This is a genomic window from Thainema salinarum CENA647 (genome assembly GCF_057732415.1).
Genome location: NZ_JBYJZJ010000035.1, coordinates 1 through 56,178 on the forward strand (window position 1 = coordinate 1; position 56,178 = coordinate 56,178).

Genomic DNA, 56,178 nt, shown 5'->3' on the forward strand with positions numbered 1-56,178 from the left:
GAGCCATAGCGACCTGGCGCCTGTCGCCACTGTGCATAACTCCAGCCACTGAATAACCCCAAACCAACTAGCCCCAGCGCCGCGATTATTCCTGCGCCAATCAGCGATTTGAGCGTCACCTGCGCCTTACGCGCACCAACCTTCTGCATCAGTTCCTTAACGGACTCAGACACCCTGCCGTTCAACTCCTCGACGGGCTGCCTGCTCATACTGATCGATGGAGTCAAGCACCTTTTGATGTGCATATTCAAAGGTTTGCCGAAAATGATTCGGAGCCTGCTCTAGCAACACCTGCACGCTGGAATTTGAAAGCAGTAGCAGAAACAAAGCATCATTTTCATCAATACCAAAAGCACTGACAATGCGCCGAATCTGGGCCTCAGCTCTTATCGTCAACCTGCCCCAGCAGCTCTTCTAAAATAGTTGTGGTATCAGCTGCCATTTATCTACTGCGCCCCAGCTCCAGCCGGTTCGGTACGCTGCTTCTTTCCGCCCGACTTACCGTTTCCTTGTCCATTCGAAGAAGACTTTTTCTTAGATGAGGTTGGCGTACGCCAATCCTTTTGCTGATTCGAACGAGTTGGTTGCCGCTGCTTCAATGGCGTCAAACGTTGCGCTAATATTACCGGATGAACGTACCGAATCCTCTGGCGGGGGCTACAAGGAATTTACTGTTGAGATCGCTTTGCTCCAGTGCTCCTCGAAGTCCCAGGCCGCTTTTATCGATGGTGTAGCGGGTTCCCGGCTCCATCGCTGGAAATGTAAAGACCCCGATTAAATTGGGCGATGATTTGATGTGCTGGTAGATATCCTCCTCTTCCAGATAAGAAAAGTCAGCCGCGCTGACGCGCCCCTCATTCAGCACTAAAATATGCGGAATTGAGTTGCCCAGCATTTCAACGCTTTTCTGAAGCTGGCGAATACTCTCCCAGCAACCATCACTGACAAAGATTTTGAGCAGTCGTACTCTGCCTTTGCAAAGACGCTGCTTTTAAAGCTTTACCGCCCGCGCTGAGATCTTCCAACCATGCCTGAAAGACATCGATGATATTAGACGGTAGGTTAACCACTACATCCTTATGGCTGAGCAACCGCAGTTTCGTAGATGACATCAGGATTTGAGCGCTTCGCCGGATCGTCGCGGAGATCGTAATAGTTTGAGTCTCCACCTGATCCCGATACATTCGCCCAACATCGTCTTATTCGGGCATCCCGCTTCCAATTAACATGAAGCTATCTTTCCCTCTTGTTTCTGCGTCTAAGCAAATACTGACAAAGAGCTTGGCAAATTGCCGTTTTCGCCGACGCCGCCTTTCTTGTCCGCCGACGATAAATTAACGGTTCTAATCGAATCTTGACTTGGACTGGTCGAGATACCTCGGCTTCCAACCAAATTTCAGGCTCCAAACATGCCTGAAATGCCGTTCATTCGCTCTCGATCGCTTGTCACCGAGCTCACCGATGGCAGCCTCTTCTACTGTTTCAAACCCGTTGCCGTGACCATTAGAACTGGCCTCCCCAACAGAGGCAAAATCACTAATCTTCAGCCCCGCCAATGAATCATTTCCATGGCTGTCATGGGTTTTGACGGCTTGAGGCGTTCCTCCTAAGCGGCTCACCACGTCCTGTGGAGAGGATGCCACAGGCTGCACAAATCGAACTGAAATACCCCGCCGCAAGCGGACGGGGTATCAGAATCAAAAAAGAGCAAGTTGATTATCCCGATGCAATTTGAGGTAATCTTTGCCTTGGGCTTGAGCATATTTGGCGATCATTCCTTCATCCCCTGTGGCGGCCTACTGTACTCGGCAAAATATCCATCACTCCAAAAACTCGCCTCCCCAAAGTTTCTGCTTCACTTGAGGGCATCGTTTGAAGACTTCTCGTGCAGTTAAACTTTTCAGCATCGTTACCAAGTTTGGTCACACTATAGGTCGGCACGGACTGCACTAGAAAATGGACATGGTCTTTGTCCACTCCAATTTCGACAAACTTCACCTCGTAGCGTTTCTCGATTTCGAGGCAGACCTCTCGCAGAACCGCATCTACTTGCTCATCAAACACAACCCGTCGATACTTTGCTGGAAACACTAAGTCGGTATAGCAAAACTGTTACGTTATGACTCTTGTGGATGTACTCACTCATTCTTAGATTATACGCCGCAGAGCGGCGGGGAATGGGCCCCCAAGAGATTCAATCGTTCCCCAGTGATGCCAAATACTTTTCCAGCCTTCCTGAACCAAATGTTCTTTTTTATCCAGCTCACCCTTTGATTGAATGAGCGAATTCAAAGCCCGAACAAAAAACGAGTGATATAGAAATTCCTGTAACAAGAATTTGGGTTCAGTAGGACGCTTTCTAAGATATTCAATGACATAAGCCATTGCAGTACCTTCTTGAGCACGGATTCGAGGAAACTTGGATTCTTAGCCTGTCATCTTTTCTGGTCTGGCTCATCATTCATACGCCTATTTATGAACAGCAATCGCTTCTTGATACATCGCGAAATGCAGGGCATAAACATCACGAAATCTGACCAATAGAGACTCACTATCGGGGTGGTGAGACAGCAACTGTCTCAGTTCCTCAGAGCGCTCGTCAGCATTCCACGCAGGCTCAGCCCATGCAAACAGTTGGTCAAGTCTGTTTTTGAGATAGTAAGCCCCTCCGCCAGCGATAATTCATTTCATCTAATTGCCTAGTGTACGCACTGCTTCCAACCAGTTCCGTGAGCAACGCCCAGTGCTCGCTCTCTAGCATTTTCAATGACATCAACCAATGCTTTAGATTCCCGCTCAAAGTTCTCCGGATGAAAGGATTTCAATAAAATTCTCAAGTTGGGATCATCCGAACGTAACGCTCAGATCCCATCCCGGAAAAATGGCCTGGGTGAGCAATTCAGCATTATCAAGTGAAGAGCGTTGCATCACACTCTCAACCAACCTGATAAAGCCTAGGCTAGTCGTTTGGCTTTCATGGGGTGAGGCTACCCTTATCAAACACCAGCAAACTGGTATTTCGATGGCCACACATCAGAACTACAATCTTTCGCTGAGCAAACCAGTTTTCACCATGCTTTCTGGCATAGCCTGCTAATAAATCCAGCGCCTTCTGGGCAGGCACTTAAATTCATCTGTGTAGACATTTATTTTTTGATTCCGAAAATAATAATTTTTGGCCTCTTTTTTAAATTTCTCCTTCAACTGTTCGCGATTCGTATACTCTCCAAAGGGCAACAGCGTAGAGACAGCCACTTCAATTTCTCGATTCCAGACCTTCTTTGAATAATGGCCCCAATAACGGCCATCAACTTTGCTGCGCCCTGTTCGAACTTCAGTTGCGTCAGTTTTGGCGTACCGTGAAACTGCTTGGCTAAGTGTCCTAGAACAATGCAGTCGTCCGCTGTCTTCTTAAATGACAACCAGGCATCATTCTCAGGCCAGGCATTATTCAAAGCTCCTCGGCTGGCCTTGTAGATATCGATGCTGGATTGAGGCAGAGCCAGGGGTCTGCTGGTTCCATCACAATCACCCCAGTCCGCCCATTATTGACCTGATAAAGCGTCTTGCTGGCGGAGGAACCTTGGTCGCTAGAGATCGTAAGCTTTGCTGCCATGTGAATCTCACTTGCTTACGTCATCGCCCCTATCCTATGCAAGCTTACAATATTCGATAAATCCATCAATGGGTAAGTATCACAGAATCGGTGCTTTTTTACACCTAATCGTTAGAGATCAACTGTGGCCTTTTTTCGATAAATCGTATCCGCTGATGGCCTTTTATGGCCGATTAAGACCAAAAATAAACAGTTTTTGGAAGATATAGGACTAAAAGTGCGGCAGAATATCTCAAAATTGCGCCCCTTCATGACCAAACTTGCCGTTATGCGATTTTTGATGCCCCAACGTGTCCTCCTATGACCAAACATGTCCGCAAAAAAGAGGTTTGCGTAGTGCCCGAGACCCTTTCGAGAACGGTCAAGCAATGGGCTTAAGGCACACACTTTTTTACAACTTTAGATAAATGGGAATCCAATCGCTTTCGTCTTAGCTTCGAAACAGTTGGATCAATTCCATGCTGTGGTTAAGCGAAACAATCGGATTCCGGTTCGGGTCACGCCGGAACGAAAAGGCAACCATTCGATCCAGTGCCAGTGCAATCGGCACTAACGTATCTCGCATGTTGAGAGTATTGGGCCTGAAAGCAAAGGAACTTCATCAACTCATCGTACTGATCAGACGGATTACAGCCCGGCTATTGCGACTCAAGTCGCTCAGCTACCGACGGCAAGTTGATCCAGACGAAATTCAATCGGCTGTTGATGGAGCACTGGAGCCTCTACAGTCGAAAAGGCTTTGCAATCCTCTCCTGGATCAGAGGCTCATGAAAAACGTAAATCAACTGAACCATGATTGGTAACGTTACAACAAGCAACGATTTTCAGAAGACAACCCGATACATTTGTCGGGCTGGTTCTCAGCAAGTCTATGCCAACTTTGGAGCCGCCGTCACCAATGACGCTAACTGGATTGCGCAGGCGATGGCATCCACAGCCCAGCAGGGAGTCCGTGTTGAAAAACCTTGCTATCACATCTCGATTTCTCCTAGCCCAAAGGATGAGCTTTGCGACGGGGATTGGTACCGTCTCACTGAAGACTTTTTAGGGGGAAATGGGATTGGCCGATCGGCAAGCCGTGGGATGGCTCCATCACGATGCGACCTTTCCAGACGGTCACCCTCGATCTCACCTACATCTAGTCATCAACCGAGTTGGTGAACTGGGACAGACTTATTCGACCGCTTGGGATTATCGCAAAGTCGATCGGGTACTGAGACATCTAGAGGCTAGCTACCAGCTCGACTCAGTTAGACCAGCCAGTGAAGCCGCCATTAGGCGAGACGCGCGGCAAAATACATCGGGTCGCAGCTGAGCAAGCGCCCACTACCACGCAGCAGATCATCCCCGTCGGAACCCTCCTGAACCCAGTATCAGACGCCGAGCTCCAATCTGCCCTTGATGCTGCCGAGATCGCACAAACCACATCACCCGATGACATTATCGAAATCCTATCGCAGCAGGGCATCGAAACCCAGATGAATGATTGGGGCTGGAGTTTTGCCAAAGATGGTGTCTACTTGGCTGGCAGCCAACTCGGACGGCGTTATTCACGGCAAATTCGGTAGAGACAGATGGCCCGATCAGCAGCCTTCCTCTCAAGCTCAATCACCAAAGCCAAATCAACAGCCGGATCAGAAGCTGCTACAAAGTCGGCAACGGCAGCGCCGACTGACCATGCAGGAGATCATGCAGGAAAGCTCTGAAGCTCAGGCGGGATCGCAGCAGCGGCAGCGATCGGCTCGTCAGCCTGAACTCAATGGGTCAGCACATGATGCGGGACTCCGATGAGGTCGATGGCCTGACGTTTATCGGCGGTGCTATCGCAACCGCTGGTGCTGCCGTTGAGATAGGCGAAGCTTTTTCCCGGAGCAAATTGCGCAGGCTAGAGCCAAAGCCGAAGGTAAACACGCTATCGAACAGGTCAAGAAGCTAGAAGAAATTGGCGATCGCAACTACGGCTCTGGAAAATACCCTGGTTAAACAAGCCCACCAGTATAAACCGCTCTCAGCGAGAGAGAACCAATCGGCGATCAAATCGCCAGAGAACACTCCTAGCATTGATGTTGCTGATTCGCCCGCCGCACAAAGCCTCAATCTCGCGAATGCGCGGTTGATGACGTATCGGAAAGCAGCTCGGGGTTGAGTTCGAAGCAGCAGAACCGATCGAACTGGATCCGACTGCCCCCACAGGCAAACAACTCGACCAGATGGATAAAGCCATTGCTCAATTGGATAAGCGTCTCGGCACGCTAGAAGAAGCGGTGGCCGAGATCACTCAGATGCCAGAACCCACACTCGCTCAGGGGGCTGATATCGCCCAATCACTGGAGCAGTTCATCCAGGCGAGGACTCAATTTAGAGGCGAGACCGAACCCAGCACCTTCATCAGCTCTGCGGGCGTGGTTACGCTGACCAGGGAAGGGTTTCAACAGCAAGATGCTCGACTTACGATTACCGATGCCGACTACGGCACCGTCTTTGAAGCCGTTAAGCCCGTCGATAGCAACTGGGAAGGTCAAATTAACGAATTACAGCCCGAACAGGCCGAAACGATCACCCAATTGCCTCAATCCGTTGAGGCATACAGCCAGATACAATAAAACAGGGGCAGCAAATTGTCAGCGCCCTGCAATCTCTGGCATCTGGCGAGTTTGAGAGCGATCACGGCCAAATCGACTGGAGCAGTCGAGTCTCTGGCTTCCGCTATCGCTTCAACATTAAACGACAGCCTGACAGCAGGCAGGAGGTAACGGGGCGTGACGCCAATCAGTGACGATATTGTCTTCAACGCCACAATTAGCCGGGAGAACAACGTCTTCGTGGCCCACAACAACGTGCCCAATCAACACAGCAACGAGCTGCTCAACCAACGTGAACCGCGTACTGAACTCCAAACTGGGAGCCATCACCTGAAGCAGACTCTCAAGGCATCATTTTGGGAGTTCAGCCTCAACCATCCCGGCAACGAGAGCTGGAATTGTAGGGAACAGACTTTTTCAACACAGTTCAAAACAAGACGCGGTTAAGAGGTACCCGAATGACCTTCGTTAAACGCAACCAACGCAAGCCTAAACGTGATCCGATTTCAACTGCTCTGGAAAATAGTTAGTCTACATCGTAATGAAGTCAGACTAATTGCCACACTGGCAGCTATTACAGGCTATATGGTGTTCGCCAGTCCGGCAGTCTTGATGACCGCAATTATGATCGGCACGATTGCGAATCGGCATTTGGACTAATCAACCGCAGTGCTCAGTCCGTTGCGGGTCTGGGTTTGCCAATTCAAGGCTGGCATCTGGCCAGCATTGTGATTGCCATTTCCGCCCTAGTTGGGATGGGGTCAGCTGACCCCGTCTTGGCCCAAATGTTCAACAACCTAGAGCAGTCAGTCAATGATGCCATCAACAACACTGGCGGCACCTCAATTTCTCCAGAAACCATCACAACGATCTTCAATATTTTCCGAATCCTGATTGTTCTAGCCTTCCTGATTGGCGTGGTGATTGTCTTTACCCAGGCAACGCGAGGCGGAGACTGGCAACCAATCGCCAACCTGCTCGCAATTGGGATAGCGTTCGTTATCGGTGTTGAGGTGATTTCCACCCTGATTATTGGCGGCGGCGGAGCCAGTGCTGGTGGATAGAAACGTTCTGTTAACTTGCATTTGAATCATGACTCTCGACGTAGACAGAGATCCGATCCGCGTCAACAAGTTGCTAGGGGAACGAGCCCGAATTGGCCCGATTCCCGCTGAACAATTGTTGCCCTGGGTCGCCATTGGTGGCATGAGCTTCTTTCTGTTCAAGATGCTTCTAGCTGTCTCCTTTATGGCCTGGTTACTGATTTGGTTCTGGCTGAATGGCACCTGGTGGCTCCTCACCGGACGCAAAACCTATCAGTTCATCAAAAGCTGGGCACAGCCTCCCGGTCGGGACTGGGACAAACGGTGAAACCCTATTTTTTCGTGCTCACGAAGATGCAGTCATGTGGCAAAAATTTCGCAATTTTCTAAAACGAGACAAAAAAATTAAGCGAGAGACCCAAGCGGGTGAAAAGCAGTTTGCTTCCTTCCAAGATCTGACTCACCTACACTCCATCGTGGAGGTGGAATTGAGTGGGCACAAGTTTGCTTGTCTCCTGCTCTATGATGCAGGCAAGGATCAATGGTCAGCAGAAATTCCGTTCAAGTTACAGGGCTTACACCCCCAGCTGTATCGCTCAGAAGTTGAAGATGCGATCGCATCGATTCAGCAAGGAATGTCGGAAATTCTAGAGGGGGAACGTCTACGGTTCCATACTGACTGCCGGTCGTCTATTAAAACCCGTAAATCGGAGCTGCGTACTCTCTCGCGGACTCACCCAGATGCCCTCAGTTGCCGTCATGCTGCTGGATGAGGAAGTCCGCACCCAAGAGCTAACTGAAAAGGGGGCACGGCAGGTTTGGTCACAAACGGTATGGGCCACCTGGTCTACGGCCCACGCCAACGAACAGGGAACAGACGCTATCGGCAAAGCAGTTCTCCAGGCCAAAAAACTGATTGATCAGCGTGTTCGCAAGATTGCAGGTACAGAAGCCATCCACTTTCAGCGATTTTATCTGAAGCTTATTCGCCAGATTCACGACAGCGGCTATATCAACTGGCGCAATATTTTAGAAACCAAAGCTCGGCTCAATATTGAACCGATGGATGCCCAGGAACTTTGGGAATGGCTCTGGTACCGCTTCAATCAGCGTAAGGCTCCTCAGCTGACTCAGTACATTCGAGTGCAGTCTACCGACGATGGCATTCGGCAGCGGATTCCACCTTCCGGTCAAAAAGACCTGGTAACACTACTGCTACAAGGCGATCGCGGTCAGTCTTCCTGCCCCAAGCATAAGCGACAACACGGCTACGTGTACGTTAATGGTCTGGTCGGAAAGGTCGCCGTCATTGAAGCTCCTCCAGAGCTATGGCGCAATACCCGGCAGCAGCTCAAATGGATTTGGGATCGACTCTCTCAAGCTTGGATTCGGGACACCGAATGCGTGGTAGAGGTCACTCACAAAGAAGCCTGGTCTACCCAGGATGAGCTGGAGAAAATGAACCGCCAAAGCTATTTTGAGGCTCAACGAGCAGCCGTGTACGGAACAGGTCAAGACGTATCGGCCAGTCTCCAGCGACAGCAGGCAGAGCAAGCTCTAATAAAAATTTATGAGGGACAACGCCCCCTGCTGGTAGCCTGTACATTCATTGTCTGGCGGAAAACGGAGCGGGCTTGTGATGAAGCGATCGCACAGCTCTGTAACTCATTTGGAGCCGCCGAAGCCGTCGTTGAAAATGATGTCTGCTGGCGGGTGTGGTTAGAGACCCTACCGATTAATACATTTCCGCTGCTGACGCGCTACAACGCCTTTTCTGAGCGACGCGTTGTTCTAGATACTGAAACCGTCGCTGGCTTCCTACCGCTAACCTGTCCTAAAAACATCCAACAGCGGGGCGTGGAGTTTCTGACCGAAGAAGGGGGAAAGCCGCTCTATGTGGATCTGTTCAGCGGCACGGGGCGGGTGCTGATCACGGGCACTACCGGCTCGGGTAAGTCTGTACTTGGCTGGCGGTTTATCGAAGATGCCCTGGCTCAAAATATTCCGGTCGTCGGGATTGACCTCAGTAGCGGCGGTGACTCAACTTTTCAGACGGCTGTGCAATCCCTCGGCAAGTACGGAGCCTATGTCGATATCCTGCACGAACGACTCAATCTGCTGGAGCCACCCAATTTGCTTAATCTAGCAGCCGGATGACCAGCTACAACGGTTCAAGCGGTGGAAGGATTTTGTGCGGCAGGCCATTGTTGCGATCGCAATGGGACAGATTAATGACCAGCAGTTGCTAGAGCGGGTCAACAGCATCGTTCTGCGGACGCTAGATGTCTTTTTTTCTGATCCTGAAATTACCGAACGCTACAACGAGGCGATCGAGCAAGGCTGGCAGTCGGATGCCTGGCAGAAGATGCCCACGCTTCATGATTTTTTGAAGTTTTGCTCACGAGAGCAGCTTGACCTCAAAAGCTATGAAGACATAGACGCACAAGCAATTAACCAGATTGTGGCCCAGGTAGGAGCCAAGCTAGTTGATCCAAATATCGGTGATGCCATTGGACGACCCAGTTCGGTAAATCCAGAGCCCCTGATCACGTTTTACGCGCTGTCGGGGCTAACCAACGAAAGTAATTCCTACATCATGGCGCTCTCCGCACACAATGGCAGCACTGCGCAATGCTTTGGCTCATAACCGTTCCCTGTTTGTCGGAGATGAGCTGTCGGTCTTGCTGAGTAAACGAGGCTTTGCTGACATCGTGGGGGAAACCTTTGCCACCGGGCGAAAGGAAGGAATCAGCGCGGTGATTTTAGCGCAAGACCTAGATGCGATCGTCGAGTGTAGTGCTTCAGCCAAGATTTTAGCCAATATCAGCATCACCATTACTGGCAAAACTACCCATGCAGGCTGTAACGCCTATATGCAGGCATTAGACTATCCCGCCAATGTCATCAAATACAACGCCACCGAACGCTTTAAGGGTAGCAAAGCCGATTTATTTACTCGTTGGCTGATAGAAGAGCAAGGGCGCTTCTGGCGAACCCGGTACTACGCCAACCCACTGATGCTGGCGGCCCTGGCAAATAGCGAAGCCGAACAGCTCGCCCGCAGCCGGGTGATGGCCTTCTATCCACCAACTACTCGCGGCTATCTAGAGGGGCTAAAAGACTTTACGGGTCAGTATGTTCAAGCCATGCGCGGGGTGATCAGTTTTGAGGACATTCAAGCATCACCGCAAGCCCGGCGTCGCACTCAAGCTGTAGATCCAGATATGGGCAACGTGAGCAATTTAGTAAAGACGAGGACAGTATGATTCGACATCGATATCAACAACTCACTGTGACGCTGACGGCAGCTTTACTCCTGAGCGCCAGCATGGGAAAGGCCGTCTATGCCCAGGCTACACCTCCCTTTAATCCCAACGCCGATAGCCCAGTCAATGACCTTGACTTAGAGGATATCGATACCGGGGATGGAGAATTGAATGACATAGAAGAGGCAGCGGCGGATATTGAAACTGTGACTCGCGATGTGGATACCGCTATTCAGGATCAGCTCAGCAACATTGGGAGCACCATTGAGGAGACGACGGGCGACCTCCTGGACGAAAACGGCACGATTGGCGAGGTAAAAGATACGCTTGACGCCGTGGGAGCAGTACAGGATGCTTTTGCCTCGCTAGAACAAACGATTACGTCCATTTTTGATATCAACCGATTATTTGACCTACTCAACCTCGACCTGCTCGATATGGTTGAAGATCCCCTCGGCGGTCTTGCCAATTCTGGCAGTGTGAAGAAGAACAGCAATACCATCGAAATTTCCACTGGCGCACTGGGTTTACCCGACCCCAAACAGATTGAGCAGGAAATTGAAAATGCTCAACCCTCCGCATTTGAAGAGGTCGCAGCCACCAAAACCGGCGGCAGCGGATCTCCAGTCATCAAGCGCGACCTCGTTACTCAATTCGACCGACAGATGACTGATGAAGTGGCTGATCAGACAGCTCTCACCCAGGCTGGGCAGCAAAAGCTTCGAGAGAATGCCGAAGCCGCCAAGGTCGCGCTCAAGACCTCTCAAGAGTTAGCCACTGACTCTGAAGAACAGGATGTTTCTCAGAACATTCTGCGAAATCTGAGTGCACAACTGGCAGCGCAGCAGCAAACCAGCACCCTCGACAGCGTGGGACACCAGCTCCGAGCACGGGATGATGCACTAAGAAATAAGATGCTCGTCGATGCAGTTAGAGAGCTACAAGGCGACCGGATTCAAGACCGCCGGGAAACGGCAGCGGCTTACTCCAGAAGCATTGTCCAGGGCGGTCAGATCATCATGCCAGGAGTGGGCATCAATCCAGGAGGAGTGTAACCCATGAGTGAGCTAACCCACGCTCTGATCCTGGCTCAGCAGGGATCGGAAGCTGCCGCCGATGTCATTCAGGGAGCACTCCAATTAAGCGAGGACACAGATCGCGTCCTGGAATGAAACCTGGATTGATCTGATCCGAGCCGATTCCCCGTTCTGGCAAACCATTGTGCAGTTTTCTCGGGGTATCCTGGCGCTCTGCTTCCTGTATATGTTCGTTCGCTTCGGCAACGAGATTATGAAATCGCGCTATCTCGGTACAGTGGTCGAACTTTTTACCTTTCCGCTAGTGGTGCTGCTGTTTCTGGGCAACAACGGCAGACTTTTATCGGAGTCAGTTTTAGTGCTCCGGGCCGTAGGTTATCGCCTGACAACTGGACTTCTCTCCCAGCAAATTGTGGGATATACCCTTCAGGATGCCATCACCCAGTTTGGACTGAATAACCTAGGAGTTCAGCGCATCAAGCAGGTTTATAGCGAATGTGAGGGATTAACGGGTGATCCTTTTCTGGAGTGTTGGGACAGTAAGGCGGAAGAGGTGCAAGCCATCTATCAAGCTTTAGAAGCCCAAAACGGCAATATTAGTTTCGGTCCGCTGGAAGCGTTTGCCGAATCGGCGATTAACCGAACCGGCATCTCTGCCATCGGTGATTTAGTTGAGGTTGGCACCGGCACACTTCAAGGAGACTTCAGCGGGGCTTTTGCTAGCGTGCTGCAGGATCGGTTGCTACCGATTATCCAGACAATCTTGTACGGACTTCAGTGGGCCTTTGTCAACATCGTGGAAGCGGCCTTACTGATTGCAGCGGTACTCGCTCCGATCGCGCTGGCACTTTCTATTTTGCCTGTCGCTGGTCGGCCCATCTGGGCCTGGCTCTCAGGCTTCGTCGGCCTGATTGGTCTTCAGATTGGCTACAACCTGCTCGTTGGCATTGTCGCGGCAGTGTTAGCCAATACGCAGGGTGGAGCACTAGAAGTTTCCCAAAATCTAGGGTTTCTGCTCTTTATCTCAATCTTTGCACCCGGTCTAGTCACCGCACTGGCTACCTGGAGTGCCACGTCCTTGTTCTCAGCAATTAGTCGTCGGGCCAACAGCATTGCTAGCACCGTTACAGGGGGGCTTTCGACCGCCGCAAAATTTGCAGTTCTCAAATCAAAATGATGCAGCAGTTAAAAGGATTGGTTCGCAACCAGCAGGATGATTCCCAATTCACCACCATGCAGGCGGAAGGGGAAGAAACGGAGATGAATGGCACCGATATCTCGGCACCAGAGCAGCCGGTATATCTGCCGATCAAAAGCGAAAATTCGCTCATCATCGTCATGGGCATACTGGGCATCGGTCTACTCGTCAGCGTCTTTGCCAATCTCTTCTTGCTCTTCAACAATCGAGCACTGGCACAACGAGACAGTATCTATGTGCAGCAATCAGATGGCACCACGGCCAAAGCAACGGAATTTAATGTTACTCATCGTGAGGCGGAAGTGATTAAGAACACGGCAGTGCGCTGGATGCAGCTCACATTTGAGTGGGATAACCAGATTCCAGGCTCTAATGCTGAGGATCAGGGCTATGCCATTGAAGGTACTACGCAAAAGATTCCCACAGAAGTTTATCTAGCGTCATACCTCATGGATAAAGGGTTCCGACAGGAATTTCTGCGGCTGATGGGTACTGAGAAAATCTCTCCCGGCGTCCTGCAGGGACGCATCAAATCGTCTGTACGCTTCTTTGCAGTCTCTGATCCTCGCCAGGTCGGTGAGGGGCTTTGGGAAGTAGATATTGTGGCAACGCGTATTGAGCGTGACCGAAATCAGGAGGTCGCAGAGATTCCGATGAATCGAACCATCACGATGCAGGCTATTCCGCCCGTCGAGCCGGTGTTTGATGACCTAGAACCCTTGGCTTGGCGCAAGCAGATGTATGACCTGCTGGCCAACGGCCTAGTCATTGTCAAAGTTGAACCTCTGGAGGTGGATTAGATGGAGCAACATGATCAAACCCCCAATCTGTCCTCTTTAGCAAACGAGGAGACCGAATTCACTGGCAGTCGGATCGAAACGGCTCCGGTTGAACCTGCAACGGCACAAGCCGAACACCAGCAAAACGGCAGCACAGAGGACGATATTTCCTATGAGGAGCGGGCTCAGTTTGCCGGAGTAGACACCGATTATGATGATGAACTTGTCACAACAGATGAACTGATTGATGGCCCCAGCACAGCTAGGGAGCGGGGCGTGGAAAACTCACCCCTCTCCAGATTGGGATTAGTTACGAGTGCGTTGGGCGTGATCGTAATTGTGATTTGGATATTCTCCGGCTTTTTTACTGGAAACAGCCAACAGGCTCAAGAGCAGGGCAATGAACGCCCCCTCCCGTCAGAATCCGCTGCTAGCTATGGCGCTGATGACCAGATGCGGGCAGAGCTGGCCCTAGTTGAGCAGGAGCGATCGCAACCTCGGCAACGGCTAGCAGAAACACCGCAACAGCCCACACCAGAGGCAGAGGAATCCTCGACGGAGACATCTGAGCCACCTCCTACGACACCAACACGAGTTGTGCGATCGCAACCAACACCCGCACCCATACCAGCACCCGCTCGGCCTATTGCTTCTCCGCCTAGAGAACCAGTGGCAGCATCACCAACCCCAATCTCGTCACGGCCATCCGAAGACACGGTCGATCCACTGGAGCAATGGACACGACTATCGACCGCTGGAGCAGCGGGCGCGGAAGTGGCTCTGGAATCGGAACCTGCAATCGACGCATCAGAAGCAAATTGGACTCAGGCAACACTAAACAGATCAGAGGCTGATCAACAATCCGCATCCTTATCACTTCCAACAGATACGATAGGCGATGCCCCGATTCCATTACCAATCGATGGAGACACTAGAGAGAACACGTCCGCCCTCCAAATGGCCAGCCAGCAGCAACAAAACCCTAATCGAGATGTGCTAGTTTCCTCCTTAACACCGGGAGCACAAGGCATTATTCAGCAGCGTCCGATCACAGCAGCGGAGGAAGGTGGTACAGGAAGGACAGAAGTCACTCGCCGTCATCAAGTGGCCATCGGGACTTCAACGACAGGAGAGGTTATCGTTCCGGTAGTTTATGCTGGCGGAGAACTGTCTGCTCAAGGGCGGTTTGCGATTGAGTTATCAGAACCACTGATGGATATTAACGGTCAAGTTGCCCTTGAAGCAGGCACAGTACTGATTACTCAGCTCACGGAGATTTTTAGACGCCAACATTTTACGGCAGCAGGTGGTAGCGGTTGTATATCGAGATGCCGAGAATCAAGTCAGACAGGAAACTGTTGAGCCAGGCGTACTGATGGTTCGCGGGGAGGATAATAGACCCCTTGTGGCACAGGTCAAAGATGACGATGGTAGCCGTGATTTTAGGGAGGATCTGCTAGTCGGTACACTATCGGCACTGGGCAATATCGGGGCGGTATTGAACGCGCCCGATGCCGTTACCACCGCCACCTCAGAAGCTGGAGGGAATACGACAACCAGTACAAGCACAACTGTCACGAGTGGTCAGGATGATAACGTGGTCGCCGCTGCGTTAGACGGCTTTTTCACACCAGTGAGTGAGCGGGTGATAAACCGCATTGAGGGGCAAAACCAAACGTCATCCTCTCCCTACCTATTTGTTCCAGAAGGACAAGAGGTTTCAATTTTTGCGAATGGACTGCTGGAGGTGATTCGATAATGCGTGCCTTTCAATTCATTCCCTGGCTGCTCCTAAGCGGCATCGTTTTGACAGCGGCTGGTAGCAAAGCTCAAGCTCAGCAATTGAGTTCTCTACCGGATATCCCCATACCCAATCCGAACGAAGCCATCCCAGCCACCAGCGTTGTGTCGCAAGAACGAGCCAGGAATTATGCTTCGCCAGTGATGCTCTATCCCGGTCGCAACAGTGTGATTGACTTCTCTAGCACGGGCGAGGTGATCACTTACATACAGCTCAGCGACCTATCTCGGATTGTCTATGACACCAACGCTCCAATCGATAGTGGAGCTGCTCGCACAATCATTCTGCGCCCGATTCAGGCTCTCCACATCGATGGAACGTATACTGCGGCCATTCCCAACCTAGTCGTAACGACCGTAGATGCGACGGGCAAGACCTACACGTATCTGTTTGACCTCTACCGAAGTTCAGATCGCTTTCCTGAGCAACATGAATCGAGCGGCATTGCGATCGCACCAGCTGTAGAGGTTAGAGAGATGCAAGCCCTCAATGCAGAAACTATTCGCTCCAACGTAGTCCGCACTGAGGCAGGTGAAGCCACCCTAGAGGATATTGAGCAGGGATTGACCGTTGCTATTGAAGAGAACTATACGCCATCCGATGATCCGATTGTCTTTGCAGTGCGGCAGGCGATTACAATGGCTCGCAATGGCCTGCCACTGAGAACCGCAGCCAATCAGCTCCAGATCGATATGGCGGTTCTGACATCTTTGGCAGAACTTGGTATTGAGGCCAATATTGAGGGCGCGGCTGACGAGGTGCCAGAGTCTCAACCCTTAAATAGTCAGGTAGAAGTCGAGGATCTAATTTGATGCTATTGGCTAATGCGTTTACCGAGCCCTTGATCGAAGCGTGGCAGGTGATTACCGATATCCTCTGGTCGCCTCGAGGACTGCTGATGATGGGGCTGGTGATTGGGGTTTATATTCTGATTGCGCTGACTCCTCGTAAGACTCATCTCACGTCTGGACGGTTTGCGGGACGAGGAGACAAATTGAAAGCGAGCAACACAGCCTACCGACAGCTCAAAAATGATGATGCAGATGACGTCGTACTTTGGTGTGGTTCACCACCCAACTGGTTACACAATGGCTGGATGGCAGGGCTAGCAACAACTATTACTGGACAACCATCGACAGTCTATGTTCCAGAGGCAAATCGTAGTTCAGTGGTCATCGGCAAGGCCGGATCGGGCAAGACATTTTCAGTGATTGATCCAATGGTTGCTTCGGCGGTGGAGCAAGGCCATCCCATTCTGCTCTACGACTACAAAGCGGATGAATATGGCAAAGGAGGACAGCTCAGCTATCTGGCCACTTTGGCCGCTCGGTATCAGTACAATGTCCAGGTCTTTGCACCGGGAAGGCCCTATAGCTGCATCATCAATCCGTTGGATTTCGTAAAAGATGCCAACGACAGCACAACCGCTGGGGTACTAGCCGAAGTGTTTCATCGCAATCTGACTCGTGGGGGCGGTAAAGCGGATGCGTTCTTTGGGCCTGCGGGGCAACGCCTGATTCAAGCCTTGCTTCAGTTTGCTAAGTCTACTCAGTATCCAGATTTAGCGATGGCGTTCTGCGTCGTGCAGTTGCCCAACTTGGTCAAGCGACTATCTTATGCAGCCAAAGAAGAACGGCTGCCTTACTTTGTTCAAGTCAATTTTGCTCAGTTTATGAGCACGGGAGCCAGCGAGAAAACCGCTTCAGGTATTCTCGCTACCGCCAGCGATGTCCTGACTCGATTTATGTCACCCGATCTCTTGCGATCGCTGCTGGGCAGTACCAACGTTTCAGCCATCCTCGAACGTCGGGAAATCTTGGTCTTCCAGTCTGACATTTTCCGGCAAGATGTGATTAATCCGCTGTTAGCTGCCATCATCAATGTGGTCGTGAATCTGAATTGTTCCATACAGCGCCAGGCTCCGTTGATTTTCAGTGCGGATGAGTTTCCGACTATCTACATGCCTCAAGCTCCAAGCTGGCCCAATCAACATCGCTCTAAGGGCTTCACGGGCATCTTTGGCTTCCAGTCCTTTCCGCAGATTGTTGAAACCTATGGGCAAGAGCAAGCCAAGGCACTCTTATCAGCCTGTAGTACCCGCTTCTGGTTTAATCCAGGAGATGTTCAAACTGCCCAACGATACAGCGATGAGATGGGGGAAACAGAAGTTACCTACCGAACCCGTTCCTATAGTCGCAGCCGAGGAGATGATTGGGGACGCAATCGCTCTGTATCGGAGCAGATCCGTACCAAGAAGCTCATCACACCAGATGAGGTCATGCGATTTGGAGTCGGGGAATGCCTCTACATCAATCCGGCTTACAACCAGTGGCCAATCCACTACGACCGGATGCCAATTCCTAAAACCGACATCCAGCTCAAGAAAGAGTGCGAAGGGCTGTGGGAGACCATCCGCGATCGCATGATTCGACGAGCGCAGAACCGCAGACCTGATCTCAATATGGAGGAACAAATTCGTATCCGGCTTCAGGAGGCAGATCGGTTACTGCCCATGCCGCCAGAGGACGAAGAGGTTGATAGCTACAGCACAGGACAACCAACGCAACCAACAACTGGCGTCATCAATCTGCCCGATGGGCAAGAGTTCTAGCTGACTAGTCCTGTTCCTGCAGCGCCTCAATGAGTTCATTCGCTAATGCCTGCAAGCGTTGAAACTTCTTCTTCAGCTTTGAATCTGCTTGAATACGATTCCATGCATTCTTACTATAAAGCTGTTGAGCAGATCGACGAAATTGCTGTGGGGGATCCATATCAGCGCCACAACTATCATCAAAGTTAGCCTGCTTTAGCTCTTTAACACGCTCTATTAGCGCACGTTTAGCCAGACCTGCCTCGGCTTCTCGCAGCAAGTCAGCCTGAACGTCTAATGGCAAATTAGAGCGACGAATCACATCTGCTTTAGAAAAAGCGACTCGCCCTTCTCGAACAGCATCTAACAACTGCCCAGGCATCTTTTGCACAGCAATCAGTCGATTGGTCACGAAACTTTCCAGCGTCAGACCAAACTGAGCAAAGATTCGATCCAGTTGTGAGAGAACATCCAGGGTTATTATTCCGGAATAATAGTCACTCATTTCCTCGACAACTTGTTCATCATCCAGACGACGAGCGCGGCGCAGATTCTTAATGCGAATCAGAGCCTGAGACAGGCTTTCGGTGTCTAGCTTAAACTTAAGGCCGATTAGCGCAATGATACTATCTGTCTCTTCAACAAGATTTAGGTTCTCGCGAATCAGGTTAGAGATCAGCGCAATTTCAAGTGCCTGTTCATCATTGAGGTCACTTTCAATCGCGGGTAATGTCTCTAACTTCAAGGTTTTACCACATCGCCAGCGGCTTTCACCCGAGACGATTTCAAGCTTACCGTCCGCTCCACGTCGCACCAGCAACGGTTCTCTGACACCCACCTTGGCAATGGATCGTTGTAGCTTTTCGAGTGCAGCCGGATCAAAATATTTACGCGGCTGAGTTAACCCATCGCCCAGCCGGAGGGGAACAAAATCCTGAATGGGATAATGTGGAACTCCGCCTGCAGAGGAAGGAGCGTTTTGCAGATCTTCAAGCTGCTGTCGAAGCTGAGCGATCTCTTCATCACGCTGCTGAAGCTGCCCCATCTGGGCAACCCCGACCTGTTGAAACTTTTGCAAAATTGGCTGCTGAGTTGCCTGACGTTTTTGTGCCATTGTCTTACCTATACGCTCTACCGCACAGCCATAAGGGCTTGGGCAATTTCTTTGAAGTTCTGATTTGCTTTATGGCTGGGTCGATGGGCCCGCAGGGGCAGCCCAGCAGCCGCGGCATTGCTTACTTCAGCAGAATCCTTGATGTAGTTAAAGCAATGCACTCCAATCTGGCTTAACAAAGCCGGTAAGGTAGGAAAGCCATCCTCAGCAGGCTTCTCAGTCAGACCTAAATTATCTCGATGTAACGCTCGATCCTGGACTCGATTCGGAACAACACCCAGAATTCTTGGAGCCGGACGAAGCCTAAGTTTATCGGACTTTTCCATCACCCAAGCTAGCAATGTTGCCGCGCTCATCATGTCTTTGGAGTCGGGTTGAATGGGAATGACAACGAAGTTGGCAGCCGTAAGTGCCATTTTATGGGCTAGATCGATCGTTCCAGGGCAGTCAAAGATCAGATAATCATGGGGAAGGGGATAATCTTCCAACCGATCCTTTAAGATTTCCGTTTTTCGATCAGCCGTCGAAAGCCGTTCAATCAGCTCACTCAAGGACTCATCTCCCAGCAGAACTTGCATCCTATCTTTTTGCCAGCAGTTATAGAGGGGCCAATTTCCGTTAAAGTCATCTTCGAGAATGCAGTCAATTTTTTCATCTGGGCCTGGATTCTCGCCCCCCAAACCAACAAATGCCTTCAGTGATGCGTTGGGGTCAAGTCCAAATAGGCAGACCGAGAAACCTGCCAACAAAAGTTCGTAGCCAACATTGACCGCAAGAGTGGTTTTACCTGACCCTCCAGCGTTACTCATCAAAGCGACTCGGATCTGATTTTTATTCATATTTTTGTCGTCGAGACTCGCTTATTATTCCGGAATAATAGGTACGCTCATCCAAATAGATGTCCCAATAGTACGGCAAAATATCAGAGTTGGAACAGCATCTTAGTGTCCTTATCAACCATACGGGTAAACGGATTGGACTAAACAGGCTCAATCAATGGTCTCAGTCGTATTAGTAGAAATCTGAGCTTCAATTTCTTGAATGGCTGTCTCCAATTCCACTTCCAACTGTTCTGCTGAAGGAAGCCGATCTCGCAATGTGGGTGGTAGTTCTTCCCGTAGTTTGTAGGTCGAAACACCAATGGGATTTTGAACCGTTTCCAGCGCAAACTCTACCACCGTGCGTTTTTTTGAGCGACAGAGAACAATTCCAATCGTGGAATCATCACGTTCGTCTCGCAGTAATCGGTTCACTGCAGTGACATAGAAGTTCATCTTGCCAGCATATTCGGGTTTAAATTCTGTCATCTTCAGGTCAATTACGACATAGCAGTGCAGCTTCAGATGATAGAGCAACAAGTCAATGAAATACTCGTCACCCTCCACATCAAGACGATACTGACTGCCGACAAATGCAAACCCAACACCCAGCTCTAGCAAGAAATCACGTATCCGCTCAACTAAAGCACGCTCCAAGTCCCGTTCTTGAGCAGCTGCATCCAAAGTTAAGAACGAAAAATTGTAGGGGTCTCTTAGGATCTGGCGGCTGAGGTCGGAGCGCTCAGGTGGCAAAGTTCGCTCAAAATTGGTAATGGCTTCGCCTTGGCGCTCATACAGTCCCGTCTCGATCTGCATCTCCAAAATATTGCGGCTCCAGCCATTTTGGAGCGTTTGCTGAACATACCACAATCGCGCCTGCGGGTCTTTGACCTGATCGAGCAGACGAACATTGTGCCCCCAGGGAATTTGTGCAACAAGCTGTTGCATAATTTGTTCGTCCGGATACGCTTCAGCAAATGCCCGCATATATTTCAGGTTGCGAGGGGAGAATCCTTTCATATCGGGAAACTCTCGCTTCAGATCCTTGGCCAGACGGTCAATGACTTTGCTCCCCCAACTCTGTTGTTGCTGTCGTTGGAGGATATCCTGACCAATGTGCCAGTAAAGTAACACAAGCTCGCGATTGACAGCCAGCGCGGCTTTAATCTGCGCCTGACGGATGCGCGTCTTCAGGTCACTCAAAAAGGCAGCGTAGTTTTCTTCTTCAGGAAACAGAGAGGGAGAGGTTGGCATACAGCAACAGTGTTGTTCGTCAGTCTAATTAGATGATGGAGTTAGGAGCAATTACGTTTGCGCAAGTGTGTGCTCCATGTGATTCAGTAGTGTGCTCTCACTCCCAGCAAGACACTAAACTCATCACCAGCACAAGAGTCCCACCCTACAACTTACGCATCGAGGCCAAGTTTACTACAACGCATCCGAATCTTGTCCATCATTATCGCTAGCAAAAACTTCCTAGCACCTATCACGGTGTTCCCACTACAACAAAGCACTATTAGTTCCAAATTCAGCCGCTGAAGACTCCCAACTGGCGCACCATGCGATTTTGCGGCAAACGATATATTGCTCAGCCATCTTCCCTGTTCAGCATGGCTTAATCTCCAACCTTATGAGAACCTGAAAGCCGCGGTGAGGTAGCGGAGTATCTACAGCGCTTTCAGCAGGTTCCCAACTGCTTGCCGTCTTCGATCCTCGTTGATGTATGGATCAAGACGAATGATGAATTTGGATATGCATAACAGAACCCGATTATTGGCAGTAGTTAATGCTAGTTGATAATTACACTAAAAATTACACTACGTTTTCAAGCAACAGATTTCAGTGCCATTAACCCAGATATATCAACCATGCTGATTCCACGTGGTGGGCACTTTTTATTGTTGAGTGCTACAAAGAGCCAGGTTCGTGTTTGCGTACTTATTCGTGTTACTTTAATAAGTTGCTATAAAGAGAACACGAATAAGTACGCAACAGTTGGGCATCCCCCCCCTCTTAGAATGGCCCACCTCTGCGATCGCATTACCTGCTCAAGGTAAGATGAACCATCTGCCTGCATCCGGGATCGTAAACTTTGGTATCCACTCTGCGGAATCCCCAGCATCAACGGGGTAGTCTATTAGCAAGGAGCTAAAAAACTCCTTGTTCAAGGAACAATTCAATTGCTTAATTAAAGGAGGTCAGTATCGATTTCCGATTGAATCTGTTTCACATCCAACTAACGGCATCCAACTCGGTTATTGATATTTCCTAAACTTTTAACGGTAGAGGGCTTTTCTGCGCATTTGCAGCACTCTAGCTAGTCTCAACTCATGCAGGAAATCACTCAGCGCTGCCAGTCTGGATGCCGTTGTTGTCATTTTTTAGGACATCACAGATTATCACAACTGATACTCGGAAATGTAGCTTTGATGCGCCAGTCTAGCAGCGTATATCGCTGGCGATCGCGCACCTGTCCGACTGAAATCGCAACCGCTTTCTTGGGGCCCACAATGATGGCTAATTGCTTGGCGCGGGTGAGTCCGGTATAGAGCAAGTTACGGGTCAGCATCAGGTAGTGCTGCGTAAACAGCGGCAGAATTACTACTGGATATTCGCTGCCTTGCGATTTATGAATGGTGACTGCCCAGGCTAAGGTCAGTTCATTTAAATCGGCTGCGTCATAGGTGACCCACCGCTGGTCATACTGCACCGTGACCGCCTGCTCCTCGGCATCAATCTCGACAACGGTGCCTAAGTCGCCATTGAAGACATCTCGCTCATAGTCATTCACCTGCTGCAACACCCGATCGCCCACCCGCAGGATTTGACTGCCGCGATTCAGCTCAGCGGTTTGGGGATGAGCCGGATTCAACCAGGTTTGCAGCACTTGATTCAGATTGCGGGTACCCATCGTTCCCCGGCGGGAGGGACAGAGGACTTGCACATCGCGGACGGGATTGAAGCCTAATGTCGGAATCAGCTCCTGGATTAGATCTTTCATGCCTTGGATGCCGGGTTCGGGTTCCGGTGCTCCGAGCCACAGGCAGTCGCTACGGGGTCGGGGAGACACTGATTCGAGCTGAGGAAAGTCGCCGTGGTTAATTCGGTGGGCATTGACGACAATCTGACTGGCCTGAGCCTGCCGAAATACCTGCGTCAGTCGCACCACGGGAATGCAGCCGGAGTCGATCAGATCGCGCAGCACATTACCGGGGCCAACGCTGGGCAGCTGGTCGATATCGCCTACCAGCAGTAAGTGAGCCTGGGCTGGAATGGCTTTGAGCAAGGCATTGGCCAAAAATAGATCCAGCATGGAGGCTTCATCAATTACGACGGCATCGGTTTCGAGCGGATTGGCTTCATGTCGCTGAAAGCTCAGGTGGCTGGGGTCAAATTCCAAGAGGCGGTGAATGGTTTTAGCCTCTTTGCCGGTCATCTCACTCAGGCGCTGGGCGGCTCGTCCGGTGGGAGCCGCCAGCAGTAGACGTTTTCCCATTGCTTTCCAGAGGGCGACGATGGTGCGGGTGGTGAAGGTTTTGCCGCAGCCGGGGCCGCCGGTCAAAATCAGCACCCGTTGGCTAGCGGCCATCTCCACAGCCTGCTGTTGTTCCAGGGAGAGGGGCAGACCCGTGGTGTCAATGACGCGCTGAATCCAGCGCTGGACGCGGGCTACATCGACTGCTACGGGGTGCGAGAGGAGCAGCTGCATCTGCTGGGCCAGGTGTTGCTCGGCGGCGTAGAAGGCGGGTTTGTAGCAGCAGGCTTGCTCGTCATGATGATGCAGGATCAGCTCTTGCTCGCTGGCCATCTGCTCAATCAGCGGGTCTAAGACTTCGGGATGGGGCTGATGATCCTCAATCGTGAGCCGCTTCATGGCTGTCTGCACCAGTTCAGCTTTGGGCAGATAGCAGTGGCCTTGGTCAGCGGCTTCACTCAGGACATGGACTAGTCCCGCTCGGTAGCGGAATTCGGAGTTGGGGGCAATGCCCAGGTTACGGGCAATTGCATCGGCGGTGACAAAGCCAATGCCGTAGACATCGGTGGCGAGGCGATAGGGGTTATGAGTGACGACAGCGATGGCATCGTTGCCATAGGTTTTGTAGATTTTGACGGCATAGGTGGTGGAGACACCGTGACCTTGCAGGAACAGCATCACCTCTTTGATGGCCTGCTGTTCGATCCAGGCGGCTTGAATCAGCTCAATCCGTTTGCGCGCAATGCCGGGCACTTCAATCAGTCGCTGGATATCCTGTTCAATTACATCCAGCGTTTCTAGGCCAAAGTGATTGACGATGCGGCGAGCGGTGACGGGGCCAACGCCTTTGATTAAGCCGCTGCCCAGGTACTTTTCAATGCCCGTGAGGGTAGCGGGTTTGGTTTCCTGGTAGTGTTTGACTTGGAATTGGCTGCCGTATTTGGGATGCTCGCGCCAGAAGCCGAACAGCTTGAGGGTTTGGCCGGGTTCGATATGGGCGAAGGTGCCGACAATGGTAATCAGCTCGGGTTCGCTGGTGACGTTGAGGCGAGCGACGGTATAGCCGGTGTCATCAGCATGGAAGGTGAGGCGTTCGACAACGCCATGCAGATGAATCAGGGCGGGCAGATCGGCAGCAGTCATTGGGAGCAGGAGAGTCATAAGGGGGGGCTTGCTCAATCATAGCGGGGTAGCTGAAGGAGAGAACGGATAGGTCGAGAGTGCGATCTCATTTTCCATTTCGCCAATTTGTTCGTGTCACTTTAACCAAGTAAAACAAAAGCAACACGAATGAACGGAACAACGATGAATCATCATCTGGACGATCATTTGAGCAGATCGGTAAGGTGCGATCTCACCTTACCAACTAAAAAGCCCAAGCACGAAGACCAGGCTGAGGTGAACTTGGTCATGGGGTGGAGTTGCAATCGCACGATTAATGAAAAGCACCCTTAGAGGTAATGCGACGGTTAATAGATGGTGTCTACACTCGACCTACTTAATCTTCAAAACAAGATTGCGAGCAGGACGATGGAGTTTATCAGTGTCTATGAAGCGAATTACTTTACTTATATGTTGTGCAATTTTGCCGCTGACGAATTTACCTAGACAAGCACAAGCCAGTACAGAAATGTTCTACCCGGCTTCTATGTGTACTCCGCTAACGGCAGAAGATTTTGATACTGACAGTCGTCCCAATGGTCTCTATTTAAGTAGTCCTCAGTCAGGCTGGCAGAATGATGCACAAACAGAACATAGAAAGTTGAGGTGTCCAATCCCGTATGAATTTAACCCTAACGATGCCTCTTCCATTTCTGTCAGAGTACATCTGCGCGTTCTGACAGGTGACCGATTCTTTATACAGTTGACTGGCTATGATTCCGCGCTAGGAGTTACGGAACGGGTAAATCTAGAGACCAATGCAACCAATGCATTAAGAGTAGATCGCAACGGATTTCAAGTTTATGAGCTCACGCTAGATAGGGACGATGTGCCCAATATACGCTTTTTAGAATTGGATGTAATAGTTCCCGACAAATCTGGAGAGGGACGCCATCAACGGGTAAACAGTGTTTTAGGTTATCGAGTGTTCCGTGGTTCACCCTAAAGAAACGGACACGATAAGTCTATCCCCAAACTTTCTCACTGCGAGCTTGCTCAACACGCGCTATTCCCCTTTCGGTATCTTCAACAGCGACAAATGGCTCTTGGATAGAACATTGAACCCATTGAGTTTCCTGCTGTATACCAACTCCGCTGCGATTATTAAAAAGCTTGATTGCATAAAGCGTTTGTTCATAACCATCAATTTGCCTTTGGTTTATTGTTTCCTGTTCCAACAGGTTCAGCTCCCAGCAACTCCCGATGCGACACCCTCTGGATAATGCCCTGCCTGTGTTATGAAACTGAAGAAGGGTAGTGATTGAGACTGTCGAGCGATTGGGAGGCTCTACATTTATATCTGGATGGCAATTTGAGCCAGTAGCTTTTCAGGTTGAACTAAGCCAGTGAAGGCTCACGGAATACAAGTTGCGATCGCAACTCCCCAGCGACTAAATAAAAAGCCTGATCTTTGAGATCAGGCTAACAGGAGGAGAGTATTGTCGGAGGGAGCAGGAGAGAAGGATTAGCGCTGATAGTCTACGCCACGATAGCGAAGCCGTGCCGTTTCACGCCGTTGAGCAGATTTCTGAGTGAATCGATAGGCCACACCGCGATACAGGCCAGAGCGTTCAACGGTTTCTAGGTTGCCGATTTCAATTTGGGGCATGGTGTAAGACTGGCCGAGGTAGGAGAGAGTCATTGGCTTGATTCCTGAAATGTAAGGGGGCTTTGTCTATAAAAGGGATTCAGGCCCACTCTTGAGCATTTCAGGCTCAGTTGGGTGATGTGCCGCACCCATCGAGGTGAGCTTGGTCATTTAGCAGGAGTGCAAGACCGAAAGGATTTATGACGTTGAGGGTATGAAGCGTAAAACTGCAACGGTTCAGGTTCGGGTATGTCAAATAGATTGTGTCAAAGGTAAAAACTCAAGTTGGAAAGCGATCGCTGAATTCAATCGCGAAGCGGTTGAGAGCGGGTTTCCAGTCGCGAATGGGCATCGTCCACTTTTGGGCAATATTTTGAATTGCCAAGTAGATAACTTTTAAGGCAGATTCATCGGTTGGAAAAGCTCGGTGGTTTTTAATCACCTTTCTAAGAGTCATATTCATCGATTCAATCGCATTGGTGGTATAGATGGCTTTACGAATCTCCGGTGGAAAAGCAAAGAAGGGAATAATCCGCTGCCAATGATTGAGCCAAGACCTGCTAATGGTCGGATATTGCTTGTCCCACTTCTGGGCAAACTCCACTAAGTGCTGCTCTGCTTCCGTCTCAGTGCTGGCCGTGTAAATCAGCTTGAGGTCTGCTGCAACCGCCTTGCGGTCTTTGTAGGACACATAGCGGAGTGAATTTCGCACCATATGGACAATGCACAACTGCACCTGGGTTTGAGGAAAGACCGCTTCAATGGCATCCGGAAAGCCAGTGAGCCCATCACAGCAGGCGATAAAGATGTCTTTGAGCCCTCTATTTTGCAGCTCTGTTAGCACTTGAAGCCAAAATTTGGCAGACTCGTTCTGGGTCATCCATATCCCCAAGAGTTCTTTGGTGCCAGACAAGTTAACCCCAAGCGCCAGGTGAATCGCTTTGCCCGTCACCCGCCCGTCTTGTCGGACTTTGACCACGATGGCATCAAAATAGACGATAGGATAAACCGGGTCGAGCGCGCGATTTTGCCAAATTTTACGCTCCGTTTCAACCGCATCCGTGACGTTCGAAATCAGCCCGGCTGAGACCTCAACGCCATACAGCTCTTGCAGTTGAGCCTGAATGTCACGGGTACTCATGCCCCTGGCATAGAGGGACAAGATCTTGTCATCAAAGCCCTCGAAGCGGGTCTGCCCCTTCTTGACGATGATGGGTTCAAACTCACTGTTGCGGTCACGGGGAACATTGATTTGAGCCTCTCCAAACTCCCCTTTGATGGTCTTCTTGCTGTGGCCGTTGCGGCGGTTACGAGTTGGCTTGACGTCGCTTTCAGGCTCCGCCTGTTGCTCGTCCAGATGGGTTTTCATTTCCGCATTCAAGCAGCGTTCCACCAAAGCCGCCGTGAGCTGCTTAAGAATCCCTCCATCCCCCAGCAGGTCTTCGGGATTCTGATAGCCTTTAAGCAATTCATCCAGGAGTTCAGGTCGAAAAGTCATAGTACGAGTCTCTTAGGTTCAATAGTTCATTAGATCTCATCTCTGACCTTTGACACAATCTAATTTACAATCCCTCAGGTTCAGCCCCGGCAAGAGCTGGGGCTTTCTTGCCCTTAGCTCTCGCACGGTCACGTCAATTGCCCACTCCCATCTCAGGCATACAACCCAGCACTATTGGCCTCGATAACCACATTCATAACGATGCTTATGCTCCATTAGCAGGCATCTCTGGATACGGTTAAACCAGTTGAAAGTTAAACAAAGGAGAGCATATGAGTTGTGGTGGTTTTGGCGGATGCGGCTTTGCAACGGGTGCTAGCCGCGGCAGTACTGTAGATAGCAAGCCCTGGAGCCAAATGACGGCTGGAGAGCGAGTCTTCTCGATGTTGATGGCACTGCTGTTCTTCACTTTATTGATCGGGGGCCTGGCTGCTGTTGCAAATGCAGAAACCGCTCCTCATCAGGCGTTGAGCAACCCTGTACAGGTAACTGAATAGCCTTTTCGAGCTTGGGTCTACGCTGTTTCTGCTCCTATGACACGCGATAGCACCCTTTCCCCGGCCAAGCGCCGGGGATTTTCTGTTTCATGCCGAACAAAGGTGGTATGCTGCGATCGCAGATCAGCGATCAGCGTTAGCACAACAGAGCAAGATGCGATTCGTGGGCAAGTATAATGCCGTTCCTGCACTACGATTTGCATCTATCACCCATTAGAAATAGCTCCAATAGAAAACACCTTGGCTATGAAGATCAAGCCAAGGCGTTTTCTAGTATTTATTCACTGAAAAGGTAAATCTCGCGGGGCGCTCAAATTCCTATCCCCGCCGCAAGCGGACGGGGCATTACGGAATTTGCCCTTCGGGACGCACTCCCGCGCTACCACTAACGTGGCAAGCCACGGGGAATTAGACCCACAGAGATTAAACGTAAATCATTGCTCACAGCACTCAGTTTCTTCAGTCAAGGGACTTCCTCACATGATTGATACTGTGTAGAGATGCCTCGATACCGTCGTTTTTGCTTGTTGCGTCTCTGGGTATCTATCGCAGAGCTCTCTTATCGATTAGTCGAGGACTGATCAACAACGATGTAGAGTGCTGCTGTTTTTGGCGGATCAGATTCAGTCGTTAAATCGATAGCAAACCTCCTATTTAACGTGAACTGAATTGTTCAAACCGAGGGAAGAAGTATTCACCTCTTGTTATTAGCATACTCCTATCGTCATCAAATGCTGATACCTGATACCAAAGTTCATCTTTTCGCCCGATTGAGTCGCAGCGGCTGACGGGTTCATCCAATCTGAGTTTTGGCTGAAAATGGCACTCAGGTTTCTCATCAACCCCTTAAGTGAATTTCAGAACACGCTCAGAGGAGGTTCAGGTCAGTCTTGGACGATAGGCATCAACGGACAGTTACCCCTTTGATTTCATTTCAGGAGCCCCCACTATGCAACTCACCTATCGTGGCCACGCTTACTCATCTGCTGCTGCAACTCTCCCCACCATCGTTGCGGAACAAACCGTTGGGATGACCTATCGCGGCATATCCACGACCACCACGCAATATCGATTCAAAGACACTACGCTTGAAAGCCCCAACTCGCAAACCATGCGGTTTATGGGCAAGCGTTATGTAGCTTTGGCTCTACACGAGGCTTAATCCCGGCACTTTTAGGTCAAATTTGTTGTTTACATGGTGAAATCAGCACCCATCCTCGCATGGGTGTTTTTTCTTGCTTAGTTAGCCCGTTGCGATCGCACATTGGTTTCTGATCTACGGGCTTGAGATGACCTCAGAACGGTTGCGATCGCAGCTTGATTCCCGTACCGACTGAGTTGCACCTTTTCCTTCGAACGCTCGTAACTTTTTCAAGGTAGTTCACGTCAACAGGGTTATCGGTCAGTACGTAAACAGCGGCCATCGCTGTGAAGTCTCCCATACTGGCCTCGCATCTCATAGACGGAAACCGATGTGATGATGCCATCCATCGGTGCCGAGGCCGCATTACGTCTCTTTTTGAAGAACGAGTTTATGAACATTCGAGTTGTCTTTAGCTCTGCCATTACAGCGTTCGCTGCCGCTACACTTCCAGTTGTCGCCCAGGCCGATACGGTTGATGCCCGTTGCGATCTCTATCCTCTCGGTTCAGCGCAGGTCTCTGAAGTAACGGCCTGTACCTTCTCTCAGCGACAGGGGATCGTCGGCATTCAGCTCTCCAATGGTCGTCGCTACGACCTCATGCCCGTCGGCAACCAACCCGGAAACTACGTTGACCAAAATGGCAATGCCGCCTATCGTCAGGCTGGCTTGGCCGAGCGCGGCTTAATCTTTCAGACGGCGAGTGAGCGGATTTACGTGTACTGGGACACGGCTGGCATTCCAGGCCCTGATCATGCCCCCATTGCTAATCGCCCATCCGGCAGCAGCGGCATGGTTACACTCCGAGCCAGTGATCCCAATGCCCGCATCAATCTACGCCGTCAGGCCACGATTCATTCAGCCGCTGTGGGATATGGCATTCCAGGTGATCAAGTTCAGTTGCTCCAGTGTCTCCAGGATACGGATCAGCCCGATAGTGAGTTGAGCTGGTGTCAGGTGCGCTTTCCTCGCTCACAAGCGGTCGGCTGGATTCGCAGTGATTTTATCCTCTTTTGAGCTTGGCCAAATCCGTTGACGGGGTGCATTGCGATTTGTCCTGATCCGTCTCCTTGTGCAAACGAGGTGTCAGGGGAAGATGTCAAGTCACTCATCAGGACCATCTGAAATTCACGTTGAAATTTTGATCCACTCTAGAGAAACCTATGGCGACGTTCTACGGGACTCCGAATCATGATGAATTGAAGTATCCTTTCAAAGGCACAACAGGGAACGACATCTATTACGCTGGCAGTGGCAATGACAGTATCGATGGTGGCCCTGGCAATGACACGATGTATGGCGGGCCAGGCGATGACACCTACTTTGTGGACTCCAGCGGCGACCAGACAATTGAATACTGGAATGAGGGCACCGATACGGTGATCAGCTCGATCAACTTTAGCCTCAGAAATCACATTGAAAATCTCACGCTAACGGGCAGTGCTTATAGCGGGCTCGGGAACAGTCTCAACAACACCCTTCGAGGCAATCATCTTGCCAATGCCCTCTATGGGTATGACGGCAGTGACTACCTCTATGGCTTTGACGGCAACGATACGCTCGATGGTGGCAATCACAGCGACTATCTCTATGGTGGTGGGGGGAATGATAGCCTCAACGGGGGCAATGGCGATGATTTCTTATTCGGTGGTGAGGGCGATGATTACCTCTTTGGGGGCGAGGGATATGGTAATGATTACCTGATTGGAGATGCCGGGAATGACACCCTCAATGGGGGCAATGGCGACGACATCTTGTATGGTCTCGTCGGCAATGATTACCTCTATGGTGGTATCGGCAACGATACGATGTACGGCGGAGCCGGCAACGATACGTACTATGTCGACTCGACAGCTGACTTCATTAGCGAACGCTTGAATCAGGGAACAGACATCGTCATCAGCTCTGTTAATTTTTCTCTTCCAGATCAGGTCGAGAATCTCACGTTAACAGGTACTGCAAGGAGCGGTGTTGGCAATAGCCTCAACAATACTATTTACGGGAATTCCTCTGCCAATTCTCTCTATGGCAACGACGGCAATGATTACCTCAATGGTTATGGTGGTGATGATTGGCTCTCGGGAGGCAATGGCGATGATACGGTTGTCGGTGGCGCTGATCAGGACACCCTTTGGGGCAACTCTGGTAATGACACTTTAATCGGTGATGCCGGAGATGACAGTCTTTTAGGAGGGGATGGAAGCGATAACCTCATCGGCGGTGCGGGTAACGATGAACTGGTGGGTGGGGTAGGCTCTGACACGCTGTTAGGCGGTTGGGGTGCCGATATATTTGCCCTCAGCTATGACCTTGACGGAGTCGATACCGTTCGAGACTTTAACTCAGCCCAAGGGGACAAGATTCATATTCCCGCTTTCCTCTTGGGTCAGGGAGCCACCCGACAGGACGGGTTCCGCTATAACAGCACAACCGGCGACTTGTTCTACGATCCAGATGGGGATGGCTCAGTTGCCGCCATTCAGTTTGCCGTACTGGCCAACAAACCCGCTTCATTCAATACCAATACAGACATTGTTCTGGTTTGACATGGGAAGCAACCGCCAGTGACTCAACGTTGACACGCAGAACAATCGGCATAAATTGCATTATGCCGACTGTTCTGCGTGTATGCCTTTGTATAGCGCTGAGTTAAACTCAGCGGCTATACAAAGGCGGTGGTGGCGATGTGCAATGGAAATTGAATTGCGATCGCAAATCTATCCCTCTTTTGTCACTTCCGTAATAAAAAATATGAGATGTCCAAATTCCGTCGCTGACATAATGGATTCATCAGCCATACAGGACGAGCAAATGCAGGGTTCGCCTTTTCTTCAGGCAAAGTGATAAAAGAGGGATAGAAACCACATGAATTTGATGATGCTCTGGGTTAGATGCTGGGCTTTTTTATTATTCGTGTCGTTTCTGGCATGGTGATGTCTAGGTGACGAAAATACCCTTTCATCAGGTACAACTGGGACTGATTTTCGCTGATAAAGCTACATTACTGGTGATTGTGTATAAGGTAAGTGAATTATGAAGATGCTGCCCTGACCGACGGTGCTCTGGACGGTGATGTGGCCTTGGTGTCGGTGTGAGATCGCTTGGGCAATGGCCAGTCCTAATCCGGTGCCGCCTGTTTTGCGAGAGCGATCGCTATCGACACGGTAAAAGCGGTCAAAGATGCGGGGCTGTTCGGCTGGGGGAATGCCAATCCCCGTATCTTTAATCGTGATGGTCGCCGTGCGCGGTCGGTGAGGTTTGGGATAGGTTGTGAAGCCCTCATGCGCCGCTAACGTGATTTGAACTGAGCCGCCTGCTGGGGTGTAGTGGATGGCATTGGCAATTAAGTTCGAGACGAGGCGATAGAGCTGCGATTCATGACCAAGAACGTACAGTTCGGTGTTTGGAATCTGGCTAGTCAGATGGATGTCTGAAATGGTTGCTAGCTCCAGCAGTTCCTCAGTCAGGTCGGCAATTAAATCATTGAGGCAGCAGGGTTGAGCGGACTTGAGCGACGGATCTTGCTCCAGGCTGGTCAGGAAGAGCAGATCGGTGACTAGCTGGCTCAAGCGGCGACCCTGGCGCTCGACGGTGTGCAGCATGGGCGGGATGTCCTGCTGGAGGTGAGTGGGCAATCGGAGGATGGCTTCGACGGTTGCCAGCAGACTGGCCAGCGGAGAGCGCAGTTCATGAGCGGCATTGGCGGTGAACTGCTGCTGCTGCTGATAGGACTGATAGATGGGCTGCATGGCAATGCCGGAGAGCCACCAGCCGGAAGCGGCAACAAGCGCTAAGGCCAGCGGCAAGCCCAGTGACAAGATCCACTGCAACCGCCGGGTTTCGGCATCCAGGGGAGCGAGGGTGCGCCCAATTTGCAGATACCCCCAGGAGGGATGACTGTGGCCATCGCTGGCTGGAGGATGAGTATCGGCGCTGTGCAGAATGGTGGTGAACTGGTGATAGCGGGTGCCCTCCGTAGACTGAAAAGTTTGCCACTCGGCGGGATTGAGCGTATTCGCTAGCGGCAATGGCTGATCGGGGGAAAAGGCCAGCAGATTGCCGTGATGGTCAAAGAGGCGGATGTAATAGATGGTGCGATCGCTAATTCCGGTGGTGTGACGTTGAATCAGAGTTGGCGTTGGATCGCAGGGCTGATCGGCTACGCAGAGGTCGGGAAACACCTGTTGCAGGACAGCGGTTGGATCGCCGGATGCAGGCAGCATGGGTTCTAGGCTATCGTGCAGGGTTCCGGCAATGGATTCCACTTCTCGCTCTAGGGCGACCCAGTTGGCTTGCACAAAGGCGCGATACATGGCGAACCCAGACAGGCTGAGGATTCCGCCCATTGCCAGCGTAAACCAGCAGGCCAATCGAATTCGGCTGCGGTGAAATAGTTTCTGGCTGCTGAGCGGGTTGATCATGGTGGTTGATCAGGGTTAATCAGGGGCAATTACAGTGACGGAAATCGATAGCCCTGCCCCGGCACCGTTTCGATGGGGCAGTTGCAGTTATAGCGGGCAAACTTGCGGCGCAGGAGGCGAATTTGAGCGGCGACAACGTTGCTAACGGGTTCTTCGTCGATGTCCCAAAGCTGAGACCGTAGCTTACTGCCGGGGATAATGCGATCGCAATTTTGCATCAGATAGGCCAAAACCTGAAATTCCTTGAGCGTCAGCGGAATGGACTGCTGAGGCTGGTCGGGCTGCTGAACGTACAGCGTTGTGTTGGCATCATCCAGGGCAAACGGCCCCACGGTAATTATTTCAGGTCGCAACTGGGGTGAGCGGCGCTGGAGGGCCCGCAAACGCGCCAGCAGTTCTTCCATGATGAAGGGTTTCACTAAATAGTCATCGGCTCCGGCATCTAGACCCGCGACGCGATTTTCAGCTTGACCCAGCGCGGTCAGCATTAGAACGGGGAGGGCATTATGTTGCGATCGCAATCGCTGGCACAGCTCTAGGCCAGAGAGTTCCGGCAGCAGCCAATCAAAGATGGCAACGGTGTAGTCGGCCCACTGGTTTTCCAGGCAGTACCAGGCTTGAGCGCCGTCCGTTACCCAGTCCACGACGTACTTTTCACTCACCAGAACTTGCTTGATTGCCAGTCCCAGGGCTTCTTCATCTTCGACTAAGAGCACTCGCATCCCACTTGCGCGATCAACCACGAGGTTGATTCTACCGAAGTCGCTGCCGTTTCATCTGAATTTCATCTGTCCTGTGGCACCCTGTTGGGGATTTTGATGTGAAATCTATTGCGAATGTGAGGAGGATGAGATGAAACCCCTACCGTTAATCAGTTCACTGCTCGCGCTCAGTTTGTCCATCGGCACGCCTGCGACCTTGGCCCACGTCGGTCACGGAGACGAGTTTCAGGCCACTGGCGGGGTAAACCGGGTCGAAGTCAACATGGAAACCGATTCCCTCCTGGGTATTCAAGTCTCACCCATTGAGTTTGCCGTTGATGGCAGCAACGCCGTTTTGATTCCAGTGACAGCGCTGGTTGATGACAATGGCCGTCAGCTCGTGTTTGTGCAGTACGAGGGCTACTACGAACCAGTCGATGTCGTCACAGGCGCAACGCAAGGCGATCTCATTGAAGTGGTTGAAGGACTATCGGTTGGCGAAAATCTCGTTACCCAGGGCAGTTTGTCCCTCTATGCCGAGTCGCGGAAAACTCAAACCGCTGAAGCCGCTCCGGACGCAGCAGAGAATGCAGAAAGCGCCGAGAGTGCAGCCGCGCCGATCACCGATGAAGCCCATGCTCAAGCAGATGCAGAAGGCATTCCCCACAGTCACGATGCTGAGGGCAATTTTGTCCAGACTGAAGACACCGCCAACTCAGATCTGGCTCAGCAGCCAACCGAAACGGCTGAGTCATCCGCTGCTGGTTTCCCGATGGGCAAAGTTGCGATCGCAGGTGGTGGCATCCTGGCAATCTTTGCCGTTCTGGTGATGATGACGGGTCGGAAGAAGCACAGCACCTTCTCCAACAAGCGGGGGGACTCTAATCAGCGATGCTGAACTCACTGCTCAATCAGATTCTCAAAACGTCCATTGCCCAGCGGTGGTTTATCGTGGCTGCCGCCGTTGTCGTCACGATTTGGGGTGTTTTCAGCGTTACCCAAATGCCGCTGGATGTGTTTCCGCCCTTCGCACCGCCCCAGGTGGATATCCAAACCGAAGCCGTTGGCCTCGCGCCGGAAGAAGTCGAAACTCAAATCACCGTGCCGATTGAGAGTGCGGTAAATGGTTTACCCGGTGTCACCACCGTGCGCTCATCCTCCAAGGTGGGGCTGTCGATGGTGCAGGTGGTGTTTGACCAGAACGCGGATATCTATCAGGCGCGGCAGTCCGTAACCGAACGGCTGCAACAGGTCACCAGTCAGCTACCGGAAAGCGCTCATCCCCCGGAAATCTCGCCGCTGGTGTCTCCCTTGGGCACCATTTTGCAATATGCCTTTACGGTTGATGGCCAGGGGCAAACCTCCCTAATGGATTTGCGTCGCTTAGTCGAAGCCACGCTCAAAAATCAGCTCCTCTCCGTGCAGGGAGTCTCACAAGTCACCATCTACGGTGGAGACGAACGCCAGGAGAAGGTGCTGGTTGACCCCGAAAAACTGCGATCGCAGGGTGTGTCGATCAACGAAGTGGTAGAGGCCGCTAGGGGAGCGAACTCCAGTGCGCCAGGTGGCTTTCTGATCGGTGGCGGCCAGGAGTTGCTGATCCGGGGCATGGGGCAGGTGGACTCGATCGATGATTTGCGGCAGTCGGTGGTGAAAGCGGAATTCGGAGAGACAATTCTGCTAGAGGATGTGGCCGAGGTGCAAACTGGCTCGGCTTTGAAGCGCGGTGATGCTAGCCTGAACGGTCAGCCAGCGGTGGTGCTGATGATCAACAAGCAGCCGGAGGTGGATACGCCCACCGTCACCCAAGCAGTCGAAGACGTGATGGCCTCCTTGCAGCCAACCTTCCCGGCAGATGTGCAGGTGACGCGCACTTTCCGCCAGTCCAACTTCATTGACTCCGCCATTCGCAACGTCAGCGGCTCCCTGATTCAGGGCATCATCATCGTGTCGGTGATCATGCTGCTGTTTTTGATGAACTGGCGCACGGCAGTGATTACGCTCAGCGCCATTCCCCTGTCACTGCTGGTAGGGCTGATGCTGATGAAAGCCTTTGGTCTGGGCATCAACACCATGACGCTGGGCGGTCTCGTGGTGGCAATTGGTTCGGTGGTCGATGATGCGATCGTCGATATGGAAAACTGCTATCGCGGCCTCCGCACCAACCAGGCGCAGGGCAGTCCTAAGCATCCGTTCCAAGTGGTGTATGACACCTCAATACAGGTGCGACTAGCCGTGATTTTCTCGACGGTGATTATTGTCGTTGTGTTTGCCCCCATTTTCAGTTTGACGGGGGTAGAAGGACGCATTTTTGCGCCGATGGGACTGGCCTACCTATTCTCGATTGTGGCTTCAACACTGGTGGCGATGACGCTTTCGCCTGCCCTCTGCGCCATTTTGCTAGCCAATCAAACGCTACCCCAGGAAGGGACATTCATCTCGCGACTGGCGGAACGGCTGTATCGCCCACTGCTCAATCTGTCGCTGCGTGCGCCCCAGGTTATCTTGGCGCTGGCGCTGGCGATCTTAGTGGCAGCGGTAGCCGTGGTGCCATCTCTGGGGCGGGTCTTTTTGCCAGAGTTCCAAGAAAAATCTCTGGTCAATTCGATGGTGCTGTTCCCCGGTGTGTCGCTGGATATTACCAATGGGGCAGGCAGGGCGCTGTCGAATTCGCTCCAAGATAATCCCCTTTATGAGTGGGTGCAGGTGCGAGCCGGACGCGCCCCCGGTGATGCCGATGGCGCTGGGGTCAACATGGCTCACGTTGATATTGAACTTAGCGACTTGGCGCTTAAAGATCGGGAAGCCAGTATTCAAGAGCTGCGGGAAGCCTTTCTGCAACTGCCCGGTGTCGCGCCCAATATTGGCGGCTTCATCTCTCACCGCATGGATGAAGTGCTGTCTGGGGTGCGAAGTGCGATCGCAATTAAAATCTTTGGCCCCGACCTAGCGGAACTGCGGCGTATCGGCGAACAGGTGCGCGATGTAATTGAACCCATTGCAGGCGTTGTAGACCTACAGCTTGAGCCACAGTTGCCCATTCGCCAGGTGCAGATTCAGTATAATCGGGCTGCCGCTGCCGAATACGGGCTAACGATGGCGCAACTCTCAGACGTGGTGGAAACCGCGCTCAATGGTCAAGTCGTCTCTCAGATTGCGGAAGATCAGCAGCTGATCGACATTTTTGTCAGCTTACCGGAATCGGAGCGGAGTAACTTGGATGCCATCCGCGCGATTCCCATCTCGCTGCCATCAGGAGCCATGATTACCCTCGATACCGTCGCTGATATCGACTACGGCATGGGCGCAAACGTGGTCAACCGAGAAGATGTGTCGCGTCTAATCGTCGTTTCTGCCAACGTTGCCGAGCGCGATTTAGGTAGCGTCGTCGGCGATATTCAAGCCCAGATCCGCGATCGCGTGCAGTTGCCCAGTGGCTATTTCATTCAATACGGGGGCCAGTTTGAATCTGAGCAGCGAGCCACTAACAGCCTACTCATATTCAGCATCCTGGCGGCCATCGTCATCGCCGTGCTGATGCTCTTCTCCGTCAAGTCGCTGTTTGCCACCCTTGCCATCATGCTCAACCTGCCCTTGGCACTGGTGGGCGGTATTATCTCTATTTTGTTGACCGGAGGCGTGATGTCAGTGGCCTCGCTGATCGGCTTCATCACCCTATTCGGCGTAGCCGTTCGCAATGGCTTGCTGCTGATGGACAACTACAATCGTAAATTCGCCCAACGACTACCGCTCAAAACGGTGATTTTCCAAGGTTTACTGGAACGAGTTAATGCCATCCTGATGACAACGCTCACATCGGCGTTGGGTATGTTACCGCTAGCCATTGCCAACGGAGCCGGAAATGAAATCCTGCAACCCCTAGCCATTGTGGTGCTGGGCGGTCTGTTTACCTCAACCGCGCTAACCCTGTTGGTGATTCCAGCTCTCTATGCCAAGTTTGGCCGCTGGTTTATGCCCAAACCTAAACCTGTCGATCTAGAGGCTGCGTTTTTGAGCAATGGTGCTTCGAGTAGCCCGTCTGAAACCTCGGTTAGCCCATAGCGACCCAGGGGCTGCTTCTTCAAGAGCTGATAGAGTTGAATCCTGATAGAAACAGATGCATCTGTTTCTATCAGGATTTTTGGGATCACATAGGCTAGCTGAAAAGCATGAAACTATCTCGCAATGCAGTGATTACGGAAGCTAAGCTCACAAAGTATCTGCTGGTCTGGCGAGATGCAGATGATAAGTCTAAGTTTCTTGAGCAAGCAGGATACACTTTAGGAAACTGGCAGCAACTGGAAGCTGATTTGAGGAGTCAAATCTTACCGCTGGAAGCAGTGCCGTCTGATGAGCCAAATCGATTCGGAGATGTTTACGAGATTCGGGGCATATTGCATGGGGTAAATGGCCGTGACTTAGCCGTGATCACGATTTGGATGATTGAATACGAAACGAAGGTGACGAAGTTTGTCACCCTATATCCAGACAAGGAGGCCAGGTAGTGGTGTTTGAGCTGTTTACAAGGGTAGCCTTACGAGAAGATTTTCCGAAACATCAGTTACATCAAGGTGATGTGGCGACCATTGTGGAGCATCATCCGGTAACTGAGGGCGAAGATGGATATAGTCTGGAAGTGTTTAACGCAATTGGGGAAACGATTGCAGTGTTGGTGGTTTCTGAATCACAGATTGAACCACTTATGAGCAATGAAGTATTACACATCCGCGTGTTGGATCAGGCAGTTTAGAAAAGTTTGCCTGAAATATGGCTAAAGATGCGATCGCAGTTTCTTAAAGAAGTGCGATCGCTTTTTTATACAAAATTTTTGTGTGCTGACTTCACCCACTTAAACACTTCCTTTTAATTGAGTAGCAGGTGGAAACTAGTTGTGTAGCAATTCCATACAGGGTTCTCCATGACAAGAATTGACCTCAACTAGTACGTGGGAAAGGGAAGGAATATGGCTGAGTAGATTCTTGTAATACTCTGGTGCTTGTGGGTAGTGGGTCACCAGGGAAACGGTTGCAGACAAGTGGTTTTGGCTCACATGCCAGACATGCAAATCGACTACACGATTATCAGCATCGTTTTCAATCGCGTTCACAATATCCAGCTTGATGTGCTTACTAATGCCGCCATCGAGCAAGATTGAACTGGTGTCACTCACCAAGTCATAAGCCCATTTAGTAATCACTCCGGCACCGACTAACCCCATCGCGGCATCCAGCCAGATCCAACCTAGAAACTTCCCAGCAAACAAGGCAATGATAGCCAAAACCGAGGTCAGCGCATCCGCTAAAACGTGAACATATGCAGCTCGAAGATTGTGATCTGAATGATGATGGTGACCATGTTCCCCATGATGATGATCATGGCCGTGGTTATGATCGTCTTGGAGTAGCCAAGCGCTCACTAAATTTATAGCTAATCCAAGAATCGCAACTCCAGGGATTGTAAATTAGATTGTGTCAAAGGTCAGAGATGAGATCTAATGAACTATTGAACCTAAGAGACTCGTACTATGACTTTTCGACCTGAACTCCTGGATGAATTGCTTAAAGGCTATCAGAATCCCGAAGACCTGCTGGGGGATGGAGGGATTCTTAAGCAGCTCACGGCGGCTTTGGTGGAACGCTGCTTGAATGCGGAAATGAAAACCCATCTGGACGAGCAACAGGCGGAGCCTGAAAGCGACGTCAAGCCAACTCGTAACCGCCGCAACGGCCACAGCAAGAAGACCATCAAAGGGGAGTTTGGAGAAGCTCAAATCAATGTTCCCCGTGACCGCAACAGTGAGTTTGAACCCATCATCGTCAAGAAGGGGCAGACCCGCTTCGAGGGCTTTGATGACAAGATCTTGTCCCTCTATGCCAGGGGCATGAGTACCCGTGACATTCAGGCTCAACTGCAAGACCTGTATGGCGTTGAGGTCTCAGCCGGGCTGATCTCGAACGTCACGGATGCGGTTGAAACGGAGCGTAAAATTTGGCAAAATCGCGCGCTCGACCCGGTTTATCCCATCGTCTATTTTGATGCCATCGTGGTCAAAGTCAGACAAGACGGGCGGGTGATCAACAAAGCGATTCACTTGGCGCTTGGGGTTAACTTGTCTGGCACCAAAGAACTCTTGGGGATGTGGATGACCCAGAACGAGTCTGCCAAATTTTGGCTTCAAGTGCTCACAGAGCTGCAAAATAGGGGTCTCAAAGACATCTTCATCGCTTGCTGTGATGGCCTCACTGGCTTTCCCGATGCCATTGAAGCGGTCTTTGCTCAAACCCAGGTGCAGTTGTGCATTGTTCACATGGTACGAAATTCACTCCGCTATGTGTCCTACAAAGACCGTAAGGCGGTTGCAGCAGACCTCAAGCTGATTTACACGGCCAGCACTGAGACTGAAGCAGAGCAGCGCTTAGTTGAGTTTGCCGAGCAGTGGGACCAGCAATATCCAACCATTAGCAGGTCTTGGCTTCATCATTGGCAGCGGATTATTCCCTTCTTTGCTTTTTCACCGGAGATTCGTAAAGCAATCTATACGACCAATGCGATTGAATCGATGAATATGACTCTTAGAAAGGTGATTAAAAACCACCGAGCTTTTCCAACCGATGAATCTGCCCTAAAAGTTATCTACTTGGCAATTCAAAATATTGCCAAAAAGTGGACCATGCCCATTCGCGACTGGAAACCCGCTCTCAACCGCTTCGCGATTGAATTCAGCGATCGCTTTCCAACTTGAGTTTTTACCTTTGACACAATCTATTTGACATACCCCAACTCCAATCGCTTCATTAAACTGAATGGCTTGGGGTTGGAAAAACCGCTCTACCGATTCAAACGCCATCACAAATGCAATGACTGCTAGAGCAACGGCGCTGGCGAACCCGCCAAGCACACTCACTTTGCCAGTGCCAAAGGTATACCTTGGATCAGCCGCATGTCGGCGGGCATAGCGATAAGCAAACACTGTGATACCAAATGCCGCGACGTGAGTTGCCATGTGCCAACCGTCTGCCAACAGCGCCATCGAACCAAAAATGGTGCCTGCGACAATTTCGGCAACCATTGTGACTGCGGTTATGAGCATCACGACCTTGGTATTTCGCTCTGCTTGATTCTGATGAACTGAGAAGTCATGAGAATGGTGCCACTGATCAATCGTGTGAATATGCATAAAGTTTTAAATCACTCAGTTGGACGCTTTACCAGTAAGTATTTCTAAATTGTATAGTCTTTCAGATGCCCCCCCAGGGGGACATACAGTGAAGCTATATCAAACGTTTCAGCTATGTTCAAACATTCATATTTCAATGCATGTTTTCAACACCATGACTCTTTCAGTGCTTTAGAAATCCCACCTTTGCCCGTCTTTACTCCACCCAAACCATCAATTTAGTTGATGATGCCCTCACGCACGTCACAGCCTACGTCATCCTGTCGCCTCTTGCTGGCACGACCTCAGATCGGATCGACCGCAAACAGATCATGGTTATCAGCCACTTGGCGCGCATGATCATTGTCTGTTTTCTGCCGTTTGTCACACAGCCCTGGCAGATCTATGGAATTGTGCTGGCGCTGAATGTGTTTTCAGCCTTTTTCACTCCCACCTACACCGCCACCATTCCCCTGGTCACTTCCGCAGCCGACTATCCAACTGCGATCGCAAACACCGCACAGAATCTAATGAGCCGTCCCGCGCGACATCTTGCCCAGCCCATGCCGACTCGGAATTCAATATGCAGTACAAGTTCGTTAAACACTTCGCATTTCATCCATATTTCACTTTTGGGCTGCACAGTAAAATTAGCGGTTATTTGATTCAGTTAATGCTTAAACGATTACTGAAGGAATATCTGCCACCTTTTTTCTAATAAAGGATATTGTGCAATATGCGCCTGAGACGAACCTGGGTTTCGTGGGTGTTGGTGGGGAGTATGCTGTCTGCCACTGTAGGGCTGGCAGGATGTAGCACCTCACCTGAGATTTCTGAGCGTTCCGATTCTCAAACGACGCTGGCGGGGGATACCTCAACGGCAGATCACGTGATGATGATGATGGACTTGGGGCCTAAAGATGCTGAGTTTGATTTACGCTTCATTGACGGAATGATTTTGCACCATCAAGGAGCAGTTGTCATGGCTGAAGCCGTCCTCGAACAGTCTCAACGGGAAGATATAAAGCAGTTAGCCCAAGCTGTGATTACGGCTCAGCAGGGCGAAATTGACCAGATGAAGCAGTGGCGACAAGCATGGTATCCCGATGCGAGTGCGGAACCTGTGATGTATCACGCCGAAATGGGCCACTCAATGGCGATGACGCCTGAAATGCAGGCTGCCATGATGATGGACGGTAACTTAGGCACAGCCGATGCTGAGTTTGATCTGCGGTTTATTAATGCCATGATTCCTCACCATGAGGGCGCGTTAGCGATGGCGGAGCAAGTTTTGGAAAAGAGCGATCGCACTGAACTTCGAGAGCTAGCCCAAAACATTCTGGCCACGCAGCAAACGGAAATTAAGCAGATGGAAGAGTGGCGACAAGACTGGTACGGTTAGTGATGTCAGTAGGATCAGCAAAATGTGCGATCGCATATTCCAAGTGCGATCGCACATTTTGCTATAGTCACGTCTTGTATCTTCAAACTCAAACCCGAAAAGAACTACTTGGCCGCCGCTTAGCGGCGACCAAGTAGTTCTTTTCGGGTTTTAATCGGACTCCGTATCACTATGAATGGTCAGCAAAAGCAGCGGTTTCACCGGATTCAGTGAACGAGAAAACCGTATAAGGTTCAACATAATCACCAGATTCCATACCGGGTGAACCGATAGGCATACCGGGGACTGCAATACCAGCCACTTCAGGTTTTTCGACCAATAAGCGTTGTACATCTTCGGCTGGAACATGGCCTTCCACAACGTAGCCATCAACTACAGTGGTGTGGCAGGAGGCGAGATTGGCCGGAACTCCATACTGTTCCTTAATAGCCGTCATATCTTCTGTTACATTATCCTTGACAATAAAACCAGCCGCTTGCATGTGCTCAATCCACTGACCACAGCAGCCGCAGGTGGGACTACGGAAAACAGTAATCTCAGTATCCATTGCAACTTGCTCCGCCGTATCCGCTACCGCTTCCACATTGGGAGTTTGGGCAATGGAGCAGCCGGTTAGGGCAACGGTGGTTGAAACCAATCCTACAGCGACTAATCTGGATGTAAATAGACGACGATTCATAGAGACCTCTGCATGGCAATGTCAAGCTAGCGTCTTACTCAAGCATAGTTTGCCCACTAGCCTGACGCACAATCATGAAATCGAAATGAAATGGTCATGCCTAAACGTTAGTGACCTAAGCACTATTCAGCAGACTGAAGTTGCGCGATCGCAGTTGCCTGAGACAATTGCCTAACCTGCGGCTCTATCTCACGGGTGCCGACCGTCGAAAAGATGAGAGTTGCCCCCATCAGCGCCATAATCGCGTTTTCTGCAAAGCTGACCACTCCCAGCGGAGCCTTGGAATTGCCGCCAATACAAGCACAGTTGAGCGCTATTTTGTCGATATAGACAGCTTTGAAGACCGATACCGCCCCGCTTACGCCCACAACTAATGAACCAATCCCCGTTGCTAGAGGTGCGATGCCGGAGAGAAAGCCCAGACCAATGGCAAGCTCTGCAAAGGGATAGATTTTGCCATAGGGCTTAAATCGTTGAGTGACCAGATCGTATTTGGCAAAGCTTTCGGAAAAGGCGTTGATATCCATTAGCTTCAGAGAGGCCAGCATCGATAAGGAAATACCCATGAAGCCAGGGACGCCAAGGGAGGTCGCTAAAGCCATTAAGCCAGCAGTGGAAAATAAAGCCGCAACTGGAGTATAGGAGTAATCAGCCTTTTCAGCCTCGACATCAAAATAGGCTGCCAGATCGGTATAGCCACCAATGCGGCGATCGCCAAAGAAGATCTGGGGTGTTGTGGCAACGTTGTGCTGGGTCTTGAAGGCAGCAACGTCCTCTGGGGAGGTCAGTTTAATATCGTCAAAGGCAATGCCTTTTTCGTTGAGCAAATTCACTGCCCGCACCCCCCAAGGACACTCATGTTCAGAAGTAGACATGCGGTAGAGCTTGACTGAGTCTTGAGCATCTGGTTGAGCTTTATTGGAATTGGAAAGTATAGCGGTCATCGATTCACCTCGCGGATGCCAAACGGCATCAAACTGTTGATGAATCCACCCTAAAGCCTACAGTGAACTTTAGAGTCAAGAGGTGGGCTGAAGATTTTTTGACGCTCTCCATCCTGTATGAATTAAGCACTCAAAAAGGGATGATTTTGCTGCCGTAAGCCGCAGCAAAATCATCCCTTTTTGGTTTACTACAAGCGGTAAGACAATCTACTTGGAGAAGCTAAAGCGGGCATTGACCCTTTCGCCTTGGATATCAGTTTGGATGACGGTTTTATATTCTCCGGTTGCCTGACTGGGGATGAAGGCAAAGAAGTGTTCTCCCGCCGCGTCATACTCCATCGGAATTTCCTGCTGCGAGCCATCGGGAAGCTGGATTTGGGCAACAGCAGTGGCATCGGCAACGGCTTCGTGGGTGTCGCCCGTTTGCAGGTACAAATCTAGATGAATGCCATCTGCTTCGGACACGGGTACTAGTTCCATGTGGTAGGCTCCGGTTTCGACGACCTGGCCGCCTTTTGTCGCAGCACTGTGATCGTCTGATGCAGCCGTTTCGGTTGCGGCATCGTCGGCTGGGGTGGTGGTTGGGCTTTCTGCAACAGAAGTGTCAGCCGTTGATTCAGGCGTCGTTGCCGTTTCGGAGTTACCGCAAGCAACTAAGGTGAGTAGACTTGTGAGCAGTAGGGCTTGAGCAATTTGAGAACGCATGGGATGAACCTTCTATTTTTTGAGTGGAGCTATGGTTTGGGTATTGGGGCAAGGGGGCGGGGGAGTAAGGGAGCAGGGGGGCAGGTTGGGGAATTGGGATTAAGCAGGAATTAAACGGGGCTCATGGGTTGGTCTGAAACAGCCGCTTTCGATTCAGTGGCCTGGATGTCAGAGGTAATGAATGCAGGTACGAGATAGCGGCCAAATTGAGTGTAGAGGGCGGGCAAAACAATTAGCGTGAGGGCGGTGGAGGTAAACAGTCCGCCAAGTACAACCACCGCTAGCGGCTGCAAAATTTCTTGACCGGGGTCAGAGCTGATCACCAGCGGCAGCATCCCCAGAGCGGAGGTAAAAGCCGTCATCAGAATCGCATTGAGCCGCTCCATTGAACCCGTGAAAATGACCTGTGGCAGAGGCATTCCTGCCGCTAGCTTGCTGTTGTAGTTGTCTACTAGCAGTAAGCCATTGCGGACGGCAACGCCAAACAGAGTGATGAAGCCCACGAGGGACGCTACCGAGAGAACGCCACCTGCGATCGCAACTGAGACAATGCCGCCCATAACGGCTAAGGGCAGGTTCAGCATGATCATGATCGTCGCGGGTAAGGATTTCACGGTGAAATACATGAGGATGGCAATCACCACAAGTGCTAGAGCGCCGAATACCAGGAGGTTCTGGGTGGCTCGCTGCTCAGATTCAAACTGGCCACCGTACTGGATGAAGTAGCCGGGAGGAAATGTAACCTGCGATCGCACTTTGTCCCGAATTTCGGCAATGACGGAACCCAAATCGCGATCGGCCACGTTTGAGGACACAATGATCAGGCGCGACACATTTTCTCGACTAATGGAATTGGGGCCAGTGCCATAATCGACCTGGGCAAGCTGCTCCAGCGGAATGCGATGTCCATCCGGCGTATCAATCAGCATGGCGCGCAGGGTACTGGGATCACTGCGGGCGGCAGACTCAAACCACACCACCAGGTCAAATAACTGCTGATTTTCCAACACTTGGGAGACGACGCGACCATTGAGGGCGGTTTCAATAGTTTCGGCCAACGCCTGCATACTCAGGCCATAGCGAGCGGCAGCGGCACGGTCGAAGCGGATCTGAACCTGACGCACGGGTAACTGAGGAGCCAGTTGCAAATCGACCACGCCCTCTACAGTGCCCATCACCTGTGTCACTTCGGTGCCCAGCCGTCGGAGTTCAGCCAGATCGGGGCCAAAGATTTTAACTGCGATCGCACTTCGGACACCCGACAACACCTCATCCATCCGGTGCGAGATAAAGCCACCCACACTGGCTGGAGCACCTGGAATTTTCTCGAATTCAGCCCGCAGATCGGCCAGCGTTGCTTCGCGGTCTTTCATGCCGACATCACTCAGTTCAATATCGAGTTCCGCAAAGTTGGAGCCGACCACATGCGGATCGCCCGGTGCGCGGCCCGATCGCATTTGCAGACTGGCAAACCGAGGATCTTCTTGAAAGGCAGCTTGCACAGCTAATCCCGCCCGATTGGTAGCCGCCAAGGAGCTACCGGGAAACAGGTTCATGGACGCCACCAGCGATCGCTCCTGAAACTCCGGTAAAAAGACCCGTCCTAAAACGGGTAACAGGGTCAGCGAAGCGACCAGTGCCCCTACAGCCACCAGCAGAATCAGCCGAGGGCGCTCCAGAGCCAGCCGCAAACCTGGTCGATACAGGCGTTGGCTGCAGCGAGATACCCAAGTCTCTTCTTCAGGCAACGGCGCGTAGGCCAACAGAAATGCACATAGGGCAGGAGAGAGGGTGAGTGCCACCAGGGTCGAGGCAAAAATGGCTACTAGGTAAGCAATGCCCATTGGCGCAAAGATGCGGCCTTCTACCCCCGTCAGCGAGAAAATTGGGGCAAAGATGACGGCAATAATCACGGTGGAGAAGAGAACGCTGGTACGAACCTCCACCGAAGTGTCGTAGACGACCTGAAAGGGATGCTTGGGATTGCCCAACTGCCGATTCTGGCGGAGTCCCCGATAGCAGTTTTCCATATCCACAATCGAGTCATCCACCACCGAACCAATGGCAACGGCTAATCCGCCCAACGTCATGGTGTTGACGCTGAGGCCAATCCAATCCAGCAGAATCAAACAGATTAGGAGTGACATCGGAATGGCGCTGAGTGTAATCGCCGCCGTGCGCCAGTTCATCAAAAACAACAGCAGGATGACCGACACAATGATGATGCCGCCCCGCAGGGAATCCCGCACATTATGAATCGAGGCTTCGATGAAGTCAGCCTGACGGAAAGTGCGATGGATCGTGACATCCGCTGGCAAACTTGGCCCTACTTCCTCCAGCGCCGCCTCTACCTGCTCGGTCACCGTTAACGTATCGGCCAAGGGCTGCTTATTGATCAGCATCACCAAAGCTGGTTGGCCGTTAAGGCTCGCATCGCCCCGCTTTAGGGCTGGGCCGACTGTCACCTCTGCCACATCTTGCAAAAGCACAGGTTTTCCATCTCGTGCCGTAATCACCGCCTGCTGCAAATCCTGAATCGACTCAATGCGACCAATCCCTCGGATCAGCAGTTCCTGATCGGCATCAATTAGGTAGCCACCTGCCCCGTTCTGGTTCGCTGCCGCCGCCGCTTGGCTGACCTCCTCTAGCGTCACCCCAAAGGCGTTGAGTTTAGCAGGATCGACCAGCACTTGGTACTGCCGCTCCTCGCCACCAAAAACGGTAATTTGAGTAACGCCAGGTACCGCGAGCAGCCGATTGGTTACCTGTCGGTCGATCAGCTGTCGTACGTCCATCAGCGGTGTGGATTCAGCCGTAAAGGCATATTCCAGCACAATGCCCAGCGGCGAGTTGAGCGGAGCCAGTTGAGGCGCTTCCACCCCTTCCGGCAAGCGAGATTGGGCCTGCTGAATTCGTTCCGTGATCAGCTGCCGCGCCTGATAGATATCGGTATCCCAGCCAAATACCACCCGTACGGCAGAAGCACCCGCCACCGAGGTCGATCGCACCGCTGTAACGCCTGGTGTGCCGTTGACGGCGCTTTCAATCGGCAGCGTGACTAAGGATTCCACCTCCTCTGGAGCAAGACCGGGCGCTTCGACTTGAATTTCCACTTGGGGCGGCGCAAAGCTGGGAAACACGTCCAAGGACATGTGGTTGAGGACACGCAGTCCGTAGAGGGTGACGAGGACGGCTCCGATGACGACGATCCAGCGTTGGGCGATTGACCATTTGAGGATTGAGTTGAGCATGGGAAAGTGAGGAGTGAGGAGTGAGAAAGGGGTGGATGGGTGGATGAGGGGGGTAAGTAAGGGAGCAGGGGGGCAAGGGAGCAGGGGAGAGAGGGGGGATTACTTTTTGTCTAGGGTGGTGGTTTCTGGGGAGGTGGTGGTGAGGGCGTAGGGAGGGGTGGGTTCGGTAGGGTGTGGATTGAAGGGGGCGAGGGGTGTGGGGCGGGTGCGGCGTCCGATGAGATAGGCGGTGCTGGTGGTAGTTGCGATCGCACCTATGCCTCCGACAATGAATAACCATTGGGGAACGGCGCGACCGGAAGGTGCGGCTTCCATCTCGGCTTTGGCTGTAGCGCTGTCGCCTCGCAGGGATTGGGCATAAAGCTGCAATGTGCCTTGGGCAACCACCTGATCGCCTTCAAACAGTCCTGATTGCACCTCTACCTGATCGCCAGCCGTGCGCCCGATGGTCACTTCAACGGGTTCAAAGGCATCACCATTTTGCACAAATACGAGGGACTGGCCCTCGGCGTCTACCACGGCACTGGCGGGAATGGTCAAGACGGCTGTGGGGGTGCGATCGGTCAAGATCTCCAATTCGGCGAACATGCCAGGTTTGAGCGCGGCTCCAGCATTCTCTAGGGCGGCTGTCACGGGCACAATGCGAGTCGTGCCGTCTACCACCGCGCCAACCCGAATTACGCGCCCTTGGAAGAACTGGTCAGGCAAACTAGCAATCGTCACGCGCACTGACTGGCCTTCGGCCACCTGATCTAAATCTTTTTCATAGACGTTGGCCGTCACCTGGAGCGCATCGCCATTGACAATCCGCATCAGCGGCGTCACGGCTTCTTCGACCGCTTCACCCAGGGTGACGGGACGGTCTGCGACCTTGCCGGCAATTGGGGCTTTTACTGTGACGACGCCCCGCTCCGTTGCCGAGCTGTTCAACTGCTGGAGGCGCGTTTCATAGGCTGTCGTACTAAGTTGGACATGGGAACGAGCTGCATCTAGTTCCGCCTGCGCCCGCTCTAGCTCCGCCTGGGCTTCCAAAACTGCTTGTCGGCTTTCAGCACGAGCCATTTCACTCTGGGCGGCGGCCAGCTCAGACTGAGTTTCTAAAAACTGTTGGCGGGCGATCGCACCGGCTTTGAGCAGCAATTGGTCTTGCTCAAACCGTTCCTGGGCAAGGGCGAGATGCTGCTGAGCTGCTTTTATTTCGGTGTCTGCGATCGCAACTTGACGCTCATAATTACGTTGAGCTAGCGTCAGATTGGCCTCTGCCGATCGCAAGTCGGCCTCTGCCCCAACTCGATCTTCCTGGGAGGCAACCCGTAGCTCAATCAAATCGGGGGCAATCACCTTGGCCAAAGGCTGTCCGGCTGCAACCGTTGCGCCCGGTTCCACCAATAGTTCGATCACCGTGCCATTAATCGGCGCATTCACCATCACCGCTTGATCGGGCTGCGCCACCAGTTCTCCAGTCGTTTCAATGCCAATGCTCAAAAACTGGGACTGGACGGGGGCCAGCTTAATCCCCAACCGCTCCGCCGTGGTCGGATCAACTCGAATGCCGCTCACAGGTTGGCTCGTGCCGGATTGAAACTCTGCACCGTGATCATGTCCCGTATGGGCCACCACCGCAACTGGTAAAGTGATTAACGCAACTGGTAAAGTGATTAACGCAACCCCAAATACTGATCCGACCCAAGCCGCTAGCCGATAGTGAACATGCATACCGATTCTTCCAGAAAGCGAACAGGACAAACGAACGCGAATGTTGGCTGGACGGCATAGTATCAGCTAAATATGAAATCACGATGAATTTTTATGCGTATCCTCTTAGTGGAAGATGAGCCGGATTTAGGCAAAGCGATTAAGCGTACCCTGATCCAGGAAGCCTATGTGGTGGACTGGGTGCAGTCGGGAGATGAGGCGCTGGCCTATCTGGAAAACGATTTGCCGCTTTACACAATTGGGGTGTTTGACTGGATGCTACCGGGACGGTCGGGAATCGAGCTGTGTCAGTGGCTGCGATCGCACCATCATGCCCTGCCCGTTTTGATTTTGACCGCCAAGGATCAAATTGAGGATCGAATTACGGGATTGGATGCCGGAGCTGATGATTATTTAGTCAAACCCTTCAGCATGGCTGAATTACTGGCGCGTCTCAGAGCACTGCGGCGACGGTCGCCTGAGATTAAGCCGAGTCAAATTCAGGTGGGGCCGCTGATGCTGGATTGCGATCGCAGAATGGCCTTTCTCAATGCTGGTGAACTCACCGAGCAGCCCATCGAGCTAACCCAGAAAGAGTTTCAGTTGCTTCAGTATCTAATGGAGCATCCGAACCGGATTCTGACCCGCGATCAGGTGCTCAACCAGCTCTGGGAAATTGGCGCTGAACCCAACAGTAATGTTGTTGCGGCTCAAATGCGGCTCCTGCGGCGGAAGCTGGCCAAGTATTACTGTGATGATCTAATTGAAACCGTCTATGGCATGGGATACCGCTTCAACGCCGAATAAGCTATTTCGTCGCAGCCGTTGGCAGCTCACTGTTTGGTATACCGGAGTGATGACGGTGGTACTGGGGCTGAGCGGCTTTGGCGTGTATGAAGCGATTGCCCATGCCCATCGGGTCACGGCTGACCGCGAACTGAAGTCTGTGGCCGAAACGGTTCATGATGCCCTGGAAACTACGCTCACGGCTAACGGTCAAATTGATGGCCTGTCGCAAAATTTGTTGCCCAATCTGTGCGTGGCCGGAGAACCCTGTCAGGTGCCATTTGAGGCATCGCGGGGGCATCATGGCGGAGCGCCCTATCGCGGCAGCTACTATTTTCGCGTGCTGTCGCCGGATCAAACGCTACTGGCAACGGCAGGCATCCTGCCCGAAGGCTTGCCAATGACAGATACCGAAGCCGCTTGGCACACGCTGCGAGATGACGCGAACAACCAGTATCGCCAGATTGCGCTACCGCTCTACAACCTCAACGATCAAAGCCGTCTGGGCACGCTGCTGGTCGGGCGATCCTTCAGTGATTTTGCCGCTTACCTCGACATGATTCGCTGGATTATCATCCTCAGCTTACCGCTCACGGTAGGACTAATTGCGATCGCAAGTTGGTGGCTTGCAGGAGTGGCACTCAAGCCCGTCCGCGTTTCGTACCGCAATATTCAGCAGTTTACGGCTGATGCCGCTCACGAGTTGCGTACACCCCTCACCGCGACACAGGCCACAGCGGAATCAGTATTGCGACTGCCCCACATTTCAGATGCAGAGGCGCGGGAAACGCTCCAGGTAATCACCCGCCAGAACCAGCGGTTGACAACGCTAATCAGTGACCTGCTGCTGCTGTCTCGATTAGACATTCAACGTTCAACCGCCCAAACACCCTGCTGTTTACAGGATGTGCTGAGCGATATTGAAGAAGAACTGGCCGCACTTGCGATCGCATCTGACATTCAACTGGTGCTTGAGCAACCCGCCGAACCGCCGATCATCGTCCTGGGTAATGAAGCACATCTCTATCGGCTGGTGCTGAATGTGGTTAGTAATGCCATTCAGCATACGTTAGCGGGTGGCAAGGTCATCATCCAGCTACAGCAAAGTACCCGCAACACATTCCCGGAAGGCGAAAAGCGACAGGCGATAATTACCGTAGAAGACACAGGCATTGGTATTGCTCCAGCCGATCAGCAGCGGATTTTTGAGCGGTTCTATCGAGTCGATAAAGCCCGTTCTCGATACAGCGGCGGTTCGGGATTAGGATTGTCAATTGCCCTTGCGATCGCGCAGGCTCACGGCGGCGAAATTCAGGTTCAGAGCGAGCTAGAACGGGGCAGCACCTTCACCATTCTGTTGCCCATCATCCGCACTGCGTAATATCGCATGGCAAAACCCCCATCAGTTGATTGATGCGGCAATGACCAGGGCAATCAGGCTGACCAGGGCGAATCCTGCCCGCGCTACGTGAGAATATTCCCAGCGATTGCGCAAGTTTGTCCAGGCCCACGAACGGGGATCGTCCGGCTTCACTCCAAAGGCGAAAAAGCCAGTACTCACGTTGCTTAAGTCCTCATTTTGCAGCCAGAACTGGTTCACGGGATGGGTAATCAGCCAGTACACGCCTTGCATACCGATGATGCCTAGTAAGGCTATACCGATTAGCCAGAATTCTATGCTGCCTAGTCGCACAAGGAACAGCAGAATCAGCATCAGGATCAGACTCATGGGTTCACTGATGCCGCCAATCGTGAAACCAGGATAATAAATGGGCTGCACGGCGTAGTAGGTCTCTTTTGAAAGCCGCAGTTTTCCTGGTAGCTCCAGAGCATGAGCCAGCGCAAGGGCCATTGCGATCGCAACCACCACCACAGTCAAAACGTGTAAAACAGTTAACATGACGAATACCTCCTGGTGAGTCAAAGCACAGAGGCCGAAGGAACAGGATGCCGGGAGCGATGAGCTGGAATTTTAACCAGGACAGACATCAGACTAGTGCTAAACCCAAGCAAATACAGCCCAAATCGAGCCGCATGAGCATATTCCCAGCGAGCGCGATAGGTCATCCAGTTGGCGGGCAAATTATCGATAGTCCAAGTCTCCACGTATATATTTACTGGGCCATTGTGCAGTTGCCAAACTATCAAGGCCAGACTAATGCAGATAGATGCCAGCAGGCTCCAGCGAAAGGAATGCCGCTGTTTTCGGAGCAGGACGGTAACTGCGATCGCGCTGAGAAACGCAATGACTTCAATCGGGCCTAACACTTGACCAAATCCCTCATAAAGGCGTTGTTGCACCCAGAGATAGTTCTCAGCAGAGAGTGACATTTTGTTGGGCAACTCCAGTAGATGAGCGAAGGCCACTCCAGCCGATAATCCCGTTGAAACAATGGCTGTAAAGGCCAATATCTTTGAGAGCTGGTTCATGGTTTATGTCTCCGTTCCTCCTTGGATGAGATTACGGTTCACACGATAGGCTATGAGTGTTTCAAGATTCTTTCAATCTGGTAACAGCTAGTAACAGAGGATTGGATGATGCGACCAAAAATCAGCCATCAATCACCTAAGGGATTTGGCTCAATTGAGCATCGACAAAATGCTACTCTTTTGCTGCGGCGTAAGACTCAAGCTGATACCCAGGGCTATCCGATCGTAACGATTGCTTACTATGGCCCTGACGAGGACACTGCGACCAAAGTCGCCGTTGGGATTGTCGATCAGTCCCAAGAAGTCATCGATTTAAAGCGTTGGCTTGCAGATGGGATCGAAATCCGGATGGATGACACAGTGAATCGCCAAATTCTCGATTTCATCAAGCGCAAAAGGGCCAAGCAGGTGATTATGACTGACGGAATTATCGGCTGTCCCCATGAAGAAGGTATTGACTATCCTGAGGGAGGAAACTGCCCTGAATGTCCGTACTGGGCCGACAAACGTTGACTCAGATCTTGCACCCAAATAACCCTTATGAGTTCTCGGTTTGCAAGGTCAAGATCTGAGTTGACATACAACTGCAATCAACTGTTGCTGAGATGAAACAAAGTTGATTAAGCGCTCAATCTAGAATTGCGGTATGACTGAGCCTCCCCTGATTTTGATTGTGGATGACGACCGCGAGATTCGCGATTTGCTGTCGCGGTTTCTGAATCGGCATGGCTATCGAGTCAAGACGGCGGCTGATGGGGCGGGCATGTGGCGCTCACTCGATATCCATCCCATCGATTTGATTGTGCTGGATTTGATGCTGCCGGGAGATGATGGTTTGGCTCTGTGCCAAAAATTACGGTCTACTTCTACGCTGCCTATTGTGATGTTGACTGCCATTGGTGACGATGCGGATCGAATTGTGGGGCTGGAATTGGGGGCCGACGACTACGTGACCAAGCCGTTTAATCCGAGGGAGCTGCTGGCACGGATCAAAGCTGTCTTACGCCGAATTGAGTATGTCACGGTCGAAGTCCAGCAGAAACCACCAAAAGGATTTGGGTTTGATGGTTGGCAATTGGATCTGGCCAAACGAGAACTCTGTTCTCCCGATGGAGTGCTGATTCCCTTAACGGCCAATGAGTTCGACCTCTTAGCTGCATTCGCAGAGCATCCCCAGCAGGTGCTGAGCCGTGATCAACTCCTGGAGCTGACGAAGGGATATGAAGCCGCTCCCTTTGATCGCAGTGTGGATGTGCAACTGAGCCGTCTGCGCCGCAAAATTGAAGCGAATCCCAAAGTACCAACCCTGATCAAAACAGTGCGAGGTGGTGGCTATTTTTTTACACCAGTGGTGGAGAAACGATGAAGCGGATCAAGCGATTATTACCCAGCAGTCTGGCAGGGCGAATTACGCTGATTTTGACGATGGGATTCTTCTCAGCCCAGTCGATTGCTGTATGGCTACTGGTTCACGATCGCACTGTCACCGCAATGAAAATATTTGGTTTATCTGTTGCGGATCGAGTTGTCACTATTATCGACGTGATGGAAACGCTGCCACCGGATGAACAGGTCAAGCTATTGCAGGCACTCCACAGCCCCCGGTTTCAGGTCAGTGTTTTAGACCAGCCGCCGTCCCAGCCCCAGCGGGAAGCGTGGCACGCCGACGAGATTCGCCAGGACGTGCGATCTCACCTCATACCCCAGCTTAGCCAACCCATTCAGATCCAAGTGCTTGACCGCTGGTCGAACAGTTCGCTCCTAGATCAGTCAGATGGTTCTGCTCTTGTGCCGCTGCTATCTAGCCGTCAAACGATGGTGATTGCCGTTCAACAAACTCGCGATCGCTGGTTAGTCTTTGTCACCCCCTCGGACATCGTTTCTCTCCGCAGCAGCAGTCACCGTTGGTTTGTATTTCTGTTTATCGGACTTGCCATTTGGCTGCTGTCGCTCTGGGCAGCTCGACGAGTCACCCAGCCGATTACCCAATTTGCCACTGCCGCTGAGCAGTTCGGTCGGGATATCAATGCACCGCCGCTTCCCGAAGCGGGTTCGCGTGAACTCCGTCAATCCATTCAAGCTTTCAATCAAATGCAGGAACGGCTGCGGCATCTGGTAAATGAGCGCACGTTTATGCTGGCCGCCATTGCCCATGACTTGCGAACGATCCTCACCCGACTGAAACTGCGGGCTGAGTTTATTGATGATGGGGAGCAGGCTCAGAAGGCGATTGCTGACATTGACCAGATGCAGACCATGCTCACGGAAACCTTGACCTTTGCCCGCGCAGAATCCACCACCGAAGCTTTCGTTAAGCTGGATTTGGCGAGCCTGCTTCAAAGCCTGTGTGATGATGTTGTTGATACAGGGAAAAAGGCAATTTATCAGGGACCAGTCCACGTGACCTATGTTGGCCAACCTACTGCTCTACATCGAGCGTTCATGAACCTGATTCACAATGCAGTGATCTACGGGAACGAGGCGGAGGTGACGCTGCGCTCGAAGCAGGAAAGGCTTGAGGTGGTAATTCGCGATCGCGGTTTCGGCATTCCTCCTGAATTCCAGGGCAAAATCTTTGAACCGTTCTTTCGTCTAGAACAATCCCGCAACCGAGAAACCGGAGGAACCGGGCTGGGATTAGCCGTCGCTCAAACCATCATCCAACGTCATAGCGGTACCATCCAGGTACAAAGCCAGTTAAACAGTGGGAGCACATTCACGATCACGCTACCCACTGTCTAAACGGATTAGGCTATCGCTGTCCTCGATGCATCCAGCCAGGCATACCGCCAACCTCGTACCAG

At 51.7% G+C, this 56,178-nt stretch carries 61 protein-coding genes and 1 pseudogene (1 of these 62 only partly in view); 37 read left to right on the forward strand and 25 right to left on the reverse strand.

Translation table 11 applies throughout. The features are described from left to right. Window positions 1-165 precede the first annotated feature (165 nt). The 6 genes and pseudogenes from AC286M_RS36370 to AC286M_RS36395 all read right to left on the reverse strand — a co-directional run bounded on the left by AC286M_RS36370 (window position 166) and on the right by AC286M_RS36395 (window position 3,616). Entirely contained in the window at window positions 166-396 is a 231-nt protein-coding gene (locus AC286M_RS36370; RefSeq protein WP_488209076.1) for a DUF6753 family protein, read from the reverse strand. A 226-nt stretch (window positions 397-622) separates the two neighbouring features. After that, window positions 623-895, reverse strand: a complete 273-nt coding sequence (locus tag AC286M_RS36375; protein WP_488209077.1) for a hypothetical protein — start codon at window positions 893-895, stop codon at window positions 623-625. 448 nt (window positions 896-1,343) lie between these two features. Next, complete coding sequence (locus AC286M_RS36380) at window positions 1,344-1,643, reverse strand: hypothetical protein (protein ID WP_488209078.1); 300 nt, start codon at window positions 1,641-1,643, stop codon at window positions 1,344-1,346. Window positions 1,644-1,697: 54 nt separating this feature from the next. Next, window positions 1,698-2,146, reverse strand: a pseudogene (tnpA, locus tag AC286M_RS36385) (IS200/IS605 family transposase). Window positions 2,147-2,148: 2 nt separating this feature from the next. Continuing rightward, entirely contained in the window at window positions 2,149-2,385 is a 237-nt protein-coding gene (locus tag AC286M_RS36390) for a hypothetical protein (protein WP_488209079.1), read from the reverse strand. Between the two features lie 1,066 nt (window positions 2,386-3,451). Continuing rightward, window positions 3,452-3,616 carry a hypothetical protein gene (locus AC286M_RS36395; protein WP_488209080.1) on the reverse strand — a complete coding sequence of 55 codons (165 nt, stop codon included), beginning with the start codon at window positions 3,614-3,616 and terminating at the stop codon, window positions 3,452-3,454. 792 nt (window positions 3,617-4,408) lie between these two features. On the opposite strand from AC286M_RS36395, the gene AC286M_RS36400 reads away from it, so the two are divergent. The 19 genes from AC286M_RS36400 to AC286M_RS36490 all read left to right on the forward strand — a co-directional run bounded on the left by AC286M_RS36400 (window position 4,409) and on the right by AC286M_RS36490 (window position 17,933). After that, complete coding sequence (locus AC286M_RS36400; RefSeq protein WP_488209081.1) at window positions 4,409-4,777, forward strand: relaxase/mobilization nuclease domain-containing protein; 369 nt, start codon at window positions 4,409-4,411, stop codon at window positions 4,775-4,777. After that, a complete protein-coding gene (locus AC286M_RS36405; protein ID WP_488209082.1) occupies window positions 4,671-4,931 on the forward strand; it encodes a relaxase/mobilization nuclease domain-containing protein in 261 nt (86 codons plus the stop codon). Before AC286M_RS36400 ends, AC286M_RS36405 begins: the two co-directional genes overlap by 107 nt. Then, window positions 4,879-5,184: a hypothetical protein gene (locus AC286M_RS36410; RefSeq protein WP_488209083.1), complete on the forward strand. Its 306-nt coding sequence runs from the start codon at window positions 4,879-4,881 to the stop codon at window positions 5,182-5,184. Before AC286M_RS36405 ends, AC286M_RS36410 begins: the two co-directional genes overlap by 53 nt. Further along, window positions 5,126-5,407, forward strand: a complete 282-nt coding sequence (locus AC286M_RS36415) for a hypothetical protein (protein WP_488209084.1) — start codon at window positions 5,126-5,128, stop codon at window positions 5,405-5,407. Before AC286M_RS36410 ends, AC286M_RS36415 begins: the two co-directional genes overlap by 59 nt. Before the next feature lie 419 nt (window positions 5,408-5,826). After that, entirely contained in the window at window positions 5,827-6,219 is a 393-nt protein-coding gene (locus AC286M_RS36420) for a hypothetical protein (protein ID WP_488209085.1), read from the forward strand. A 156-nt stretch (window positions 6,220-6,375) separates the two neighbouring features. Then, window positions 6,376-6,645 (forward strand): hypothetical protein, encoded by a 270-nt coding sequence (locus AC286M_RS36425; protein WP_488209086.1) that lies wholly within the window; start codon window positions 6,376-6,378, stop codon window positions 6,643-6,645. Window positions 6,646-6,893: 248 nt separating this feature from the next. Further along, window positions 6,894-7,262: a hypothetical protein gene (locus tag AC286M_RS36430; protein WP_488209087.1), complete on the forward strand. Its 369-nt coding sequence runs from the start codon at window positions 6,894-6,896 to the stop codon at window positions 7,260-7,262. Window positions 7,263-7,290: 28 nt separating this feature from the next. Further along, window positions 7,291-7,569 (forward strand): hypothetical protein, encoded by a 279-nt coding sequence (locus AC286M_RS36435; RefSeq protein ID WP_488209088.1) that lies wholly within the window; start codon window positions 7,291-7,293, stop codon window positions 7,567-7,569. 34 nt (window positions 7,570-7,603) lie between these two features. Next, complete coding sequence (locus tag AC286M_RS36440) at window positions 7,604-8,014, forward strand: hypothetical protein (protein WP_488209089.1); 411 nt, start codon at window positions 7,604-7,606, stop codon at window positions 8,012-8,014. Then, entirely contained in the window at window positions 7,983-9,398 is a 1,416-nt protein-coding gene (locus AC286M_RS36445; RefSeq protein ID WP_488209090.1) for a putative type IV secretion/conjugal transfer ATPase, read from the forward strand. Before AC286M_RS36440 ends, AC286M_RS36445 begins: the two co-directional genes overlap by 32 nt. Before the next feature lie 34 nt (window positions 9,399-9,432). After that, the gene (locus tag AC286M_RS36450) at window positions 9,433-9,888 is read left to right on the forward strand and encodes a hypothetical protein (protein ID WP_488209091.1); all 456 of its coding nucleotides are present in this window, start codon (window positions 9,433-9,435) and stop codon (window positions 9,886-9,888) included. Then, window positions 9,857-10,507: a hypothetical protein gene (locus AC286M_RS36455; RefSeq protein WP_488209092.1), complete on the forward strand. Its 651-nt coding sequence runs from the start codon at window positions 9,857-9,859 to the stop codon at window positions 10,505-10,507. The genes AC286M_RS36450 and AC286M_RS36455 overlap by 32 nt, the downstream gene beginning before the upstream one ends. Further along, a complete protein-coding gene (locus tag AC286M_RS36460) occupies window positions 10,504-11,562 on the forward strand; it encodes a hypothetical protein (RefSeq protein WP_488202731.1) in 1,059 nt (352 codons plus the stop codon). The genes AC286M_RS36455 and AC286M_RS36460 overlap by 4 nt, the downstream gene beginning before the upstream one ends. Window positions 11,563-11,728: 166 nt before the next feature. Then, window positions 11,729-12,721: a hypothetical protein gene (locus AC286M_RS36465; RefSeq protein ID WP_488209093.1), complete on the forward strand. Its 993-nt coding sequence runs from the start codon at window positions 11,729-11,731 to the stop codon at window positions 12,719-12,721. Next, window positions 12,718-13,542, forward strand: coding sequence for a hypothetical protein (locus AC286M_RS36470; RefSeq protein ID WP_488202729.1), 825 nt, complete (start codon window positions 12,718-12,720; stop codon window positions 13,540-13,542). Before AC286M_RS36465 ends, AC286M_RS36470 begins: the two co-directional genes overlap by 4 nt. Beyond that, window positions 13,543-14,883, forward strand: a complete 1,341-nt coding sequence (locus AC286M_RS36475) for a hypothetical protein (RefSeq protein ID WP_488209094.1) — start codon at window positions 13,543-13,545, stop codon at window positions 14,881-14,883. A 43-nt stretch (window positions 14,884-14,926) separates the two neighbouring features. Next, entirely contained in the window at window positions 14,927-15,280 is a 354-nt protein-coding gene (locus tag AC286M_RS36480; RefSeq protein WP_488209095.1) for a hypothetical protein, read from the forward strand. Then, complete coding sequence (locus AC286M_RS36485; RefSeq protein WP_488202727.1) at window positions 15,280-16,134, forward strand: hypothetical protein; 855 nt, start codon at window positions 15,280-15,282, stop codon at window positions 16,132-16,134. Before AC286M_RS36480 ends, AC286M_RS36485 begins: the two co-directional genes overlap by 1 nt. After that, the gene (locus AC286M_RS36490; protein ID WP_488202726.1) at window positions 16,134-17,933 is read left to right on the forward strand and encodes a type IV secretory system conjugative DNA transfer family protein; all 1,800 of its coding nucleotides are present in this window, start codon (window positions 16,134-16,136) and stop codon (window positions 17,931-17,933) included. The genes AC286M_RS36485 and AC286M_RS36490 overlap by 1 nt, the downstream gene beginning before the upstream one ends. A gap of 4 nt (window positions 17,934-17,937) precedes the next feature. Here the strand turns inward: AC286M_RS36490 and AC286M_RS36495 are convergent, their stop codons facing one another. The 4 genes from AC286M_RS36495 to recD2 form a co-directional block, all read right to left on the reverse strand. After that, complete coding sequence (locus AC286M_RS36495) at window positions 17,938-19,026, reverse strand: ParB/RepB/Spo0J family partition protein (RefSeq protein ID WP_488202725.1); 1,089 nt, start codon at window positions 19,024-19,026, stop codon at window positions 17,938-17,940. Between the two features lie 17 nt (window positions 19,027-19,043). Further along, window positions 19,044-19,865, reverse strand: coding sequence for a ParA family protein (locus tag AC286M_RS36500; RefSeq protein ID WP_488202724.1), 822 nt, complete (start codon window positions 19,863-19,865; stop codon window positions 19,044-19,046). 150 nt (window positions 19,866-20,015) lie between these two features. Beyond that, a complete protein-coding gene (locus AC286M_RS36505; RefSeq protein ID WP_488202723.1) occupies window positions 20,016-21,098 on the reverse strand; it encodes a PDDEXK nuclease domain-containing protein in 1,083 nt (360 codons plus the stop codon). 1,135 nt (window positions 21,099-22,233) lie between these two features. Continuing rightward, a complete protein-coding gene (gene recD2, locus AC286M_RS36510; protein ID WP_488202722.1) occupies window positions 22,234-24,480 on the reverse strand; it encodes an SF1B family DNA helicase RecD2 in 2,247 nt (748 codons plus the stop codon). A 388-nt stretch (window positions 24,481-24,868) separates the two neighbouring features. On the opposite strand from recD2, the gene AC286M_RS36515 reads away from it, so the two are divergent. Then, on the forward strand, window positions 24,869-25,426 hold the full coding sequence (locus AC286M_RS36515; RefSeq protein WP_488202720.1) for a hypothetical protein: 558 nt from the start codon (window positions 24,869-24,871) through the stop codon (window positions 25,424-25,426). 19 nt (window positions 25,427-25,445) lie between these two features. On the opposite strand, the gene AC286M_RS36520 is transcribed toward AC286M_RS36515, so the two are convergent. The 3 genes from AC286M_RS36520 to AC286M_RS36530 form a co-directional block, all read right to left on the reverse strand. Then, complete coding sequence (locus AC286M_RS36520) at window positions 25,446-25,658, reverse strand: hypothetical protein (RefSeq protein WP_488202719.1); 213 nt, start codon at window positions 25,656-25,658, stop codon at window positions 25,446-25,448. A 287-nt stretch (window positions 25,659-25,945) separates the two neighbouring features. Further along, window positions 25,946-26,122 (reverse strand): DUF4278 domain-containing protein, encoded by a 177-nt coding sequence (locus AC286M_RS36525; protein ID WP_488202718.1) that lies wholly within the window; start codon window positions 26,120-26,122, stop codon window positions 25,946-25,948. 226 nt (window positions 26,123-26,348) lie between these two features. Next, window positions 26,349-27,566 (reverse strand): IS256 family transposase, encoded by a 1,218-nt coding sequence (locus AC286M_RS36530; RefSeq protein WP_488203579.1) that lies wholly within the window; start codon window positions 27,564-27,566, stop codon window positions 26,349-26,351. Between the two features lie 272 nt (window positions 27,567-27,838). Between AC286M_RS36530 and AC286M_RS36535 the strand changes: the two genes are divergently transcribed. The 4 genes from AC286M_RS36535 (at window position 27,839) to AC286M_RS36550 (ending at window position 31,750) form a co-directional block, all read left to right on the forward strand. Continuing rightward, entirely contained in the window at window positions 27,839-28,063 is a 225-nt protein-coding gene (locus tag AC286M_RS36535) for a hypothetical protein (protein WP_488203578.1), read from the forward strand. A gap of 949 nt (window positions 28,064-29,012) precedes the next feature. Further along, the gene (locus AC286M_RS36540; protein WP_488203577.1) at window positions 29,013-29,225 is read left to right on the forward strand and encodes a DUF4278 domain-containing protein; all 213 of its coding nucleotides are present in this window, start codon (window positions 29,013-29,015) and stop codon (window positions 29,223-29,225) included. A gap of 315 nt (window positions 29,226-29,540) precedes the next feature. Continuing rightward, a complete protein-coding gene (locus AC286M_RS36545) occupies window positions 29,541-30,221 on the forward strand; it encodes an SH3 domain-containing protein (RefSeq protein WP_488203576.1) in 681 nt (226 codons plus the stop codon). Window positions 30,222-30,367: 146 nt separating this feature from the next. Beyond that, a complete protein-coding gene (locus AC286M_RS36550) occupies window positions 30,368-31,750 on the forward strand; it encodes a calcium-binding protein (RefSeq protein WP_488203575.1) in 1,383 nt (460 codons plus the stop codon). Window positions 31,751-32,200: 450 nt separating this feature from the next. Here AC286M_RS36550 and rppB (AC286M_RS36555) read toward each other — a convergent pair whose 3' ends face one another. Both rppB (AC286M_RS36555) and rppA (AC286M_RS36560) read right to left on the reverse strand, forming a co-directional pair. After that, window positions 32,201-33,625, reverse strand: a complete 1,425-nt coding sequence (gene rppB, locus AC286M_RS36555; RefSeq protein ID WP_488209096.1) for a two-component system sensor histidine kinase RppB — start codon at window positions 33,623-33,625, stop codon at window positions 32,201-32,203. A 29-nt stretch (window positions 33,626-33,654) separates the two neighbouring features. Continuing rightward, the gene (gene rppA, locus AC286M_RS36560; RefSeq protein ID WP_488209097.1) at window positions 33,655-34,368 is read right to left on the reverse strand and encodes a two-component system response regulator RppA; all 714 of its coding nucleotides are present in this window, start codon (window positions 34,366-34,368) and stop codon (window positions 33,655-33,657) included. Window positions 34,369-34,477: 109 nt separating this feature from the next. On the opposite strand from rppA (AC286M_RS36560), the gene AC286M_RS36565 reads away from it, so the two are divergent. From AC286M_RS36565 to AC286M_RS36580, 4 genes are all read left to right on the forward strand, one after another. Continuing rightward, entirely contained in the window at window positions 34,478-35,224 is a 747-nt protein-coding gene (locus AC286M_RS36565; protein WP_488209098.1) for a permuted SH3 domain-containing protein, read from the forward strand. Further along, window positions 35,218-38,388, forward strand: a complete 3,171-nt coding sequence (locus tag AC286M_RS36570; RefSeq protein WP_488209099.1) for an efflux RND transporter permease subunit — start codon at window positions 35,218-35,220, stop codon at window positions 38,386-38,388. The genes AC286M_RS36565 and AC286M_RS36570 overlap by 7 nt, the downstream gene beginning before the upstream one ends. A 107-nt stretch (window positions 38,389-38,495) precedes the next feature. Continuing rightward, on the forward strand, window positions 38,496-38,831 hold the full coding sequence (locus tag AC286M_RS36575) for a DUF6883 domain-containing protein (protein WP_488206071.1): 336 nt from the start codon (window positions 38,496-38,498) through the stop codon (window positions 38,829-38,831). 2 nt (window positions 38,832-38,833) lie between these two features. Further along, entirely contained in the window at window positions 38,834-39,076 is a 243-nt protein-coding gene (locus tag AC286M_RS36580) for a DUF4926 domain-containing protein (RefSeq protein WP_488209100.1), read from the forward strand. A 135-nt stretch (window positions 39,077-39,211) separates the two neighbouring features. On the opposite strand, the gene AC286M_RS36585 is transcribed toward AC286M_RS36580, so the two are convergent. Next, the gene (locus tag AC286M_RS36585) at window positions 39,212-39,781 is read right to left on the reverse strand and encodes a cation diffusion facilitator family transporter (RefSeq protein WP_488209188.1); all 570 of its coding nucleotides are present in this window, start codon (window positions 39,779-39,781) and stop codon (window positions 39,212-39,214) included. A gap of 69 nt (window positions 39,782-39,850) precedes the next feature. Between AC286M_RS36585 and AC286M_RS36590 the strand changes: the two genes are divergently transcribed. Continuing rightward, window positions 39,851-41,068, forward strand: coding sequence for an IS256 family transposase (locus AC286M_RS36590; protein WP_488202914.1), 1,218 nt, complete (start codon window positions 39,851-39,853; stop codon window positions 41,066-41,068). Here AC286M_RS36590 and AC286M_RS36595 read toward each other — a convergent pair. After that, window positions 40,949-41,503, reverse strand: coding sequence for a cation diffusion facilitator family transporter (locus AC286M_RS36595; RefSeq protein ID WP_488209101.1), 555 nt, complete (start codon window positions 41,501-41,503; stop codon window positions 40,949-40,951). The genes AC286M_RS36590 and AC286M_RS36595 overlap by 120 nt on opposite strands. A gap of 212 nt (window positions 41,504-41,715) precedes the next feature. On the opposite strand from AC286M_RS36595, the gene AC286M_RS36600 reads away from it, so the two are divergent. The 3 genes from AC286M_RS36600 (at window position 41,716) to AC286M_RS36610 (ending at window position 43,021) form a co-directional block, all read left to right on the forward strand. Then, complete coding sequence (locus AC286M_RS36600) at window positions 41,716-42,147, forward strand: MFS transporter (protein ID WP_488208909.1); 432 nt, start codon at window positions 41,716-41,718, stop codon at window positions 42,145-42,147. Between the two features lie 71 nt (window positions 42,148-42,218). Further along, the gene (locus tag AC286M_RS36605) at window positions 42,219-42,884 is read left to right on the forward strand and encodes a DUF305 domain-containing protein (protein WP_488208893.1); all 666 of its coding nucleotides are present in this window, start codon (window positions 42,219-42,221) and stop codon (window positions 42,882-42,884) included. Between the two features lie 2 nt (window positions 42,885-42,886). Beyond that, window positions 42,887-43,021 carry a hypothetical protein gene (locus AC286M_RS36610; protein ID WP_488208894.1) on the forward strand — a complete coding sequence of 45 codons (135 nt, stop codon included), beginning with the start codon at window positions 42,887-42,889 and terminating at the stop codon, window positions 43,019-43,021. A 32-nt stretch (window positions 43,022-43,053) separates the two neighbouring features. Here the strand turns inward: AC286M_RS36610 and AC286M_RS36615 are convergent, their stop codons facing one another. The 5 genes from AC286M_RS36615 to AC286M_RS36635 form a co-directional block, all read right to left on the reverse strand. Next, window positions 43,054-43,563, reverse strand: a complete 510-nt coding sequence (locus AC286M_RS36615) for a DUF411 domain-containing protein (RefSeq protein ID WP_488208895.1) — start codon at window positions 43,561-43,563, stop codon at window positions 43,054-43,056. A 122-nt stretch (window positions 43,564-43,685) separates the two neighbouring features. Beyond that, on the reverse strand, window positions 43,686-44,507 hold the full coding sequence (locus AC286M_RS36620) for a MauE/DoxX family redox-associated membrane protein (RefSeq protein ID WP_488208896.1): 822 nt from the start codon (window positions 44,505-44,507) through the stop codon (window positions 43,686-43,688). Between the two features lie 207 nt (window positions 44,508-44,714). Next, window positions 44,715-45,212, reverse strand: a complete 498-nt coding sequence (locus tag AC286M_RS36625; protein WP_488208897.1) for a hypothetical protein — start codon at window positions 45,210-45,212, stop codon at window positions 44,715-44,717. Between the two features lie 110 nt (window positions 45,213-45,322). Continuing rightward, entirely contained in the window at window positions 45,323-48,463 is a 3,141-nt protein-coding gene (locus AC286M_RS36630; RefSeq protein WP_488208898.1) for an efflux RND transporter permease subunit, read from the reverse strand. A 99-nt stretch (window positions 48,464-48,562) separates the two neighbouring features. Beyond that, complete coding sequence (locus AC286M_RS36635) at window positions 48,563-50,179, reverse strand: efflux RND transporter periplasmic adaptor subunit (RefSeq protein WP_488208899.1); 1,617 nt, start codon at window positions 50,177-50,179, stop codon at window positions 48,563-48,565. 93 nt (window positions 50,180-50,272) lie between these two features. Here AC286M_RS36635 and rppA (AC286M_RS36640) point away from each other — a divergent pair, with 93 nt between their 5' ends. Together rppA (AC286M_RS36640) and rppB (AC286M_RS36645) are read left to right on the forward strand one after the other, a co-directional pair. Then, complete coding sequence (gene rppA, locus AC286M_RS36640; RefSeq protein ID WP_488208900.1) at window positions 50,273-50,965, forward strand: two-component system response regulator RppA; 693 nt, start codon at window positions 50,273-50,275, stop codon at window positions 50,963-50,965. Beyond that, window positions 50,934-52,325 (forward strand): two-component system sensor histidine kinase RppB, encoded by a 1,392-nt coding sequence (rppB, locus tag AC286M_RS36645; protein ID WP_488208901.1) that lies wholly within the window; start codon window positions 50,934-50,936, stop codon window positions 52,323-52,325. The genes rppA (AC286M_RS36640) and rppB (AC286M_RS36645) overlap by 32 nt, the downstream gene beginning before the upstream one ends. A 21-nt stretch (window positions 52,326-52,346) precedes the next feature. On the opposite strand, the gene AC286M_RS36650 is transcribed toward rppB (AC286M_RS36645), so the two are convergent. Together AC286M_RS36650 and AC286M_RS36655 are read right to left on the reverse strand one after the other, a co-directional pair. Next, entirely contained in the window at window positions 52,347-52,844 is a 498-nt protein-coding gene (locus tag AC286M_RS36650; protein WP_488208902.1) for a hypothetical protein, read from the reverse strand. A 20-nt stretch (window positions 52,845-52,864) separates the two neighbouring features. Continuing rightward, window positions 52,865-53,374 carry a hypothetical protein gene (locus tag AC286M_RS36655; RefSeq protein WP_488208903.1) on the reverse strand — a complete coding sequence of 170 codons (510 nt, stop codon included), beginning with the start codon at window positions 53,372-53,374 and terminating at the stop codon, window positions 52,865-52,867. A 105-nt stretch (window positions 53,375-53,479) separates the two neighbouring features. Here AC286M_RS36655 and AC286M_RS36660 point away from each other — a divergent pair, with 105 nt between their 5' ends. The 3 genes from AC286M_RS36660 (at window position 53,480) to AC286M_RS36670 (ending at window position 56,116) form a co-directional block, all read left to right on the forward strand. After that, window positions 53,480-53,887: a hypothetical protein gene (locus AC286M_RS36660; RefSeq protein ID WP_488208904.1), complete on the forward strand. Its 408-nt coding sequence runs from the start codon at window positions 53,480-53,482 to the stop codon at window positions 53,885-53,887. Window positions 53,888-54,020: 133 nt separating this feature from the next. Next, entirely contained in the window at window positions 54,021-54,740 is a 720-nt protein-coding gene (locus AC286M_RS36665) for a response regulator (protein ID WP_488208905.1), read from the forward strand. Further along, window positions 54,737-56,116 carry a sensor histidine kinase gene (locus AC286M_RS36670; protein ID WP_488208906.1) on the forward strand — a complete coding sequence of 460 codons (1,380 nt, stop codon included), beginning with the start codon at window positions 54,737-54,739 and terminating at the stop codon, window positions 56,114-56,116. The genes AC286M_RS36665 and AC286M_RS36670 overlap by 4 nt, the downstream gene beginning before the upstream one ends. Window positions 56,117-56,126: 10 nt before the next feature. Here the strand turns inward: AC286M_RS36670 and AC286M_RS36675 are convergent, their stop codons facing one another. Continuing rightward, window positions 56,127-56,178, reverse strand: partial view of a DUF305 domain-containing protein gene (locus AC286M_RS36675; protein WP_488208907.1) — the 3' end only. The gene runs 638 nt beyond the window's last position; only the last 52 of its 690 coding nucleotides appear in the window; its start codon lies off the right edge, out of view — the gene reads right to left on this strand; its stop codon occupies window positions 56,127-56,129.

What these genes read in the sequence shown, in the direction of transcription:
- AC286M_RS36375 (WP_488209077.1), bottom strand. Translation starts at nt 895, where the DNA reads ATGCTGGGCAACTCAATTCCGCATATTTTAGTGCTGAATGAGGGGCGC.
- AC286M_RS36390 (WP_488209079.1), bottom strand. Translation starts at nt 2,385, where the DNA reads ATGGCTTATGTCATTGAATATCTTAGAAAGCGTCCTACTGAACCCAAA.
- AC286M_RS36395 (WP_488209080.1), bottom strand. Translation starts at nt 3,616, where the DNA reads ATGGCAGCAAAGCTTACGATCTCTAGCGACCAAGGTTCCTCCGCCAGC.
- AC286M_RS36400 (WP_488209081.1), top strand. Translation starts at nt 4,409, where the DNA reads ATGATTGGTAACGTTACAACAAGCAACGATTTTCAGAAGACAACCCGA.
- AC286M_RS36405 (WP_488209082.1), top strand. Translation starts at nt 4,671, where the DNA reads ATGGGATTGGCCGATCGGCAAGCCGTGGGATGGCTCCATCACGATGCG.
- AC286M_RS36415 (WP_488209084.1), top strand. Translation starts at nt 5,126, where the DNA reads ATGGTGTCTACTTGGCTGGCAGCCAACTCGGACGGCGTTATTCACGGC.
- AC286M_RS36420 (WP_488209085.1), top strand. Translation starts at nt 5,827, where the DNA reads ATGGATAAAGCCATTGCTCAATTGGATAAGCGTCTCGGCACGCTAGAA.
- AC286M_RS36435 (WP_488209088.1), top strand. Translation starts at nt 7,291, where the DNA reads ATGACTCTCGACGTAGACAGAGATCCGATCCGCGTCAACAAGTTGCTA.
- AC286M_RS36440 (WP_488209089.1), top strand. Translation starts at nt 7,604, where the DNA reads ATGTGGCAAAAATTTCGCAATTTTCTAAAACGAGACAAAAAAATTAAG.
- AC286M_RS36445 (WP_488209090.1), top strand. Translation starts at nt 7,983, where the DNA reads ATGCCCTCAGTTGCCGTCATGCTGCTGGATGAGGAAGTCCGCACCCAA.
- AC286M_RS36455 (WP_488209092.1), top strand. Translation starts at nt 9,857, where the DNA reads ATGGCAGCACTGCGCAATGCTTTGGCTCATAACCGTTCCCTGTTTGTC.
- AC286M_RS36460 (WP_488202731.1), top strand. Translation starts at nt 10,504, where the DNA reads ATGATTCGACATCGATATCAACAACTCACTGTGACGCTGACGGCAGCT.
- AC286M_RS36470 (WP_488202729.1), top strand. Translation starts at nt 12,718, where the DNA reads ATGATGCAGCAGTTAAAAGGATTGGTTCGCAACCAGCAGGATGATTCC.
- AC286M_RS36475 (WP_488209094.1), top strand. Translation starts at nt 13,543, where the DNA reads ATGGAGCAACATGATCAAACCCCCAATCTGTCCTCTTTAGCAAACGAG.
- AC286M_RS36485 (WP_488202727.1), top strand. Translation starts at nt 15,280, where the DNA reads ATGCGTGCCTTTCAATTCATTCCCTGGCTGCTCCTAAGCGGCATCGTT.
- AC286M_RS36490 (WP_488202726.1), top strand. Translation starts at nt 16,134, where the DNA reads ATGCTATTGGCTAATGCGTTTACCGAGCCCTTGATCGAAGCGTGGCAG.
- AC286M_RS36495 (WP_488202725.1), bottom strand. Translation starts at nt 19,026, where the DNA reads ATGGCACAAAAACGTCAGGCAACTCAGCAGCCAATTTTGCAAAAGTTT.
- AC286M_RS36500 (WP_488202724.1), bottom strand. Translation starts at nt 19,865, where the DNA reads ATGAATAAAAATCAGATCCGAGTCGCTTTGATGAGTAACGCTGGAGGG.
- AC286M_RS36505 (WP_488202723.1), bottom strand. Translation starts at nt 21,098, where the DNA reads ATGCCAACCTCTCCCTCTCTGTTTCCTGAAGAAGAAAACTACGCTGCC.
- recD2 (WP_488202722.1), bottom strand. Translation starts at nt 24,480, where the DNA reads ATGACTCTCCTGCTCCCAATGACTGCTGCCGATCTGCCCGCCCTGATT.
- AC286M_RS36515 (WP_488202720.1), top strand. Translation starts at nt 24,869, where the DNA reads ATGAAGCGAATTACTTTACTTATATGTTGTGCAATTTTGCCGCTGACG.
- AC286M_RS36525 (WP_488202718.1), bottom strand. Translation starts at nt 26,122, where the DNA reads ATGACTCTCTCCTACCTCGGCCAGTCTTACACCATGCCCCAAATTGAA.
- AC286M_RS36530 (WP_488203579.1), bottom strand. Translation starts at nt 27,566, where the DNA reads ATGACTTTTCGACCTGAACTCCTGGATGAATTGCTTAAAGGCTATCAG.
- AC286M_RS36535 (WP_488203578.1), top strand. Translation starts at nt 27,839, where the DNA reads ATGAGTTGTGGTGGTTTTGGCGGATGCGGCTTTGCAACGGGTGCTAGC.
- AC286M_RS36540 (WP_488203577.1), top strand. Translation starts at nt 29,013, where the DNA reads ATGCAACTCACCTATCGTGGCCACGCTTACTCATCTGCTGCTGCAACT.
- AC286M_RS36545 (WP_488203576.1), top strand. Translation starts at nt 29,541, where the DNA reads ATGATGCCATCCATCGGTGCCGAGGCCGCATTACGTCTCTTTTTGAAG.
- AC286M_RS36550 (WP_488203575.1), top strand. Translation starts at nt 30,368, where the DNA reads ATGGCGACGTTCTACGGGACTCCGAATCATGATGAATTGAAGTATCCT.
- rppB (WP_488209096.1), bottom strand. Translation starts at nt 33,625, where the DNA reads ATGATCAACCCGCTCAGCAGCCAGAAACTATTTCACCGCAGCCGAATT.
- AC286M_RS36565 (WP_488209098.1), top strand. Translation starts at nt 34,478, where the DNA reads ATGAAACCCCTACCGTTAATCAGTTCACTGCTCGCGCTCAGTTTGTCC.
- AC286M_RS36570 (WP_488209099.1), top strand. Translation starts at nt 35,218, where the DNA reads ATGCTGAACTCACTGCTCAATCAGATTCTCAAAACGTCCATTGCCCAG.
- AC286M_RS36575 (WP_488206071.1), top strand. Translation starts at nt 38,496, where the DNA reads ATGAAACTATCTCGCAATGCAGTGATTACGGAAGCTAAGCTCACAAAG.
- AC286M_RS36590 (WP_488202914.1), top strand. Translation starts at nt 39,851, where the DNA reads ATGACTTTTCGACCTGAACTCCTGGATGAATTGCTTAAAGGCTATCAG.
- AC286M_RS36595 (WP_488209101.1), bottom strand. Translation starts at nt 41,503, where the DNA reads ATGCATATTCACACGATTGATCAGTGGCACCATTCTCATGACTTCTCA.
- AC286M_RS36605 (WP_488208893.1), top strand. Translation starts at nt 42,219, where the DNA reads ATGCGCCTGAGACGAACCTGGGTTTCGTGGGTGTTGGTGGGGAGTATG.
- AC286M_RS36610 (WP_488208894.1), top strand. Translation starts at nt 42,887, where the DNA reads ATGTCAGTAGGATCAGCAAAATGTGCGATCGCATATTCCAAGTGCGAT.
- AC286M_RS36615 (WP_488208895.1), bottom strand. Translation starts at nt 43,563, where the DNA reads ATGAATCGTCGTCTATTTACATCCAGATTAGTCGCTGTAGGATTGGTT.
- AC286M_RS36620 (WP_488208896.1), bottom strand. Translation starts at nt 44,507, where the DNA reads ATGACCGCTATACTTTCCAATTCCAATAAAGCTCAACCAGATGCTCAA.
- AC286M_RS36625 (WP_488208897.1), bottom strand. Translation starts at nt 45,212, where the DNA reads ATGCGTTCTCAAATTGCTCAAGCCCTACTGCTCACAAGTCTACTCACC.
- AC286M_RS36630 (WP_488208898.1), bottom strand. Translation starts at nt 48,463, where the DNA reads ATGCTCAACTCAATCCTCAAATGGTCAATCGCCCAACGCTGGATCGTC.
- AC286M_RS36635 (WP_488208899.1), bottom strand. Translation starts at nt 50,179, where the DNA reads ATGCATGTTCACTATCGGCTAGCGGCTTGGGTCGGATCAGTATTTGGG.
- rppA (WP_488208900.1), top strand. Translation starts at nt 50,273, where the DNA reads ATGCGTATCCTCTTAGTGGAAGATGAGCCGGATTTAGGCAAAGCGATT.
- rppB (WP_488208901.1), top strand. Translation starts at nt 50,934, where the DNA reads ATGGCATGGGATACCGCTTCAACGCCGAATAAGCTATTTCGTCGCAGC.
- AC286M_RS36650 (WP_488208902.1), bottom strand. Translation starts at nt 52,844, where the DNA reads ATGTTAACTGTTTTACACGTTTTGACTGTGGTGGTGGTTGCGATCGCA.
- AC286M_RS36655 (WP_488208903.1), bottom strand. Translation starts at nt 53,374, where the DNA reads ATGAACCAGCTCTCAAAGATATTGGCCTTTACAGCCATTGTTTCAACG.
- AC286M_RS36660 (WP_488208904.1), top strand. Translation starts at nt 53,480, where the DNA reads ATGATGCGACCAAAAATCAGCCATCAATCACCTAAGGGATTTGGCTCA.
- AC286M_RS36665 (WP_488208905.1), top strand. Translation starts at nt 54,021, where the DNA reads ATGACTGAGCCTCCCCTGATTTTGATTGTGGATGACGACCGCGAGATT.
- AC286M_RS36670 (WP_488208906.1), top strand. Translation starts at nt 54,737, where the DNA reads ATGAAGCGGATCAAGCGATTATTACCCAGCAGTCTGGCAGGGCGAATT.